Source organism: Neorhizobium sp. LMR1-1-1.1, assembly GCF_040675795.1.
Taxonomy (GTDB): Bacteria; Pseudomonadota; Alphaproteobacteria; order Rhizobiales; family Rhizobiaceae; genus Neorhizobium; species Neorhizobium cellulosilyticum.
The window spans coordinates 1,354,498-1,411,381 of record NZ_JBEGHE010000001.1 but is presented as its reverse complement, the minus strand read 5'-3'; the positions used below and the strand labels follow the sequence as shown (position 1 = coordinate 1,411,381).

The 56,884-nt window shown below is 60.0% G+C and carries 52 protein-coding genes and 1 tRNA gene (2 of these 53 running past the window's edge); 32 read left to right on the top strand and 21 right to left on the bottom strand.

Annotated elements, in window-relative coordinates; translation table 11 throughout:
• The 5 genes from purC to MRBLMR1_RS06835 form a co-directional block, all read left to right on the top strand.
• On the top strand, window positions 1–175 hold the 3' end of the coding sequence (gene purC, locus MRBLMR1_RS06855; RefSeq protein ID WP_148144299.1) for a phosphoribosylaminoimidazolesuccinocarboxamide synthase. The gene continues 590 nt to the left of window position 1, outside the view; only the last 175 of its 765 coding nucleotides appear in the window; the start codon falls outside the window, past its left edge; the stop codon is at window positions 173–175.
• Between the two features lie 16 nt (window positions 176–191).
• Window positions 192–434, top strand: coding sequence for a phosphoribosylformylglycinamidine synthase subunit PurS (gene purS / locus MRBLMR1_RS06850; RefSeq protein WP_112459135.1), 243 nt, complete (start codon window positions 192–194; stop codon window positions 432–434).
• Window positions 435–451: 17 nt separating this feature from the next.
• Window positions 452–709 carry a hypothetical protein gene (locus tag MRBLMR1_RS06845; protein WP_148144298.1) on the top strand — a complete coding sequence of 86 codons (258 nt, stop codon included), beginning with the start codon at window positions 452–454 and terminating at the stop codon, window positions 707–709.
• Entirely contained in the window at window positions 706–1,380 is a 675-nt protein-coding gene (purQ, locus tag MRBLMR1_RS06840) for a phosphoribosylformylglycinamidine synthase subunit PurQ (protein ID WP_148144297.1), read from the top strand. The genes MRBLMR1_RS06845 and purQ overlap by 4 nt, the downstream gene beginning before the upstream one ends.
• A 68-nt stretch (window positions 1,381–1,448) precedes the next feature.
• Window positions 1,449–1,835, top strand: a complete 387-nt coding sequence (locus MRBLMR1_RS06835) for a hypothetical protein (RefSeq protein WP_148144296.1) — start codon at window positions 1,449–1,451, stop codon at window positions 1,833–1,835.
• 136 nt (window positions 1,836–1,971) lie between these two features.
• Here the strand turns inward: MRBLMR1_RS06835 and MRBLMR1_RS06830 are convergent, their stop codons facing one another.
• A complete protein-coding gene (locus MRBLMR1_RS06830; protein WP_183686070.1) occupies window positions 1,972–2,253 on the bottom strand; it encodes a DUF1127 domain-containing protein in 282 nt (93 codons plus the stop codon).
• 83 nt (window positions 2,254–2,336) lie between these two features.
• On the opposite strand from MRBLMR1_RS06830, the gene MRBLMR1_RS06825 reads away from it, so the two are divergent.
• The 6 genes from MRBLMR1_RS06825 (at window position 2,337) to MRBLMR1_RS06800 (ending at window position 8,535) form a co-directional block, all read left to right on the top strand.
• A complete protein-coding gene (locus tag MRBLMR1_RS06825; protein WP_148144294.1) occupies window positions 2,337–3,755 on the top strand; it encodes an aminotransferase-like domain-containing protein in 1,419 nt (472 codons plus the stop codon).
• Between the two features lie 144 nt (window positions 3,756–3,899).
• Window positions 3,900–6,107, top strand: a complete 2,208-nt coding sequence (gene purL / locus MRBLMR1_RS06820; RefSeq protein ID WP_500064010.1) for a phosphoribosylformylglycinamidine synthase subunit PurL — start codon at window positions 3,900–3,902, stop codon at window positions 6,105–6,107.
• Window positions 6,108–6,277: 170 nt separating this feature from the next.
• Window positions 6,278–6,514 (top strand): BolA family protein, encoded by a 237-nt coding sequence (locus MRBLMR1_RS06815; RefSeq protein WP_148144292.1) that lies wholly within the window; start codon window positions 6,278–6,280, stop codon window positions 6,512–6,514.
• 4 nt (window positions 6,515–6,518) lie between these two features.
• Complete coding sequence (locus tag MRBLMR1_RS06810; RefSeq protein ID WP_148144291.1) at window positions 6,519–6,758, top strand: hypothetical protein; 240 nt, start codon at window positions 6,519–6,521, stop codon at window positions 6,756–6,758.
• Window positions 6,759–6,877: 119 nt separating this feature from the next.
• A complete protein-coding gene (gene grxD, locus MRBLMR1_RS06805; RefSeq protein WP_148144290.1) occupies window positions 6,878–7,210 on the top strand; it encodes a Grx4 family monothiol glutaredoxin in 333 nt (110 codons plus the stop codon).
• Window positions 7,211–7,353: 143 nt separating this feature from the next.
• Window positions 7,354–8,535, top strand: coding sequence for a multidrug effflux MFS transporter (locus tag MRBLMR1_RS06800; RefSeq protein WP_500064046.1), 1,182 nt, complete (start codon window positions 7,354–7,356; stop codon window positions 8,533–8,535).
• A gap of 197 nt (window positions 8,536–8,732) precedes the next feature.
• Here MRBLMR1_RS06800 and MRBLMR1_RS06795 read toward each other — a convergent pair whose 3' ends face one another.
• Window positions 8,733–9,380, bottom strand: coding sequence for an invasion associated locus B family protein (locus tag MRBLMR1_RS06795; protein ID WP_148144288.1), 648 nt, complete (start codon window positions 9,378–9,380; stop codon window positions 8,733–8,735).
• Between the two features lie 276 nt (window positions 9,381–9,656).
• Here MRBLMR1_RS06795 and MRBLMR1_RS06790 point away from each other — a divergent pair, with 276 nt between their 5' ends.
• The 3 genes from MRBLMR1_RS06790 to MRBLMR1_RS06780 are packed head-to-tail and all read left to right on the top strand — an operon-like array spanning window position 9,657 to window position 13,121.
• Complete coding sequence (locus MRBLMR1_RS06790; protein ID WP_148144287.1) at window positions 9,657–11,462, top strand: extracellular solute-binding protein; 1,806 nt, start codon at window positions 9,657–9,659, stop codon at window positions 11,460–11,462.
• Between the two features lie 25 nt (window positions 11,463–11,487).
• Window positions 11,488–12,159 (top strand): DsbA family oxidoreductase, encoded by a 672-nt coding sequence (locus MRBLMR1_RS06785; RefSeq protein WP_148144286.1) that lies wholly within the window; start codon window positions 11,488–11,490, stop codon window positions 12,157–12,159.
• 20 nt (window positions 12,160–12,179) lie between these two features.
• Window positions 12,180–13,121 (top strand): EamA family transporter, encoded by a 942-nt coding sequence (locus MRBLMR1_RS06780; protein ID WP_148144285.1) that lies wholly within the window; start codon window positions 12,180–12,182, stop codon window positions 13,119–13,121.
• A gap of 641 nt (window positions 13,122–13,762) precedes the next feature.
• On the opposite strand, the gene mfd is transcribed toward MRBLMR1_RS06780, so the two are convergent.
• Both mfd and MRBLMR1_RS06770 read right to left on the bottom strand, forming a co-directional pair.
• A complete protein-coding gene (mfd, locus tag MRBLMR1_RS06775) occupies window positions 13,763–17,281 on the bottom strand; it encodes a transcription-repair coupling factor (protein WP_148144772.1) in 3,519 nt (1,172 codons plus the stop codon).
• The gene (locus MRBLMR1_RS06770) at window positions 17,278–17,601 is read right to left on the bottom strand and encodes a succinate dehydrogenase assembly factor 2 (RefSeq protein ID WP_148144773.1); all 324 of its coding nucleotides are present in this window, start codon (window positions 17,599–17,601) and stop codon (window positions 17,278–17,280) included. The genes mfd and MRBLMR1_RS06770 overlap by 4 nt, the downstream gene beginning before the upstream one ends.
• Window positions 17,602–17,691: 90 nt before the next feature.
• Between MRBLMR1_RS06770 and recG the strand changes: the two genes are divergently transcribed.
• The gene (gene recG, locus MRBLMR1_RS06765) at window positions 17,692–19,797 is read left to right on the top strand and encodes an ATP-dependent DNA helicase RecG (RefSeq protein ID WP_148144774.1); all 2,106 of its coding nucleotides are present in this window, start codon (window positions 17,692–17,694) and stop codon (window positions 19,795–19,797) included.
• Here the strand turns inward: recG and MRBLMR1_RS06760 are convergent.
• From MRBLMR1_RS06760 to pcsA, 8 genes are all read right to left on the bottom strand, one after another.
• A complete protein-coding gene (locus MRBLMR1_RS06760; protein WP_148144775.1) occupies window positions 19,775–20,524 on the bottom strand; it encodes a DUF502 domain-containing protein in 750 nt (249 codons plus the stop codon). The two genes, recG and MRBLMR1_RS06760, sit on opposite strands and share 23 nt — an antisense overlap.
• A gap of 114 nt (window positions 20,525–20,638) precedes the next feature.
• Entirely contained in the window at window positions 20,639–22,465 is a 1,827-nt protein-coding gene (glmS, locus tag MRBLMR1_RS06755; protein WP_500064009.1) for a glutamine--fructose-6-phosphate transaminase (isomerizing), read from the bottom strand.
• A gap of 110 nt (window positions 22,466–22,575) precedes the next feature.
• On the bottom strand, window positions 22,576–23,937 hold the full coding sequence (gene glmU, locus MRBLMR1_RS06750; protein WP_148144777.1) for a bifunctional UDP-N-acetylglucosamine diphosphorylase/glucosamine-1-phosphate N-acetyltransferase GlmU: 1,362 nt from the start codon (window positions 23,935–23,937) through the stop codon (window positions 22,576–22,578).
• Between the two features lie 135 nt (window positions 23,938–24,072).
• On the bottom strand, window positions 24,073–25,146 hold the full coding sequence (locus MRBLMR1_RS06745) for a BMP family ABC transporter substrate-binding protein (RefSeq protein WP_148144778.1): 1,074 nt from the start codon (window positions 25,144–25,146) through the stop codon (window positions 24,073–24,075).
• Between the two features lie 41 nt (window positions 25,147–25,187).
• The gene (locus MRBLMR1_RS06740) at window positions 25,188–26,114 is read right to left on the bottom strand and encodes an ABC transporter permease (RefSeq protein ID WP_148144779.1); all 927 of its coding nucleotides are present in this window, start codon (window positions 26,112–26,114) and stop codon (window positions 25,188–25,190) included.
• On the bottom strand, window positions 26,114–27,202 hold the full coding sequence (locus MRBLMR1_RS06735; RefSeq protein ID WP_148144780.1) for an ABC transporter permease: 1,089 nt from the start codon (window positions 27,200–27,202) through the stop codon (window positions 26,114–26,116). The genes MRBLMR1_RS06740 and MRBLMR1_RS06735 overlap by 1 nt, the downstream gene beginning before the upstream one ends.
• A complete protein-coding gene (locus MRBLMR1_RS06730; protein ID WP_148144781.1) occupies window positions 27,192–28,796 on the bottom strand; it encodes an ABC transporter ATP-binding protein in 1,605 nt (534 codons plus the stop codon). Before MRBLMR1_RS06730 ends, MRBLMR1_RS06735 begins: the two co-directional genes overlap by 11 nt.
• Window positions 28,797–28,961: 165 nt before the next feature.
• The gene (gene pcsA / locus MRBLMR1_RS06725) at window positions 28,962–29,690 is read right to left on the bottom strand and encodes a phosphatidylcholine synthase (RefSeq protein WP_148144782.1); all 729 of its coding nucleotides are present in this window, start codon (window positions 29,688–29,690) and stop codon (window positions 28,962–28,964) included.
• A 301-nt stretch (window positions 29,691–29,991) separates the two neighbouring features.
• On the opposite strand from pcsA, the gene MRBLMR1_RS06720 reads away from it, so the two are divergent.
• The gene (locus tag MRBLMR1_RS06720; RefSeq protein ID WP_148144783.1) at window positions 29,992–31,194 is read left to right on the top strand and encodes a UbiH/UbiF family hydroxylase; all 1,203 of its coding nucleotides are present in this window, start codon (window positions 29,992–29,994) and stop codon (window positions 31,192–31,194) included.
• Here the strand turns inward: MRBLMR1_RS06720 and MRBLMR1_RS06715 are convergent.
• Both MRBLMR1_RS06715 and MRBLMR1_RS06710 read right to left on the bottom strand, forming a co-directional pair.
• The gene (locus tag MRBLMR1_RS06715) at window positions 31,171–32,133 is read right to left on the bottom strand and encodes an AEC family transporter (protein WP_148144784.1); all 963 of its coding nucleotides are present in this window, start codon (window positions 32,131–32,133) and stop codon (window positions 31,171–31,173) included. The two genes, MRBLMR1_RS06720 and MRBLMR1_RS06715, sit on opposite strands and share 24 nt — an antisense overlap.
• A gap of 93 nt (window positions 32,134–32,226) precedes the next feature.
• The gene (locus MRBLMR1_RS06710) at window positions 32,227–32,973 is read right to left on the bottom strand and encodes a cytochrome c biogenesis protein CcdA (RefSeq protein ID WP_148144785.1); all 747 of its coding nucleotides are present in this window, start codon (window positions 32,971–32,973) and stop codon (window positions 32,227–32,229) included.
• A gap of 198 nt (window positions 32,974–33,171) precedes the next feature.
• Between MRBLMR1_RS06710 and MRBLMR1_RS06705 the strand changes: the two genes are divergently transcribed.
• The 6 genes from MRBLMR1_RS06705 (at window position 33,172) to MRBLMR1_RS06680 (ending at window position 37,295) form a co-directional block, all read left to right on the top strand.
• A tRNA-Lys gene (locus MRBLMR1_RS06705) sits at window positions 33,172–33,247 on the top strand.
• Window positions 33,248–33,389: 142 nt separating this feature from the next.
• Window positions 33,390–33,515 carry a hypothetical protein gene (locus MRBLMR1_RS06700; RefSeq protein WP_280518256.1) on the top strand — a complete coding sequence of 42 codons (126 nt, stop codon included), beginning with the start codon at window positions 33,390–33,392 and terminating at the stop codon, window positions 33,513–33,515.
• Window positions 33,516–33,673: 158 nt separating this feature from the next.
• Window positions 33,674–33,853 carry a hypothetical protein gene (locus MRBLMR1_RS06695; protein WP_148144786.1) on the top strand — a complete coding sequence of 60 codons (180 nt, stop codon included), beginning with the start codon at window positions 33,674–33,676 and terminating at the stop codon, window positions 33,851–33,853.
• Window positions 33,854–34,083: 230 nt separating this feature from the next.
• On the top strand, window positions 34,084–35,373 hold the full coding sequence (locus tag MRBLMR1_RS06690) for an efflux RND transporter periplasmic adaptor subunit (protein ID WP_148144787.1): 1,290 nt from the start codon (window positions 34,084–34,086) through the stop codon (window positions 35,371–35,373).
• A 13-nt stretch (window positions 35,374–35,386) separates the two neighbouring features.
• Complete coding sequence (locus MRBLMR1_RS06685; RefSeq protein ID WP_148144788.1) at window positions 35,387–36,100, top strand: ABC transporter ATP-binding protein; 714 nt, start codon at window positions 35,387–35,389, stop codon at window positions 36,098–36,100.
• Window positions 36,090–37,295 carry an ABC transporter permease gene (locus tag MRBLMR1_RS06680; protein ID WP_500064008.1) on the top strand — a complete coding sequence of 402 codons (1,206 nt, stop codon included), beginning with the start codon at window positions 36,090–36,092 and terminating at the stop codon, window positions 37,293–37,295. Before MRBLMR1_RS06685 ends, MRBLMR1_RS06680 begins: the two co-directional genes overlap by 11 nt.
• 33 nt (window positions 37,296–37,328) lie before the next feature.
• Here MRBLMR1_RS06680 and MRBLMR1_RS06675 read toward each other — a convergent pair whose 3' ends face one another.
• The gene (locus tag MRBLMR1_RS06675) at window positions 37,329–37,583 is read right to left on the bottom strand and encodes a DUF6074 family protein (protein ID WP_183821609.1); all 255 of its coding nucleotides are present in this window, start codon (window positions 37,581–37,583) and stop codon (window positions 37,329–37,331) included.
• A 264-nt stretch (window positions 37,584–37,847) separates the two neighbouring features.
• Here MRBLMR1_RS06675 and MRBLMR1_RS06670 point away from each other — a divergent pair, with 264 nt between their 5' ends.
• Entirely contained in the window at window positions 37,848–38,012 is a 165-nt protein-coding gene (locus tag MRBLMR1_RS06670; RefSeq protein ID WP_183686066.1) for a hypothetical protein, read from the top strand.
• Between the two features lie 54 nt (window positions 38,013–38,066).
• Here the strand turns inward: MRBLMR1_RS06670 and MRBLMR1_RS06665 are convergent, their stop codons facing one another.
• Together MRBLMR1_RS06665 and MRBLMR1_RS06660 are read right to left on the bottom strand one after the other, a co-directional pair.
• Window positions 38,067–40,001 carry a CHASE2 domain-containing protein gene (locus tag MRBLMR1_RS06665; protein WP_500064007.1) on the bottom strand — a complete coding sequence of 645 codons (1,935 nt, stop codon included), beginning with the start codon at window positions 39,999–40,001 and terminating at the stop codon, window positions 38,067–38,069.
• Between the two features lie 38 nt (window positions 40,002–40,039).
• Complete coding sequence (locus tag MRBLMR1_RS06660) at window positions 40,040–43,672, bottom strand: FecR domain-containing protein (protein WP_206826117.1); 3,633 nt, start codon at window positions 43,670–43,672, stop codon at window positions 40,040–40,042.
• Between the two features lie 115 nt (window positions 43,673–43,787).
• On the opposite strand from MRBLMR1_RS06660, the gene MRBLMR1_RS06655 reads away from it, so the two are divergent.
• The 9 genes from MRBLMR1_RS06655 (at window position 43,788) to MRBLMR1_RS06615 (ending at window position 53,173) form a co-directional block, all read left to right on the top strand.
• The gene (locus tag MRBLMR1_RS06655; RefSeq protein ID WP_148144792.1) at window positions 43,788–44,330 is read left to right on the top strand and encodes a Pycsar system effector family protein; all 543 of its coding nucleotides are present in this window, start codon (window positions 43,788–43,790) and stop codon (window positions 44,328–44,330) included.
• Window positions 44,331–44,388: 58 nt separating this feature from the next.
• Window positions 44,389–44,736, top strand: a complete 348-nt coding sequence (locus MRBLMR1_RS06650; protein ID WP_148144793.1) for a DMT family protein — start codon at window positions 44,389–44,391, stop codon at window positions 44,734–44,736.
• A 487-nt stretch (window positions 44,737–45,223) separates the two neighbouring features.
• Window positions 45,224–47,113: a peptidylprolyl isomerase gene (locus MRBLMR1_RS06645; protein WP_500064006.1), complete on the top strand. Its 1,890-nt coding sequence runs from the start codon at window positions 45,224–45,226 to the stop codon at window positions 47,111–47,113.
• An 18-nt stretch (window positions 47,114–47,131) separates the two neighbouring features.
• Complete coding sequence (gene trpD / locus MRBLMR1_RS06640; protein WP_148144795.1) at window positions 47,132–48,148, top strand: anthranilate phosphoribosyltransferase; 1,017 nt, start codon at window positions 47,132–47,134, stop codon at window positions 48,146–48,148.
• A gap of 4 nt (window positions 48,149–48,152) precedes the next feature.
• Window positions 48,153–48,971 (top strand): indole-3-glycerol phosphate synthase TrpC, encoded by an 819-nt coding sequence (gene trpC, locus MRBLMR1_RS06635; protein WP_148144796.1) that lies wholly within the window; start codon window positions 48,153–48,155, stop codon window positions 48,969–48,971.
• The gene (moaC, locus tag MRBLMR1_RS06630; protein ID WP_148144797.1) at window positions 48,971–49,456 is read left to right on the top strand and encodes a cyclic pyranopterin monophosphate synthase MoaC; all 486 of its coding nucleotides are present in this window, start codon (window positions 48,971–48,973) and stop codon (window positions 49,454–49,456) included. The genes trpC and moaC overlap by 1 nt, the downstream gene beginning before the upstream one ends.
• Window positions 49,457–49,475: 19 nt before the next feature.
• Window positions 49,476–50,696: a molybdopterin molybdotransferase MoeA gene (locus MRBLMR1_RS06625; RefSeq protein WP_148144798.1), complete on the top strand. Its 1,221-nt coding sequence runs from the start codon at window positions 49,476–49,478 to the stop codon at window positions 50,694–50,696.
• 53 nt (window positions 50,697–50,749) lie between these two features.
• Window positions 50,750–52,183, top strand: coding sequence for a cryptochrome/photolyase family protein (locus tag MRBLMR1_RS06620; protein ID WP_148144799.1), 1,434 nt, complete (start codon window positions 50,750–50,752; stop codon window positions 52,181–52,183).
• 84 nt (window positions 52,184–52,267) lie between these two features.
• Window positions 52,268–53,173, top strand: a complete 906-nt coding sequence (locus MRBLMR1_RS06615) for a 2-dehydropantoate 2-reductase (RefSeq protein ID WP_148144800.1) — start codon at window positions 52,268–52,270, stop codon at window positions 53,171–53,173.
• Window positions 53,174–53,207: 34 nt separating this feature from the next.
• On the opposite strand, the gene pyrG is transcribed toward MRBLMR1_RS06615, so the two are convergent.
• From pyrG to MRBLMR1_RS06595, 4 genes are all read right to left on the bottom strand, one after another.
• Window positions 53,208–54,836 (bottom strand): CTP synthase, encoded by a 1,629-nt coding sequence (pyrG, locus tag MRBLMR1_RS06610; protein WP_148144801.1) that lies wholly within the window; start codon window positions 54,834–54,836, stop codon window positions 53,208–53,210.
• 136 nt (window positions 54,837–54,972) lie between these two features.
• The gene (gene secG, locus MRBLMR1_RS06605) at window positions 54,973–55,419 is read right to left on the bottom strand and encodes a preprotein translocase subunit SecG (protein WP_148144802.1); all 447 of its coding nucleotides are present in this window, start codon (window positions 55,417–55,419) and stop codon (window positions 54,973–54,975) included.
• A gap of 83 nt (window positions 55,420–55,502) precedes the next feature.
• The gene (gene tpiA / locus MRBLMR1_RS06600) at window positions 55,503–56,282 is read right to left on the bottom strand and encodes a triose-phosphate isomerase (RefSeq protein ID WP_148144803.1); all 780 of its coding nucleotides are present in this window, start codon (window positions 56,280–56,282) and stop codon (window positions 55,503–55,505) included.
• 238 nt (window positions 56,283–56,520) lie between these two features.
• Window positions 56,521–56,884, bottom strand: partial view of an alpha/beta hydrolase gene (locus MRBLMR1_RS06595; protein WP_183686058.1) — the final stretch only. 524 nt of this gene lie beyond the right edge of the window; 364 of the gene's 888 nt are visible here — the last part of the coding sequence; the start codon falls outside the window, past its right edge; its stop codon occupies window positions 56,521–56,523.

Below are 56,884 nucleotides of genomic sequence, written 5' to 3'. Positions count from 1 at the left end.
TTCCCCCGATAGCTGCCGCCTCTGGGACATCGAGACGAAGGAAAAGATGGACAAGGATCGTTTCCGCCGCGATCTCGGCGGCCTTCTCGAAGCCTATTCCGAAGTCGCCCGCCGTCTGGGCATCATCAATGAAAACGAACCGATCCGCGGAACGGGTCCGGTTCTGGTCAAGTAATCAGGGGTATTTTGCAGTGATCAAGGCACGTGTAACCGTCACGCTCAAGAACGGCGTTCTCGACCCCCAGGGCAAGGCCATCGAAGGTGCCCTCGGCAGCCTCGGCTTCGAAGGCGTTCACCAGGCCCGCCAGGGCAAGGTCTTCGATCTTGAGCTGGACACAGCCGACAAGGCCAAGGCGGAAGCCGACCTCAAGGCCATGTGCGAAAAGCTTCTGGCTAACACGGTGATTGAGAACTACACTATCGCAATCGACTAAAGGTTGCGGAGCGTGTGATGGCCGAAGTCACCAGTGAACTCATGTATGAACTTATGAAGCGCATTCATGCAGACCTGGGTGATCTCAAGCTCGGCCAGCGAGAGTTGAAAGCAGAGATAAATGCTATGCGAGGAACGATGGTTCCACTGCATCAGGATATTCTCAACATAAATACAACTTTGGCGCGGCATGAGTTGCGCCTCGACCGTATCGAAAACCGCCTGGAACTGCGGGAGTTCCAGAAAGCCCAAGCAAGGTTTGAACCACAGCCATGAAGTCAGCCGTCGTCCAGCTCCCAGGCCTCAACCGCGATCGCGACATGATCGCCGCCCTCACCAAGATTTCCGGCAAGGCGCCGATCACCGTCTGGCAGACGGAGACGAGCATTCCCGACGACGTCGACCTGATCGTCATCCCGGGCGGGTTCTCCTACGGCGACTACCTGCGCTGCGGCGCAATCGCTGCGCGTATGCCGGTCATGCAGGCGATCAAGGAAAAGGCTGAAAAGGGCGTCAAGGTTCTCGGCGTCTGCAACGGCTTCCAGATCCTCGTCGAGGCAGGCCTCCTGCCCGGCGCCCTGATGATGAATTCCTCGCTGAAATTCGTCTGCAAGGAAGTGAAGCTCGAGATCGTCAATGCCGAGACCGACTTCACCCGCGCCTATGAAAAGGGCCAGGTCATCCGCTGCCCTGTCGCGCACCATGAGGGCAATTATTTCGTCGATCAGGAAACTCTGAAGTCGATGAACGACAATGGCCAGGTCGTCTTCCGCTACGCCGAAGGCACAAACCCCAACGGCGCGATCGAAGATATTGCCGGTGTCGTCAATGCCCGCGGCAACGTTCTCGGCATGATGCCCCATCCGGAAAACCTGATCGAAGCCGCCCATGGCGGCAGCGACGGTCGCGGTATCTTCGCATCCGCGCTGGACGTCATCGCAGCCTGATCCTCACACGGGCGTCGGCAAAAAAGGCCGACGCTTGCTTTATCAGCCATTTTTGGGAACGCACGCAGATGGCCTGCCGCATTTCGACTGCAATTTCTGTAACCGTTCTCGCCGCAGCGCTGACTGCGTGTCAGGCCAAGCCCGTTGTGCAATCCAGCCCTTCGGCGCTGGACATCATGGAAAAGGTTGCTGTTGCCGCAAACCGCTGCTGGTTCAAGTCAGGTGACGCTGCCTTCAAGTCCTACGCCTTCGCGCCGGAACTGTCGTCCTTCTCGGGACGTCCGCGCATCCTCCTCACCCGCAAGGGCTCATCCGACATTCGCCCGCTCCTCGTCGTCCAGGCGGAGGGCAAACCTGCCCGCCTCAGCGCCTTCGGCCCTGTAATGAACGAACAGCTCGGTACACGCGTTGGTGCCGACGTCAAGCGTTGGGCGGCCGGCAACAGCAATTGCTGACGTAAAAAGGGCCCGTCCGGCGGTTGGGATGCCGGACAGGCCGCTTGCACCTGCTACAGGTGCCCGGTGCAATTCGCGCGAATGAGGGGACCAAGTTCGCGTTCGAAATTGCACTGAATATTTCAAGCCCGCATTCTCAGCCCAGGAACCAGGATTTCCCGGCTTCGCGCTTGGCTGCAATCCGCGTCACGCCGATATCCCGTAGCTGGCTCTCGTCCATATCAAGGAGAGCCGCCCGTCCTGAGCGCCGCGTCAACGCATTCTTCAGCGCATCGATCAATCCGGCAATGACACCCAATCGAACCGTCATGGTCGCTTCCGGTAGCAGATCCTTGGCGACATAGAAGGCCGCCTCGCGTTCGTAGCGATCGGGATAAATTGTATCTATTGTAACGAGATATTCGTCATACTTGCGCATTTCGCACCTGTTGGCGTTTCGTTGCATTGCCTGCATTGTGGATACATTGACTCAAAAATCACCGCAATGTAATCATTGTCACTATGACAAAATGGCTTCCAGATCTTCAGGAGGGCTCCGGCCCGCTCTACACCCGATTGGCCGACCAGATGGAAAAGGCCATCGAAACCGGTGACTTGCCGTCGGGCAGCAAGCTTCCGCCACAACGAAACCTCGCCTACGATGTTGGGGTGACAATCGGCACGGTCAGCCGCGCCTATTCGCTTCTTCATGAAAGAGGGCTGGTCAATGGCGAGGTCGGGCGCGGCACCTACGTCTTGAAACGCGACGACGAAGGCACACAGGATGATCAATATCCCGTATCCACCAGCATTGCCGGCACACGGCCGCTGCAGGCGCCGTCGGGCAAGATCCGCTTCGACAGCACAGCCGCTCCCGATCTCGGCCAGAGCGAGACAATCGCGGAGATAACATCAGAAATCATGCGCGACTGTCCGCACGACGTTGCCGGCTACACCCGCACTTCGCCCGATCATTGGCAGCAGGCCGGTGTTCGCTGGCTGAGCTATGGCGACTGGGTTCCTGCTGCCGACTCGATTGTCCCCACACTCGGCGCCCATGCCGGGATCATGTCGATCATCGCAGTCCTCACCAATCCGGGCGACAGGATCGCCTTCGAGCACCACACCTATTCGCAGGTGAGCCGCGCCGCCGGCCTCGTCGGTCGACGGATATCGCTGATCAATTCGGACACACACGGTGTCATGCCCGACGATTTCGAGCGTGCCTGCGTGCAGGAGCATCCGAAGATCGCCTTCTTCATGTCCTCGGTCCAGAACCCGACGCTGGCCACCATGCCGCTTGAGCGCAGAGAGGCGATCGCTGCCATCGCACGCAAATACAATGTCTGGCTGATCGAGGACAATCTCTACGGCGCCATGGACAAGGGAGACATTCCGTTGATCGCGACGCTCGCGCCGGAGCGGACTTTCGTGGTCGACGGCCTGTCGAAATCCGTATCGGCCGGCATTCGCGGCGGATGGGTCGCCTGCCCACCTCACCTCGCCCAACGCGTAAGGGTCGCCCACAAGATGACGACCGGTGGCATGCCCTTCCTGCTTGCCGAACTGAGTGCCCGTCTCGTGCTCAGCGGCGCAGCAGATCTGATTTGGGAACTCTGTCGCTCGGAGATCAACGCCCGTGAAGCCATGGCCCGCGAAATCCTCGCCGGTTACGACTTCAACTCCAATTCCGACATTCCCTTCCTTTGGCTGAAGCTGCCCGACCCCTGGCTTTCCGCCACATTCAAGAACGCCGCCTATGCGGACGGCCTGCTGCTTGACGACGAGGCGGAATTCAAGGCCGGCAGGTCGGAAAAGATAATCCATCGCGTCCGTATCGGCTTTTCCTCGCCAGGATCCATGCAGGAAGTCAATGATGGACTGAGGATCGTGCGAAGCCTGCTAGACAATGGCTCCGGCGGTTATGACAGCCTCGCCTAGAGGCAGCCGGCATCGATTTTGAAACATACCGGCACTAATCCCCCGGCTTCCCCCGGCCGGGCCGATTTTCCTGTCGCACTCGCGCCATAGTTAGGTTAAAGAGGCGCCAAAAGCCCCCGACCGGCAGCCATTCCAGGATAAAAGATGACGATCTCCAATTCCCGCCAGATCACCCCGGAACTCATTGCCTCTCACGGCCTCAAGCCGGATGAGTACCAGCGCATTCTTGATCTGATCGGACGCGAACCGAGCTTCACCGAGCTTGGTATCTTCTCTGCCATGTGGAACGAGCACTGCTCCTACAAGTCTTCCAAGAAATGGCTGCGCACGCTGCCCACCAAGGGCCGCCGCGTCATCCAGGGACCGGGCGAAAATGCCGGTGTCGTCGATATCGATGACGGCGACGTTGTCGTCTTCAAGATGGAGAGCCACAACCACCCGTCCTATATCGAACCCTATCAGGGTGCGGCGACCGGCGTCGGCGGCATCCTGCGCGACGTCTTCACCATGGGCGCGCGTCCGATTGCAGCGATGAACGCCCTGCGTTTCGGCGCTCCCGACCATGCCAAGACCAAGCATCTCGTCTCGGGCGTTGTTGCCGGTGTGGGCGGTTACGGCAATTCCTTCGGCGTACCGACCGTTGGCGGTGAAGTCGAGTTCGATCCGCGCTACAACGGCAACATCCTCGTCAACGCCTTTGCGGCAGGCCTTGCAAAGTCCGACGGCATCTTCCTCTCCGAAGCCAAGGGCGTCGGCCTGCCGGTCGTTTATCTCGGTGCAAAGACCGGCCGCGACGGCGTCGGCGGAGCCACCATGGCATCGGCCGAATTCGACGAGTCGATCGAAGAAAAGCGCCCGACGGTTCAGGTCGGCGACCCCTTCACCGAAAAGTGCCTGCTCGAAGCCTGCCTCGAACTGATGAAGACCGGCGCGGTCATCGCCATCCAGGATATGGGTGCCGCCGGCCTCACCTGCTCGGCCGTCGAAATGGGCGCCAAGGGCGACCTCGGCATCGAGCTCTACCTCGACAAGGTCCCGGTCCGCGAAGAGCAGATGACCGCCTATGAAATGATGCTCTCGGAAAGCCAGGAGCGCATGCTCATGGTTCTCGAGCCGTCCAAGGAAGAAGTCGCCAAGGCGATCTTCGTTAAGTGGGGTCTCGACTTCGCAATCGTCGGCAAAACCACCGACGACCTGCGTTTCCGCGTCATTCATCAGGGCGAAGAAGTTGCCGACCTGCCGATCAAGGATCTCGGCGATCAGGCACCGGAATATGACCGTCCATGGATCCAGCACACCGTCCGCGACGCCCTGCCCGCTTCGCAGGTCGCAGAACCTTCCGATTACAACGACACACTCCTCAAGCTCGTCGGCTCGCCGAACCAGTCCAGCCGTCGCTGGGTCTGGGAACAGTATGACACGCTGATCCAGGGCAACTCGCTGCAGCTTCCGGGCGGCGATGCCGGTGTCGTGCGCGTCGAAGGCCATGCGTCGAAGGCGCTCGCCTTCTCCTCCGACGTTACCCCACGTTACGTCGAAGCCGATCCGTATGAAGGCGGCAAGCAGGCGGTTGCCGAATGCTGGCGCAACATCGTCGCCACCGGCGCAGAGCCGCTGGCGGCCACCGACAACCTCAATTTCGGCAACCCTGAAAAGCCGGAAATCATGGGTCAGCTCGTCGGCGCCATCAAGGGCATCGGCGAAGCCTGCACCGCGCTCGACTTCCCGATCGTCTCCGGCAACGTCTCGCTCTACAACGAGACCAACGGCGTTGCCATTCTTCCGACCCCGACCATTGCCGGCGTCGGCCTGATGGGCGACTGGCAGAAGATGGCCCGTGTCGGTTCGGCCAAGGGTGGCGACGTGCTGATCATGATCGGCACCGACGGCAGCCACCTCGGCTCGTCGATCTACCTGCGCGACGTGCTCGATTCGACCGATGGCCCTGCCCCGACGGTCGATCTCGTCGCCGAGCGCCGCAATGGTGAATTCGTCCGTGCAGTCATCCGCAATGCCCAGGTCACCGCCTGCCACGACATTTCCTCGGGCGGCCTTGGCCTCGCTCTTGCCGAAATGGCAATGGCGTCGAACAAGGGCATGACGGTAAGCCTCGCCGACCAGCAGGGACCGGCACACGCGCTTCTCTTCGGCGAAGACCAGGCTCGTTATGTCATCGCCGTTTCGGCCGATCTTGCAAACTTCGTCCAGGCCAGCGCCGAAAGCGCCGGTGTTCCGTTCCGCACGCTCGGCAAGGTCGGCGGTGAAGCGCTGGTTGTCGAAGGCGTCGTCAACGTCGCCGTCAGCGACCTGACCGCAGCGCACGAAAAGTGGTTCCCATCCTTCATGGCCTAAACGCCTTCATGGCATAATCGCCTCGCAAGGTTCTGTGAATTGATGACAATGCCGGCGAAGAGTAATCTTCGCCGGCATTGTCGCTTTGACCGGGCCGAAAGTTTGAGGCAGTGTTCAAACGGACAAGCACCCGGCAGCGATTCCGGGAGAAACAAGAAGGACATAACTGCATGCCCATGCGACCCGGCGAAATCGAAGACATGATCAAGGCGGGCATTCCCGGCGCCAAGGTCACCATCAGGGATCTTGCAGGCGACGGTGATCATTACGCAGCCGAAGTCGTGGCGGAAGCCTTCCGCGGCAAGAGCCGTGTGCAGCAGCACCAGATGGTCTACGATGCGCTGAAGGGCAATATGGGCGGCGTGCTGCACGCGCTGGCGCTTCAAACCTCGGCTCCTGCGGATTGACGTCATGAACAGCCTCGTCAACCAGATCGTCACCGGCGTCGTCGAAAGCCTGGTCAAGGAATTGCTCGGCAAGTCGCACGGCAAGACGGCAAGCAAGCGCAAGAAACGCGCCGCAAAGCCAGCATCGACGACGACGAGTGCGACCAAGCGGAAGGCGGCAACCACGCGCAACGCCAAACCCGCTCGCAAGCAGGTTAGCAAACGCCGGACGACGGCCAGCCGTAGCAGGCAACGCAGCCGCTAGGTTTGCATCTTTTGCGCCGGGCATTTGGCATTCAGCGCTGGAATTAATAAGGCTGCCTTGCTATTTAAGGGCAACGCGCAGCGCAGCGGTCCTTGAAACCGCATGTGAAAGGATATGATATGAGCGGCATTAACGATCTCATCAACAACGAAATCAAGACCAACGACGTCGTGCTTTTCATGAAGGGCACACCGCAGTTTCCCCAGTGTGGTTTTTCCGGCCAGGTCGTCCAGATCCTCGACTACCTCGGCGTCGACTACAAGGGCATCAACGTGCTTGCAGACGCGGAAATCCGTCAGGGCATCAAGGACTATTCCAACTGGCCGACCATTCCGCAGCTCTACGTCAAGGGTGAGTTCATCGGCGGCTGCGATATCGTCCGCGAAATGTTCCAGTCCGGCGAACTCAAGAGCCATTTTGAAGGCCAGGGCGTAAACGTACGCGCAGCCTGAACGGTCAATCCGGACGACCAAGATTTTTAGGAAGGCGCCGCCCCCGCGGCGCCTTTCCCATTCTTAAGGAAATGGTTGTGACAAATCCTTCACAAAATCCGTCTGCGCGCCTTCAAGGCGTCGGTAAAACCGAATTCATTGCAATGATGGCGGCGCTGATGGCGCTGAATGCACTCGCCATCGACATCATGCTTCCCGGCCTGCAGCAGATCGGCGAATCGCTCGGCGTCGAAGACCCCAACCATCGCCAGTATGTGGTCTCTGCGTATCTGTTCGGCTTCGGCGTCGCACAACTGCTCTACGGGCCGCTTTCCGACCGGTTCGGCCGTCGCAAGCCGCTCCTGGCGGGCCTCGGGATCTATATCGTCTCCGCCATCGCCGTCGTTTTTATCCCAAGCTTTGCCGGCCTGCTGATCCTTCGCTTCATCCAGGGCCTCGGATCGGCCGCCACACGCGTGATTTCGGTTTCCATCGTTCGCGACGTCTATGGCGGCCGCGCCATGGCCGAAGTCATGTCGCTCATCATGATGGTCTTCATGATCGTCCCCATCATTGCCCCGGGAACCGGCCAGGTTGTCCTGTTTTTCGGCAACTGGCACCTGATCTTCGCCTTCATCGCGGTGGTCGGCATTATCGTCACCTGGTGGGTGGCAAGGCGGTTGCCCGAAACGCTGCATGAGGATGATGTGCGCCCGTTCACCGCTTCATCCGTACTGGCCGGCTTCATCATCGTGCTGACTAACCGGGTAGCGCTCTGCTACACGCTCGCAAGCACGTTCATCCTGGGCGCCCTGTTCGGCTTCATCAACTCCGCAGAGCAGGTCTACAATCAGATCTACGGTCTTGGCGTCTGGTTCCCCGTGGCATTTGCAGCCGTCGCGGTCTTCATGTCCCTGTCGGCCTTCCTCAACTCGCGGCTTGTCGGGCGCTTCGGTATGCGCCGCCTGTCGCATGGCGCGCTGATCGGCTTCATCACCACCACACTGATCTGGCTTCTCATCCAGATTTTTGGCCCGCAGCCCATGCCCTTCCCTCTGTTTCTGCTGCTTTTCGCGCTCACCATGTTCCAGTTCGGCTGGATAGCCTCGAACTTCAACTCGCTGGCAATGGAACCTTTGGGACATGTCGCCGGCACGGCATCGTCGGTGCTCGGCTTCATGGGAACTGTCGGCGGTGCTGCAATCGGCGCCTTGATCGGCCAGTCCTTCAACGATACGGCGCTGCCGATGGTCGCAGGCTTTTTCACCGTCTCGATTATCGGTCTCGCCTTCGTGCTGATCGGCGAAAAGGGCAAGCTGTTCCATCCGCACAATCCCAAGGTCTGAACAAGCTCAGCTCGCCTTTCCTGACGAACGGAGCGACTTTAGGACACACCGACAATTGAAAAGACCGCGGCGCTGATGGCGTCGCGGTCTTTTGCTTGTTCACGGCTCGCCACGAAAAGGGAGCAGGCATCAGCACAAACAGAAAGGGCGCCCCGAAGGAGCGCCCTTTCCTTTGAAAATCGTATGTCAGAAAGGTCTTACTGACCCTGCTTGGCAGCAGACTGAGCTTCTTCCAGCTTCTTGCGGGCTTCTTCAGCCTTCTTCTGCATGCCTTCTTCCAGCGAACGCTGGCTTTCAGCCAGCTGCGACTGGGTGATTGCCGGGCCGTCGAACGCGCCGGTAAAGCCACCGAGCGAAACCTTGATCGGGTTCGGAGCGCGACGGAAGTTCATCGAGGTGAAGACGACCTCGTTGCCCTTCTTCAGGCTGGCAATCATGGCGTCGGTCAGCGGAACTTCAGCCGTGCACTTGTCCGGCAGGCAGACGGTGTAGTCGAGCTTCTGGCCCTTGCCGCCATCGATCTGCATGACGACGCCAGGAGGAACGAGACGCGCGGTCGGTACAGACACCTGAAGGATCTTGCGGTTGACCTTGCCTTCGAGCGTGATCAGGCCGACAGCGGTGATCAGCTGGCCGTTCTGTGCAAGGATAACGTTCTGCACCACGCAAAGGTCGCTATCTTCCTGCTTGGTGCAGGTCTTGAACCAACCGAGCGGAGGAGCGCCAGGCGCCGCCGGTGCTGCGGCCTGCTGCGCCGATGCCGCGAACGGCATGGCAGCCGTGCCAACGGTAAGAGCCAGAGCGGACATAGCCGTCCGCAGAACTTTGGTAGCCTTAAGATTCATAACGAGATCCGTCTCCTGAAAACCCTAGGACGCGGCAAAGCCTTCAATCCCTCGGGGCGTCGTTCTGATGTGTCACCTGAGGTTCAAATGAGGCTTTTGAATGACCCCATCTCTTGTGCCTCTGTTACATCGCGGCCGCTCCGATATCCAGCCCCTGCCGTGATTTTTGAACACACGTAAGCGGTAAACACCGCTGTTTTATGGAATGCACGAGGTTGGTCGCAGGGCAAGACTGGTCTATTTTGCGGCGAATCGGCGATACCTATCGGGGTTCTTATGCGGCACTATCTTATATTGTTGATTGCGGTCTTTCTGCCGTTACCGCTGGCAGCAGCCCCGGTTCACGGTATTGCCATGCACGGCGCGCCGAACCTGCCCGCAGACTATCGCCATTTCGACTACGTCAACCCCGAGGTAAAGAAGGGCGGTTCGGTTCGTTATGGCGTGGTCGGCACCTATGACAGCCTCAATCCCTTCAACTTGAAGAGCATCCGCACCACGGCCCGCGGCATCTGGGATCCGGCTTTCGGCAACCTGATCTACGAAACGCTGATGACCCGCTCGGGCAACGAACCCTTCACGCTTTACGGCTTGCTGGCGGAATCGGTCGAATGGGACGATCAGCGCACATTCATCCAGTTCAACCTGAACCCCAAGGCCCGCTGGTCGGACGGCCAGCCGGTAACGCCGGATGATGTGATCTTCTCGCTCGAAGTGCTGCGCGACAAGGGTCGCGTTCCCTTCTCATCGCGGCTCGACCGGATTTCAAAAATGGAAAAGGTCGGAGAGCACGGCGTGCGCTTCACCTTCAACGAAAAGGCCGACCGCGAATTTCCGCTGATCCTTGCAAGTTCCACCCCTATCCTGCCGAAACACGCGATCGACGCCGATTCGTTCGACCAGTCGACGCTGAAGCCGCCGATCGGTTCCGGCCCTTATCTGATCAGGACCGTCGCCCCCGGCGAACGCATCGTTTACGGGCGCAATCCGGATTACTGGGGAAAGGATATTCCGTCCAAGGTTGGCTTCGATAATTACGACCGGATCTCGGTCGAATATTTCCTGCAGGAATCGACAATGTTCGAAGCCTTCAAGAAAGGCGCAGTCGACGTCTACCTCGAAGGCAGCCCCACCCACTGGGAGCGCGCCTATGATTTCCCGGCCGCCCATAACGGTGACGTCATCAAGGATACGTTCACCCCGCAGCTGCCGACCGGCATGCTCGGCTTCGTCTTTAATACGCGGAGAGCTCTTTTTTCCGACGTTAATGTCCGCGCCGGCCTCTCTCTCGTCTTCGATTTCGAATGGGCAAACCGCAACCTGTTCGAAAATGCCTATACCCGCACCGAAAGCTTCTGGCAGGGTTCACCGCTCTCCTCGCTCGGCAGACCGGCCGATGAGCGCGAACTGAACATCCTCGGTGCCGCGAAAGACCGAATCGAACCGGAAATGCTCGACGGCACCTATCACCTGCCGAAAACCGACGGCTCCGGCGCCGACCGCGTCATTCTCAAAAAGGCGGTCGATCTCCTGGCAATGGGCGGCTACACGATCAAGGACGGCAGGATGTCGGATGAGCGCGGCCGTCAGCTCTCCTTCGAAGTCATGGCGCAGACCGTGGACCAGGAAAAGCTCGCCATCACCTACCAGCGCAGTCTCAGGCTGATCGGCATCGACATGCGCATCCGCACCGTCGATGATTCGCAATATCAGGCCCGCTCGTCGAGCTTCGACTACGACGTGATCATCAAGTCCTATCCGTCCTCCCTGTCCCCCGGTATCGAGCAGATCGGCCGCTGGGGATCAACTGCGCGCGACGCTCAGGGCAGCTTCAATTTCGCTGGAACGGCAGACCCGGACATCGACCGCCTGATCGAGGCCATGCTGACGGCCCGCTCGAAGGAGGATTTCCAGGCATCGGTGCGGGCCTATGACCGGCTGCTGCTTTCCGGTCACTATATCGTGCCGCTCTATCATGTACCCAATCAATGGGTAGCGCGACGCAAGCATATAAGTTATCCCGAAATCTTGCCGCTCTATGGCTACCAGCTCAACACCTGGTGGGATAACCGGGCGCAATAAGTTTTCATATTTAGAGGATAGCGCCATGGAGCGTGTCACAATCGACCTCGTCTCGGATGTCGTCTGCCCCTGGTGTTATCTGGGCAAGGCAAGGCTCGAACTCGCCATCGCCGAAGTGCAGGGCGAAGTCGGCATTGACATCAACTGGCGCCCCTACCGGCTGAACCCGGACATCCCTCCGGAAGGCGTGGACCAGAAGGCCTATCTCGAAGAAAAACTCGGCGGCGCCGAAGCCGTCGCCCGCGGCCACGAGATGCTCTCCAAGCTCGGCCTGGAAGTGGGCATTCGTTATAATTTCGAAGCGATAAAAATCGGACCGAATACGCTCGATGCCCATCGCCTGATCCATTGGGCCTCACTGGAAAGCCGAGAAATTCAGGATCGCGTTGTCACCGCTCTGTTCAAGGCGAATTTCGAAGACGGAAGAAATGTCGGTGACCACACCGTTCTTGCCGAAATCGCCGAAAGCTGCAGCATGAACCGCAAGCTCATCGAAAACCTGCTGGCGTCCGATGCAGACAAGGACCTCATTCTCGGCGAAATCGATGCAGCACAGAAGATGGGCGTCAATGGCGTTCCTTTCTTTATCATGGACGGGCAATATGCCATCAGCGGCGCCCAGACGCCCGACGTGCTTGCAGACGCGTTCCGCGACATCGCGAGACTCAAGGCCGAAGCCCGCAAGGGCATGATCTGATTTTCGAGAAAGACACGTTCGTGCAGAAAGATCAGACCCTCAAGGGTGTCCTCCTCGCCTTTGCGGCATTCGCCGCCTATGCCTTTAGCGACGCCAGCGTCAAGCTGATCGAGGGGCAGCTCAGCCCCTATCAGTCGTCGTTCCTCGGAGCGGCGTTCTGCCTGGTAGGCCTGCCCTTCATCATGAAGAAGGGAGATCGCTGGGCCGATATCTTCAATACGACCAACCGACCGCTCTGGTTCTTGCGCTTTGTTGCACAGGCTGGCGGCACGATCGGCAGCGTCACCGCATTCACCCATCTTTCGATGGCGGAAGCCTTTGCGCTGATCTTCCTCCTTCCTTCCTTCGTCACCATCATGTCGGTAATCTTTTTGAAGGAGAAGGTCGGCGTGAAACGTTGGTCCGCCGTCGTCATCGGCTTTATCGGCGTCATGGTGGTCCTTCGTCCAGGCTTCCGCGAATTGTCGATCGGCCATCTCGGCGCCGTCTTCGGCGGATTGAGCGGCGCCATCTCGATCGTCGTTTTCCGCGCCATGGGCCCGTCGGAAAAGAACATATCGCTTTACGGCGCAGGCGTGCTCGGAACGCTGGTCGTCTGCGGCGCCCTTGCCGTCCCCGGCTTTATGGCTCCGACCGCGATACAATGGCTCTGGCTCGCCGGTTACGGCCTGCTCGCAGCGCTTGCCGCCATCCTTCTCATGTATGCGGCAAATTACGCCCCTGCCACGCTGATCGGACCGACCCAATACAGTCAGATGATCTGGGCGGTGATCTTCGGCTATCTTGTCTTCGGCGACCATATCGATCTGCCCATGGTCATCGGCATCGTCCTGATCATCGGCTCTGGTCTTTTGACCCTGATGCGCGAGAAAGTCCGCGGCACGCCGCTTCCGCCCGCCGTTGCCCCCAACGCTCAGGCTGCAGCAATGATTGCGCCGGATGGCGGAGACAAGAAGTCCTGACAAGAGGCCGGGGATGATCCCGGCCCCGCTTCACGGTATTTCAGTCACTTAGCCATTTTTCCATCCCCGCCCTCTCGCCTCATGCCTACAATCTCCCCGTTCCGTCACGGATACACCGGCAGTCGTGCCGGCGAGGCGGGATCGGCGCTGGGGGTGAAGGGACGACGTGAACCGTCATCACCGGGGTCCGCGGAAAATGGTCTCCCTCCGGCGACACGGGGGAAGCGGCAAGGTTTCGGACCGGCCTGCCGCTTCTGATGCCCGAACGGCGCGTCGGACGTGCCTGTGCGGCACACATGGTGGCCTCAAGGATGGTTTCGCCGGGCGTTCAAGTCCGCTCGTGAAAGCGGGAAACCCGGCGGCGGCGACATGGAGGGTTGGCGATAAGTCGTTTCGCCCGTTTTCCATCAAGCCAAACGAACACCATCCGGCAAGGCAACGGCAGAGGGACCGGAGTCGCGGATAAAAACTGCCGAACGGGACGCTGAGAGGTGTCACTTACAAACTAACCTACGAGGCAGCTTTCAGCGCCCCGTCCGTTCAATCACTCGTCCTCCTCGGGCGAACGAAGTGAGACCCGAGGATCGCCAAGGGAGTATAGTGTCAATACCGGGGCAGACGTCTTCAGCCCCGGCACAGGCTCACCCCTTCGCCAGCTCCGCAAACTGCGTCATGATCTGCGCCGCAGCCGTCAGGCGCTTGGTTGGCGTCGGCAGGTCGCGGTTGAGGAAGATGCTCTGGTCGGGCCTGATCTTGGCGAGCGAGCCCTGCTTGGCGATATAACCAACGAGATTGGCCGGGTTGGGGAACTGCTTGTCGCGGAAGACGATGACAACGCCCTTCGGACCGGCATCGACCTTCTCGACATTCGCCTTGCGGCAGAGCGTCTTGATATAGACGACCTTAAGCAGGTTCTGCACCTCCGGCGGCATCGGCCCGAACCGATCCACCATTTCCGCGCCAAAGCCGTCGATTTCCGAAAGCTCCTGCACCTCGCCGAGACGGCGATAGAGGCCCATGCGCAGATGAAGATCCGGCACGTAGTTTTCGGGGATCATCGTGGTGATGCCGACGGAAATCTGCGGCGACCAACCGGTATCGACGATCTCGTCCTCACCCTTCACCTCAGCGACCGCCTCCTCCAGCATCTGCTGGTAAAGCTCGAAACCGACCTCCTTGATATGGCCGGACTGTTCCTCGCCGAGCAGATTGCCCGCGCCGCGAATATCCAGATCGTGGCTCGCCAGCTGGAAGCCCGCGCCAAGCGTGTCGAGCGACTGCAGCACCTTGAGGCGGCGATCCGCCATCTGCGTCAGCGTCTTGTTGACCGGCAGGGTGAACAGCGCAAACGCCCTCACCTTCGAGCGTCCGACACGGCCACGCAGCTGGTAGAGCTGCGCCAGACCGAACATGTCGGCGCGGTGGACGATCAGCGTATTGGCCGTCGGCACGTCGAGACCGGATTCGACGATCGTCGTCGACAGAAGCACATCATATTTGCCGTCATAGAAGGCATTCATGATGTCCTCCAGCTCGCCCGCCGCCATCTGGCCATGAGCCACCGCGACCTTGAGCTCCGGTACGTCCGACTGCAGGAAAGCCTGGATATCGGCGAGATCCGCCAAACGCGGGCAGACGTAAAAACTCTGGCCACCGCGATAATGCTCGCGCATCAGCGTCTCGCGGATCACCAGCGGATCGAACGGCGAGATGAAAGTGCGCACCGCCATGCGGTCGACCGGCGGCGTCGTGATCAGCGACAGTTCGCGAACACCGGTCATCGCCAGCTGCAGCGTGCGCGGGATCGGCGTGGCCGACAGCGTCAGCACATGCACGTCGGTCTTCAGGTCCTTCAGCCGTTCCTTGTGCTTCACGCCGAAATGCTGCTCCTCGTCGATGATGAGAAGCGAGAGATTGGCGAACTGGATGCCGGCGCCGAGCAGCGCATGCGTGCCGACAACGATATCGACCTTGCCCTCGGCAATATCCTTCTTGGTCTGCGCCAGCTCCTTGGCCGAGACGAGGCGGGACGCCTGCGCGATCCTGATCGGCAGGCCACGGAACCGCTCGGAGAATGTCCTGAAATGCTGACGCGACAGAAGCGTGGTCGGCACGACGACCGCCACCTGTGCCCCGTTCATCGCGGCGAAGAAGGCCGCACGCAGCGCCACTTCCGTCTTGCCGAAGCCGACATCGCCGCAAACAAGGCGATCCATCGGACGCCCGGCGGCGAGATCTTCGCGCACCGATTCGATGGCGTTTTCCTGGTCTTCCGTCTCGTCATACGGGAAACGGGCGGCGAACTCGTCATAGAGCCCTTCCGGCGTCGCCAGAACCGGCGCCTTGCGCACCATGCGGGTCGCAGCGATGCGGATAAGATCGCCTGCCATGTCGAGCAGGCGTTTCTTCAGCTTCGCCTTGCGGGCCTGCCATGCACCACCGCCGAGCCGGTCGAGATTGGCTTCCGCCGCATCCGAACCGTAGCGCGACAGAAGATCGATATTTTCGACCGGCAGGAACAGCTTCGCCTGATCGGCATAATGTAGCTCAAGGCAGGCGCGCGGCGCACCGGCCGCCTCTATCGTGATCAGCCCGACAAACTTGCCGATACCATGTTCGGCATGAACGACCAGCGAGCCTTCGTCGAGACCCGCCACCTCGGTAAGAAAATCCGCTCCGCGCTTACGCCGCTTGCCGCGACGAACCATTCGGTCGCCCAGAATATCCTGTTCGCCGATGACGGCGATATTGCCCGTCTCGAAACCGGATTCTAGGCTCATCACCGCCGATGCCGCCTCGCCCTTGTCCAGTTTTTCGAGATCGGCAAGCTTTTCGATCGGCTTGATCCGCTTCAGCCCGCGCTCGTCGAGCACCTGCAGAAGGCGGTCGAGCGAACCCACCGACCAACCGGTGACGAGAACCTTCGTGCCTTCGGCCCGCTTGTCGGCGATATGCTTGACGACGAGATCGAAGACATTCACCCGCTCATCGCGATCCTGCGTCTCGGAGCTGGCTTCCGCCTGGCTTTTCGCCCAGCGCGGACCGGTATGCGCATCGAGTGTCACCACCGGGCGACCCGACGCATCCATCTCGTTGAACGGCGTCAGGCGAAGCGCTGCAACCTCGTCCAGAGCCGAGGCAAACGCCTTGCCGTCGAGATAAAGCTGGCCGGGCGAAACCGGCTTGTAGGGCGTCGAATGGGCGGCCGCCCCTTTGCCCTGAGATCCCTGATCACGGCGAGCCTCAAAGTAGTCGATGACCAGCTTCGAACGTTCCGCCGCCGCCTCACGCGCCGTGTGATCGGTGACGATCCGAAAACCTGCGAGATAATCAAAAGCCGTTTCCAGCTTTTCGTAAAACAGTGGCAGCCAATGCTCCATGCCGGCATAACGACGGCCTTCGGAAACGGCCTGATAAAGCGCATCGTCGCGGGTGGCCGCACCGAACAGTGACAGATAATTGGTGCGAAACCGGCTGATTGTATCAGGTGTCAGCGTCACTTCGCTCATCGGGTTGAGATCGAGCGAGCGCGCCTGCCCCGTCGTGCGCTGGCTTGCCGGATCGAACGAGCGGATGCTTTCCAGCGTATCGCCGAAGAAATCGAGCCGCACCGGCTCTTCCGTTCCCGGCACGAAGACGTCGAGAATGCCGCCGCGCACCGCAAATTCACCGACTTCACGCACGGTCGACACGCGGTCGAAACCATTACGCTCAAGACGAGCGGCAATATCGTCCATGCGGATCTGGTTGCCGGGTTTTGCCGAAAACGCCAGGCTCTCGATGATTTCCGCCGGCGCGATCTTCTGTAGCATCGCATTGACGGTGACGAGCACGATCGCCGGATGCGGCTTCTTCGCGTGCGCAATCAGACCCGACAGCGCCGCCAGTCTCCGCGCAGAGACATCGGCGCTAGGAGAAACGCGGTCGTAAGGCAGGCAGTCCCAGGCCGGCAGGGTCAGGACGGGAATTTCCGGCGCGACGAAGGAGAGCATCTGCTCCAGATCCGGCATGCGCTGACCATCGGACAGCACATAGGCCACCGACTGGCCCGAACGCGCAAGCTCCGCCAGCACCATCGGCTCCATGCCGGGCGGCACATTGCCGACCGTCAGCGGCTGGGAAGCGGCCGCGATCTTCTTCGCATCAAAACCGGAAATCATTGGCCGAGTTTCTCTTTCAGCGACTCTTTCGTGACAGGATCGAAATCCGGCTTGTAGGCTGCGACACGCGCAAACAGCGGCGTGTTGCGATCTTCGGGAAGAACCATAGCCCCGGTGATCCAGGCATGCAGGTCGTGATCGTCCTCGCCCATGATCTGTTCGAACTCGTCGAGTTCCGTGTCCGAAAGCTTGGCTATCTCCGCCTCGGCAAACGAGCCGAAAACGAGATCCATCTCGCGAATACCGCGATGCCAGCAACGATAGAGAATACGCCTGCGGCGCGGGTCGAGGTCGGCGCTCGTGCGTGCCAATCCAGTCATGTGCAAATCCCTGTTTTGCGGTTCATATAGGATCAAAATGCGCGCGCGTCACCTTGCCAAATGGCCAAAACTTGCCCCATTTAACCGCCCATGCGCCCAGCCATACTCGATCCCCTCTTTGCTTCCGCCTCGTCGCTGCCCGGTGTCGGGCCGAAGATCGCTGACCTGATCGCCAAAGTGACGGGCCGCGAGGACGCCGAAGACTGCCGTGTCGTCGACCTTCTTTTCCACGCACCCTTCTCGCTGATCGACCGGCGCAACCGCCCCGGCATCGCGCTAGCGCCTCAGGGAACGATTGTCACCATCGAGGGACGTGTCGACCGTCACCAACCGCCGGCGCGCGGCACCAACCAGCCCTACCGCGTGTTTCTTCACGACGATACCGGCGAACTGGCGCTGACCTTCTTCCGCGCCAAGGGCGACTGGCTGTCGAAATCATTGCCGGTAGATGAGCAGGTCATGGTCAGCGGCAAGGTCGACTGGTTCAACGGCCGGGCCTCGATGGTCCATCCGGATTTCATGGTAAAAGTCTCCGAAGCGCAGAACCTGGCTCTGGTCGAGCCGGTCTATCCGCTGACCGCCGGCCTGTCGCCGAAGACATTGCGCAAGGTCATCGAAGGCGCCGTCGAGCGCCTGCCGGCCTTCCCGGAATGGGCCGATGCGCCACTGACGCAAAAACAGAATTTTCCGGATGTCGCAGATGCCTTCCGCAACCTGCATCACCCGGAGGACGAAAAGGACATAGACCCCAACGCCCCGGCCCGTCGGCGTCTGGCCTATGACGAATTCCTCGCCGGACAGGTCTCGCTCGCTCTGGTGCGCCAGAAGATACGCAAGGTGCCGGGCCAACCGATCCGCGTTAAGGGCGATCTCGCCGCAAAAATCGTCCACGCCCTGCCCTTCTCGCTGACCCCGAGCCAGAAGGCGGCGGTCGACGACATCATCAGGGATATGGCCGGCGAAGACCGGATGCTGCGCCTGCTGCAGGGCGATGTCGGCGCCGGCAAGACACTGGTGGCGCTTCTTTCCATGGCGGCCGCCATCGAGGCCGGCGGTCAGGCCGTGTTGATGGCCCCGACCGAAATCCTCGCCCGCCAGCATTTTGCCACCATCTCGAAACTCGCAGGCGCCGCCGGTGTCACCGTCGAACTTCTGACCGGCCGCACCAAGGGCCGCGAGCGCGACGCGATCGTCGAACGCATAGCATCGGGTGAAGCACAGATCGTCATCGGCACCCATGCGCTGTTTCAGGATACGGTGAGCTACGCCAACCTGATGATGGCGGTTGTCGACGAACAGCATCGTTTCGGCGTCCACCAGCGCCTGCGCCTGACGGCCAAGGGCATCTCTCCACATATGCTGGTGATGACCGCAACGCCGATCCCGCGAACCCTGGTGCTTGCCGCCTTTGGCGATATGGACGTATCGAAACTCACCGAAAAGCCCGCCGGCCGCAAACCGATCCAGACCGTCACCGTCCCAACCGAGCGCATCAGCAACATCGTTAGCCGACTAAAAGGCGCCGTTGCCGAGGGCAAGAAGGCCTATTGGATCTGCCCGCTGGTCGAAGAATCCGACGTCTCCGAACTGATGTCGGCGGAAGAACGTCACGCAGTCCTTGCCCGAGAACTCGGCGCGAAAAATGTCGGCCTCGTGCATGGCCGCATGGCGGGTCCGGAAAAGGACGCGGTGATGGCCGCCTTCAAGAATGGCGACATCCGCATGCTGGTCGCCACCACAGTCGTCGAAGTCGGCGTCGACGTGCCGGATGCAACGATCATGGTGATCGAACATGCAGAACGTTTCGGCCTTGCCCAGTTGCATCAGCTGCGCGGCCGTGTGGGTCGTGGCGACGAGGCGTCAACCTGCATTCTGCTCTACAAGGGACCATTAAGCGAAACCGGCCATGCCCGCCTGTCGATCCTGCGCGACAGCGAGGACGGGTTCCTGATCGCCGAGGAGGACCTGAAACTGCGCGGCGAAGGTGAGCTTCTCGGCACCCGCCAGTCCGGCACGCCGGGTTTCCGCATTGCCAGCCTGGCGGCTCATGCCGATCTTCTGGAAATCGCCCGCAAGGACGCGACCTATCTGCTCGATCGCGACCCGGACCTGACCAGCGAACGCGGTGAGGCCGTGCGGGTGCTGCTATATCTGCACCGTCGCGACGAGGCGATCAGGTTTCTGCGGGCGGGATAACGGTGGTTTCTTCGCCACCCTTGCGGCGCGCCTTTGCTGCCTTCTTGCGCGGCGCAGGCAATGCCGGAACCACAGCTCCACCCGGATTATAATCCGGCGCGATCAGGCCGCCGGAAATCAGCAGCTTGGCGCCCTCTTCCGGCGTCATGTCGAGCATGACGATCTTGCTTTTCGGCACGAACATGAGGAAGCCTGCGGTCGGAACCGGGGTTGGCGGCATGAACACCGCGACCATCTCTTCGCCATTCTCGTTCAGTTTCGCCGCGATTTCACCTTGTGCGTCGCCCGCGATGAACACCAGCGCCCACATGCCGGGGCTTGGAAACTCGATCAGTCCGCATTTCTTGAACGAGGTGGACTGTTCGCGCAGGACGGTCTCGAAGATCTGCTTGATGCTTTTGTAGACACTGCGGATCAGCGGCATTCGCTGCAGGATCGACTCGCCGAAATTGACGATCGAGCGGCCGATCAGGTTCTTGCCGAGAAAACCGACAATGGTGATGAACAGGACTGCGATGAGCAGTCCGGTGCCGGGGATCGTCACGTCGAAATAATATTGCGGATTGTAGCGCTGCGGCAGATAGGGCGTCACCCAGCTGTCGGCCCAGTCGATGAAGGTGAAGGTCAGCCAGACGGTGATGGCAAGCGGCGCGCAGATGATCAGACCGGTGAGGAAATTATTCCTGAGCCGACCCGCCATGGAAATGCGCTCGGGGCTTTCACTCATCTGATCTTCCTATGAAATTTCGGCCCGAATCACGATTGGGCATTGCCGCATTCTTGTGATGCGACAATGCAGGATGGTTTGCTGCGATGCAAGGAAACCCTTAAACCGCCGACATCACTCAACTGTGACGGACTTGGCAAGGTTCCTCGGCTGGTCCACATCGGTGCCCATGAACACGGCGGTGTGATAGGCCAGAAGCTGGATCGGCAGCGAGAAGATCATCGGTGCGATGATTTCGTCGACATTCGGCAGCGTGATCGTCGCCATGGTTTCGAGCTTGGAGGCAGCGGCTCCCTTTTCATCGGTTATGAAGATGATCTTGCCGCCGCGGGCCGCCACTTCCTGCATGTTCGATACGGTCTTTTCGAAGAACCGGTCATGCGGGGCGATAACGATCACCGGCATGTGCTCGTCGATCAGCGCGATCGGCCCATGCTTCAACTCACCGGCCGCATAACCTTCAGCGTGGATGTAGGAGATTTCCTTGAGCTTCAGCGCGCCTTCCATGGCAAGCGGGAAGCTGGTGCCACGGCCAAGATAAAGCACGTCCTTGAAACGCGACAGATCGCGCGACAAAGTTTCAATCACCGGCTCTATCTCGTTCAGCACCTTGCTCATGATCCGCGGCATCTCCGCGAGATGTTTGACCATCGCTTTTTCTTCGGCCTCGGAAACCGTGCCCCGTGCACGACCGGCGGCAATTGATAGGCTGGCGAGCACGGCCAGCTGGCAGGTAAATGCCTTGGTCGAGGCTACGCCGATTTCGGGGCCTGCGAGGATCGGGAAGATCGCATCGGATTCCCGCGCAATCGTCGATTCGCGGACATTGACGATCGCGCCGATCTTCAGCCCCTCATCTTTGCAATAGCGCAGCGAGGCAAGCGTGTCGGCGGTTTCACCCGACTGCGAGATGAAAAGTGCTGCCTGTGTCGGCGACAGCGGCAGTTCGCGGTAGCGGAATTCGGATGCGACATCGATTTCGACCGGCAGGCGCGCATACCGCTCGAACCAGTATTTGCCGACGAGACCGGCAAGATAGGCCGTGCCGCAAGCGGAAATGGCGAGGCCCGAGAGCTTGGAGAAATCGATCGACTTGTCGGTCGCCTTCACCGTATGGCTGGCGAAATCGATGTAATGGCTGAGCGCATGGGAGATGATCTCCGGCTGCTCGTAGATTTCCTTCTCCATGAAATGCCGGTGATTGCCCTTGTCGACCATGAAGGCGGTCGCCTGGGAAATCTGGCTCTTGCGCGTAACCGGCTTGCCCTCATAATCCATCACCTCGAGACCCTTGTGGCTGATGATGGCGCAGTCGCCATCCACCAGATAGGTGATCTCGTTGGTGAACGGCGACAGCGCAATCGCGTCCGAGCCAAGGAACATCTCGCCCTTGCCGTGGCCGATGGCGAGCGGCGGCCCGAAACGGGCGGAGAGAATCGTGCCCGGATCATCCTGGAACATCACCACCAGCGCGTAGGCGCCGGAAACGCGGTTCAGCATGGCAAGCATCGCCTCGCGATGGGTCTTGCCTTCGCGCGTGTATTTGGCGAGCAGATGGGCGACGACTTCCGTATCCGTCTGGCTGGTAAAAACCGCGCCGTCAGCAATCAGCTCGTCCTTCAGTTCGGAAAAGTTCTCGATAATGCCGTTATGAACGACCGCCACACCATCGACGAAATGCGGGTGGGCATTGGTCTCGTTCGGCACGCCATGGGTCGCCCAGCGCGTGTGTGCTATACCGATTGTGCCCGGTAGTGGTTCGCCATCGAGCTTCTTTTCCAGATTGAACAGCTTGCCTTCCGCGCGACGACGGTCGAGCCTGCCCTCATGGATCGTCGCAACACCGGCGGAATCATAACCGCGATATTCAAGCCTGCGCAGCGCATCTACCAGACGCGCAGCCACCGGCTCTCGACCAACGATCCCAACAATTCCGCACATGCAAAAAACCTTTCGATAAATCAGCTGGACGCAAGTCCTAGACGATTGCTGCACTTGCGCAATCGCCGCATTCGTCACTTTCGGTATCGGCGCGTAACGCGCCGCAATCTCTATTTTGCAGGCTTCCTGGCAGCCTTTATCGCCAGCGCCCGTTCACGAATCAGCTTTGCCCGCTCAGGCTTCACTTCTTGCCTAGCTCGCCCCAATGCCAAAGCATCGGCCGGCACATTTTCCGTGATTACACTGCCCGACGCGACATAGGCGCCGTCGCCAATCGAAACCGGTGCCACAAGCGACGAATTGGAACCGACAAAACTGTTTGCGCCGATTACCGTCTGGTGCTTGTTCACGCCGTCATAATTGCAGGTGATCGTGCCCGCGCCGATATTGGCATGCGCACCGACCACTGCATCACCGATATAGGTCAGATGGTTGACCTTCGCGCCCTCGCTGATCTTGCCGTTTTTTACCTCGCAGAAATTGCCAACCTTGGAACCTTCGGCCAGGTCAGCGCCCGGACGAAGCCGCGCAAATGGGCCGACGGTTGCGCCGGCGCTCACATGGGCACCCTCGATATGCGAGAAGGCATGGATGACCGCGCCGCCATCGATCGTCACGCCCGGACCAAACACCACATTCGGCTCGATCAGCGCGTCCTGGCCGATCTCGGTATCAAACGAGAGGAACACGGTTTCCGGTGCGATCATCGAAACGCCCGACACCATCAGTTGGTGGCGACGACGCTCCTGCCAGAGCTTTTCGATGACGGCGAGTTCGGCGCGGTTGTTGCAGCCGGTCAGTTCCGTTTCCGGCGCATCGACCGCGACCACCTTGCCGCCTTCGGCGCGGGCAATCTCGACGAGGTCGGTGAGGTAATATTCGCCCTTGGCATTGCTGTTACCGATCTTGTCGAGCAGCGCGAGCGCCTTCTTCCCATTGATCGCCATCAGCCCGCTATTGCACCAGGTGACCTTGCGCTCTTCGTCGGTAGCATCCTTTTCTTCGCGGATGGCGACGAGTTCGCCGTTCTCGACCAGCAACCGGCCGTAGCCGAAAGGCTTGTCGGTATGAAAACCGATGACGACAACATCGGCGCCCTCGGCCAGTTTTTCACGCGCGGCAGCAAAGGGAGCGGCCGTGATCAGCGGCACGTCTCCATAGGCGACGAGAACATCGTCGAAACCTCCGGCAATCGCCTCACGGGCAGCAAGCACTGCATGGCCTGTCCCGAGTCGCTCTGTCTGCAGAAAGCTCTTCACCGAAATCCCGTCGAGCGATCCGGCCTTGGCGACCTTTTCGGCATCGCGGCCCACCACCAGCGCCGCGTCGGTCATTCCCGCAGAAGCCACCGCCGCCATAACATGCGCGATCATCGGGCGGTTTGCGACCGGATGCAGCACTTTCGACATCGACGACTTCATCCGCGTGCTGTCGCCCGCAGCGAGAATGACGGCAAGGCAGGAACGGCTCATTTAGGGAATCTCCTTCGGCATTTGCTCGCTGTTTAGCAGCAACAATCTTGCAGGGCGATAAACGGCTTGTGTCTCAACGACATAAAAAGAAAGGGCGCCCGAAGACGCCCTTTCGATCTGTAACGCGGAAAAAGCTCACTTCGGCAGCTTGTCGTCCACGCCTTCGATGTAGAAGTTCATGCCGAGCAGAACGCCGTCTTCGGCCTTTTCGCCGGCCTTCAGCCATTCCGAACCGTCCTGCTTGTTGATCGGGCCGGTGAACGGGTGCAACTCGCCCGACTTGATCTTGGCTTCGGTCTCTTCGGCCATCGCCTTCACGTCATCCGGCATGTTGGTATATGGTGCCATGGTCAGGATGCCGTCCTTCAGTCCGTCCCAGATCTGTTCAGACTTCCACGAGCCGTCGAGAACCGCCTTGGTGCGCTTGATGTAATAGGCGCCCCAGGTGTCGACGATTGCCGTCAGCTGCGTCTTCGGGCCGGCTGCGATCATGTCGGAAGCCTGACCGAAAGCGAGAATGCCGCGCTCGGCAGCAACCTGCATCGGAGCGGTCGTATCGGTGTGCTGGGTGAGGATATCGACGCCCTGGTCGATCAGTGCCTTGGCGGCATCAGCTTCCTTGCCCGGGTCGAACCAGGTATTGGCCCAGACGACCTTCAGCTTGAATTCCGGATTGACCGACTTTGCGCCCAGTTCAAAGGCGTTGATGCCCATGACCACTTCCGGGATCGGGAAGGAGGCGATGTAACCGGCGACGCCCTTCTTCGACATCTTGGCTGCAATCTGGCCCTGGATGTAACGGCCTTCATAGAAGCGCGAATTGTAGGTCGAAAGGTTTTCGGCAGCCTTGAAACCGGTGGCGTGCTCGAACTTCACGTTCGGGAATTTTGCGGCGACCTTGACCGTTGCATCCATGAAGCCGAACGAGGTCGTGTAGATCAGGGCGCAGCCGGAGCGAGCCATGCGCTCGATGGCGCGCTCGGCATCCGGGCCTTCCGGCACGCTTTCGAGGAACGGCGTCTCGATCTTGTCGTCGAGAGCCTTCTGCAGCGCCTGGCGTCCGATATCGTGCGCCTGGGTCCAGCCACCGTCGGTCTTGGAACCGACATAGATGAAGCAGATCTTCTTCTTTTCCTGAGCCGACGCGCTACCGGCAAAACCGCCGAGCACGGCAGCAGTAGCAGCCAGCGCAATGATGAGTTTTTTCATTTTCCAACCTCTGATGGAGTATGACATGAACGTTAACGTGGTCACCGATCGGGGACAAATGGTTTTCCGAGGGATGCCGGCGTATTGATGAGCGTCGTGCGGCGATTATGCGAAATGATGATCAGCACGACAATAGTTGCGACATAAGGCAATGCGGATAGAAGCTGCGACGGAATGGCTATCCCGCCACTTTGCGCCAGCAACTGCGCATGCAATTGTCCGATGCCGACGGCACCGAAGAGATAACCGCCGGCGAGAACCCTGAGCGGCCGCCAGGATGCGAAGACGACGAGCGCCAGCGCGATCCAGCCACGGCCGGCCGTCATGTTCTCCACCCATTGCGGCGTGTAGACGAGCGACAGCTGTGCGCCTGCAAGACCGGCACAGGCCCCGCCGAACAGGACGGCGAGATAACGTGTGCGAACCACGTTGATCCCGAGCGCGTGCGCCGACCCGTGACTGTCGCCGATCGCCCGCATCTTCAGGCCTGCGCGGCTTTTGAACAGGAACCAGCTGATGCCGAAGACCAGAGCCACCGACATGTAGAAGATCAGGTCCTGGGAAAACAGCACGCGCCCGAAGAACGGGATATCGGACAGGAGCGGAATGACGATTGGCTGCAGGCGAACGCCCGGCATACCGACAAAGGCTTCACCAAGCTGTCCCGACAGACCGAGGCCGAGGATTGTCAGCGCCAGACCGGTCGCCACCTGATTGGCAACGAGCGTCAGCGTCAGGAAACCGAAGAGCAGCGAGAAAATGCCGCCGCCGATGATGCCGCCGAGAATACCCAGATAGGCTGAACCGGTCAGCTGCGCCGTGGCAAACGCGGCAACCGCACCCATGATCATCATGCCTTCGACGCCGAGATTGAGCACGCCCGATCGCTCGGTCACCAGTTCGCCGAGAGCGGCAATGACCAGCGGCGTCGATGCGGTGATGACGGTCAGAAGGATAGCTTCGAACATCAGCTTTTTCCTTCTTGAGCGGCGGATGGATTGACGATCAGACGGATCCGATAATGGATCAGCGTATCGCAGGACAGTACGAAGAACAGGATGAGCCCCTGGAAAACACGGCTAACCTTGTCGGAAATGCCGAGAGAAAGCTGCGCCGCCTCCCCACCGAGATAGGTGAGCGCCAGCACGAAACCCGAGGCGATGATACCGAGCGGATTGAGCCTTCCGAGAAACGCGACGATGATCGCGGTAAAGCCGTAGCCCGGCGAAATCACCGGCTGCACATGGCCGATCGAACCGGAGACTTCCGAAATCCCGGCAAGCCCGGCGAGCGAGCCTGAAAGCAGCATCGAGAACCACACCATCCGGCGCGCCGAAAAACCGGCGAACCGCCCTGCCCGTTCCGACTGGCCGAGCACCGAGACCTGAAAGCCTTTCAGCATGAAGCGCATCATGAACCACAGCGCCACGGCAGCGATGAGCGCGAAGACGATGCCGAGATGCGCGCGACCCGAATCGAGGATTTCCGGCAGAACCGCTTCCGGCTGGAAGCTTTTGGTCTGAGGGAAATTATAACCCTGCGGATCGCGCCACGGACCACGCACCAGCCAGTCGAGGAACAGTTGAGCGATATAAACCAGCATCAGGCTGGTCAGAATCTCGTTGGTATTGAACCGGGTCTTCAAAAGCGCCGGAATACCTGCATAGAGCGCTCCGCCGATCATTCCCATCACCAGCATCAGCGGCAAGATCAGCGGCGAATGCCATTCCGGGTTCAGCACGGGCAGGATCGAACCGGTGATCGCACCGATGGTGAACTGCCCTTCCGCGCCGATATTCCAGTTGTTTGACCGGAAACAGACCGAAAGACCGACTGCGATCAAAATCAGCGGTGCAGCCTTGATCGCCAGTTCATGCAGCGACCAGACATCGAGCAGCGGCTCGACGAAATAGATGTAGAGCGAGTTGAGCGGGCTTTTGCCCAGAAGGCCGAACATGATTGCGCCGGCAATCAGCGTCAGCGCCAGCGCCAGAAGCGGCGACAGGAGCGAAAACAGCATGGATGTGTTGGCGCGTTTCTGAAGCTCAATGCGCATGTGCGGTCTCCATTCCGGTCTGGTCTCCCCCAGAAGACTTTTCCCCGGAATGACTGTCATGGATGCCGCCCATCAGCAGGCCGATCTGTTCAAGTGTAAGCTCTCCTGCAGGATAGGGGTCCGAAAGCCTGCCATCCGAAATCACGGCAATTGTTGTGGCAATCTCGAAAATCTCGTCGAGATCCTGGCTGATGACGATGACGGCGGATCCCGCTTTTGCCAGATCGACTAGCGCCTGACGAATGCGGCTCGCGGCGCCCGCATCGACACCCCAGGTAGGCTGGTTGACGACCAGCACGGAAGGCTGTCGATCAAGCTCGCGGCCAACGATGAATTTCTGCAGGTTTCCACCCGAAAGCGAGCCGGCAGCAGGGTCTTCGCCACTCTTGCGCACATCCATCATAGAACAGATGCGTCGTGCGGCAGACAGGATCGCATCCCGCTTGACGATGGCGAGAGGTCCGCCGGCCAGAAATGCCTTTTTATCGGACCGGCTTCGCGCCAGCAGCAGATTGTCGGAAAGCGAAAGCGCCGAGACCGCCGCGTGGCCATGCCGCTCTTCCGGCACGAACCCCGCTCCGAGCAGACGGCGCCCGTTAATCCTAAGGCGACCAACAGGTTTTCCGCGCAGGACAATGCCATCATTGTCAGCAATCGGATATTCGCCGGAAATGGCATCAAACAGTTCCGACTGGCCATTGCCGGCGATGCCCGCAATGGCAAGCACCTCGCCCGCCCGAACCTTCAGCGAGATATCCTTGAGCGCAACCGCAAACGGCGTACGCGAGGCGACCGAAACCTTGTTCACCTGCAGCAGAATATCGCCAAGCGTGTTGGCGCTATCGCGTTTCACCTCAGCCACTTCGGTCCCGACCATCATCCGTGCAAGCGAGGCAGGCGTTTCATGCTTGGGGTCGCAAGCACCGGTAACCTTGCCGTGGCGCAGAACGGTGGCGCGATCACAGATGCGCTGCACCTCTTCCAGCCGGTGACTGATATAAAGAACCGAACGCCCTTCGGCCTTCAGCCGCATCAGCGTCTCGAACAGCCGCTCGGCCTCCTGCGGCGTCAGAACCGATGTCGGCTCGTCGAGAATGATCAACTTGGGGTTCTGCAACAGCGCCCGGACGATCTCGATGCGCTGGCGTTCACCGACGGAAAGATCGGCGACATGGGCAGACGGATCGAGCGGCAGGCCATAAGCCTTGGAGATGGTTGCGGTCTCTTCCGCGATCTTCGCCAAAGGCGTCCTCGGGTCGAGCGACAGTGCGATGTTCTCCGCCACCGTCAACGCTTCGAACAGAGAGAAATGCTGGAAAACCATGCCTATGCCGAGACGGCGCGCCTCGCCGGGCGATGGGATCACCACTGGCTTTCCTTCCAGTGAAACGGTCCCTGAACTCGGCTGCAAGACGCCGAAGAGCATCTTCACCAGCGTAGATTTACCAGCGCCGTTTTCGCCCAGCAGCGCATGGATTTCCCCATGGCCGATATCGAGATCGATGGCATCGCACGCCGCGAAACTGCCGAAAAGCTTTGTCAGCCCCCGGACAGACAGAAGCGGGCTTGCCTCAACGCCCTCGGAAGAAGTCACGGAACCCCCTTTTTATCATGCAGAGCCGTCCGTTGAAGCTCTGCATTGTTTACGTCTTTAAAATGAAGTGGCCACCTTCCGCATGTCAGAAGGCAGCCGCCTGATATTGATACCGGTTTTGCAGACTTCCACAACATGAAAGAACGGCTCGCCGGTCACCTTGGCCTATTTTCCAAGGTTCGGAAAAAGCTGCAATATTCCACCGATGCAATAGAGGTAAATGCCGCTGATCACCACACCCCAGACGACCCAGTCTGGAGACTGGAAATGCAGGAGCAGCGAATAGCCGCCAAGGGCGCACCAGATGGCGCCGACGGTTAGATTGAGCGGCCGCAACCGCTTGACGCGTACCGGATGCAGAAAGTTGATCGGCAGGAAGGTCAAGACCACCGAAACGGTCACCACGATCATCGCGGTCGTTGCACTTGCATCGATGACAAAGAGCGTAAACACAACCATGTTCCAGACGACCGGGAAGCCGGAGAAGAAGTATTCATCCGTCTTCATGCCCATGTCGGCGTAGTAGATCGCGCTCGAAACCACGATCATGCCTGCCGCCACGAACGACCACGGTTCGCCGATCATGCCGCTCTGGTAAAGCGCAAAGGCTGGCAGGAGAACATAGGTCACGTAGTCGATCACATTGTCCAGCATGTCGCCGGACCAGTTCGGCAGCACTTCCTTGACGTTGAGCTTGCGGGCGATCGGCCCGTCGACACCATCGACCAGCAGCGCCAGACCCAGCCACCAGAACATGTCGATGAAACGATGCTCGGCCGCGGCAACAACACCGAGAAAGGCCAGAAAGGAACCGGACGCGGTAAAGATATGAACGCAGAAGGCGCGGATTTCCGCATAGGGCACTGCACGATAATTGAAGATTCGTCTGAACACGCGCGCCCCGTTTTCTTACTTCCCGCCTCTAGCTTGATCTTCGGGTATGCTGCCAATTCCGGCGCATTGCAACCGCCAGCCGCCTTTATCATGGGTTTTACACCACTTAGCGCCAATGAGAGAGCAATCGTCTATACCCCATGGATTGAAGCTTCCGGAAGCTCTACATAGAGCCCGGCTAAAGCGTGTCGCGATCCTCCGGATTCGCTCATGCGCTTTAGATTCTTGATTTGTCGCATGTCTTCAGCGCAAAACCGCTGCACGGTTTTATGCGACATGCTTGAGGAATTGGAAGCGGACAATGCAGCATTACGAGATCGCGATCATCGGTGGCGGCCTGGCAGGCCAGGTGGCAGCTCTTGCACTCGGACGTGCGGGCCGAAAAGTCTGCCTCGTCGCCGCAGCGCCGAAACACGACGATGGACGCACGACTGCGTTGATGGACCAGTCCGTGCGCTATCTTGAGCGTCTCGGCGTATGGGAGAAAATCGCGCCCGCCACGGCCGCACTCTCCGTGATGCAGATCCTCGACGGCACCAACCGCCTGCTGCGCGCGCCGCCGGCGCAATTCCGCGCCAGCGATATCGGCCTTCATGCCTTCGGCTACAATATCCCCAACAAGGCGCTGGCCGAGGTTCTCGACGGCGCCCTGGCTGCAGAACCGAACCTGACCCGCATAGAAACGAATGTCGAGACTGTCGCTATAACGGCTGACAAGGTGACGATCGCGATCGATGGCGGCGAGGTCATCGAGGCCGACTTTGTCATCGGCGCCGACGGCCGCAAGTCGATCACCCGCGAAGCGGCGGGCATTGATGTGCGCAAATGGTCCTACCGGCAGTCCGCCGTGGTGCTGAATTTCGCCCACACCCTGCCGCATGGCTATGTATCGACCGAATTTCACACCGAAAGCGGGCCGTTCACTCAGGTTCCGCTGCCCGGCTCGCGCTCCAGCCTCGTCTGGGTCGTTCGGCCGGAAGAAGCCGCCCATTTGACGAACCTGCCGACGGAAGAGCTGTCGACGATCGTCGAAGCGCGCATGCAGTCGATCCTCGGAAAGGTCACCGTCGAAGGCAAGGCACAGGCCTGGCCGCTGTCGAGCATGATGGCCGAGCGTTTTGGCGCCGGGCGCGTCGCGTTGATCGGTGAAGCCGCTCACGCCTTTCCGCCCATCGGCGCACAAGGGCTGAACCTGTCGCTGCGCGATAGCATGACGCTGGCGGATCTGTTGTCCGCCCAGCACGACCAGCCGATCCCGGCCGATGCCGGGGACCGCTACCATCGACGCCGGCGCCCGGACGTGATGAGCCGCACTGTCAGCGTCGACCTTCTCAACCGCTCGCTGCTGACCGATCTGATACCGGTCCAGATGGTGCGGGCAGCCGGCATGCACGTGCTCAACGCCGTCTCTCCCCTGCGCAACGCACTGATGCAGGAAGGTGTAGAGCCGGGACGCAGCCTAAAGAATTTCGTTCGCGAATTAGGGAAACAGATCCGGCGGTAAAATCCCGCTGGAGATGATATATAGCCATATCGGCAGCGTCACGATCGATCCGACGGTGATGAGCAGGATGCTTGCAGAAGCCCTCTCCTGCCACACGCCATATTGCTGGCTGATCACGAAGACATTGGCAGCTGTTGGAAGTGCCGCCAGCAGCATTGCCGCATGCATCCAAACCGGATCGAAGTCACCGACCAGCGACAGCACCACATAGACGCTGAGCGGCAGAAGCACGAGCTTCAACACGGCGAGATAACCGAGCTCGGCCGGAATGCGTTTCACCGGCCGCAAGGCGAGCGTTACGCCCATGGCAAACAGCGCGCAGGGAGCCGCAGCCTGCGCCAGGTAATCGACGAGTTTCAATGCCGGGTCGGGCAATTGATGGTCGGAAGCTGCCGCAGCAAAGCCGAGCGCCGTGGACAGGATGAACGGATGAAGCGCGACCTTCTTTGCGATCGAGCCGACGATCAGGCGTAGCTGCCGCTTGTCGTCTCCGGCCACCGCCATCATCGCCGGCGCCATGATGAAATGCGCTGCATTTTCGAGGCAGACGATCAGCGCCACCGGCACCGCCGCCTTTTCGCCGAAGGCAAGCAGCGCCAGCCCCGGCCCCATATAGCCGATATTGCCGTAAGCCGCGGTAAAGCCCTGGATCGTGCAGTCCTCGAACGAGTTTTTCCGTAGCACGAAGCCGATCAGGAACGCGACGGCGAAGACCAGATAGACCGCAGCAATCTCACCAAAAATGAAATCCAGCCGCGTCAGTTGCTCTATCGGCGTGTGCGACACCAGCTTGAAGAAAAGCGCCGGCAGCGCCGCATATATGATGAACGTATTGAGCCAGCCGAGCGCCTCGAGAGGCTGCCCCGTCGCTCTTGCCGCAACATATCCGATCAGGATCAGGCCGAAGAAGGGCAGAAGCAGCGCTACGACATCGACCATCCGCTCTTTTGATCCGCGATTAGAGCAATTCCAGCAAAAGTGGGAACCGGTTTTGCGTCCGGAATTGCGTTGAAACAAAAAGGGCCAGATCGATCAGCCGATCTGCATCAGGATTGGAAACGTCTCCTGGAACCAGATCGCCGCCGAGCTGACGAAGCCGAAGATGAAGGCAAGCCCGGTAACGATCAGGAACACGCCCATCGCTTTCTCGACCAATCCGAGATGGCGACGAAAACGGGTCATAAAACGCATGAAAACGCCTGAAAAGGCCGCCGCGATCCAGAACGGTACGGCAAGCCCGAGCGAATAGATGCCGAGCAGCGCCGCCCCCTCGCCCACCGTATCGCGCGATGCCGCCACGCCGAGGATGGCGCCGAGAACCGGACCGATGCAGGGCGTCCAGCCGAAGGCGAAGGCAAGGCCCATCAGATAGGCGCCCGAAAGCGTCGCAGGCTGACCTGATGCCTGGAACCGCGCCTCACGCGACAGAAAACCTATCCGCAGCACACCGAGAAAATTCAGCCCCATGATGATGATGATCAGCCCGCCGATCTTCGACAAAAGGTCCAGATGCTGGCGCAAAAGCACGCCGACCGTGGACGCACCGGCCCCGAGCATAACGAAAACGGTGGCAAAACCGAGCGTGAAAAAGAAAGCTGACGTGAGCACCGCCTTGCGTGCCGGCGATGCGGCCTGAGAATCCTGGTCGCGGAACTGATCAACAGAAATGCCGGCCATGTAACAGAGATAGGGCGGAACCAGCGGCAGGACGCACGGAGATAGGAATGACAGTGTCCCGGCCAGAAGCGCTGTAAAGATGGATATTTCGGCAATGGACACTGGATTGCTCCGCTTATCAGATGTGGCAGAGGCGCTACCGCCGATTGCCGCTTAATGCCAATCACCTTTTATGCATCGACAGAAATCGATGGAAAAAGCGTCGAACAGCGATTTTTTTGAACGTTTTGCGGGTTGACCGCAAGATGTGACCTGCATATGTATCGCGCACTTTCGAAAGGCGCTGAGGCGCAATGGTGAGAGAGCATAGCTCAGCCGGTAGAGCAACTGACTTTTAATCAGTAGGTCCAGGGTTCGAATCCCTGTGCTCTCACCACTCGAAAGACTTCCATTGCCCTGTCTTTGGTAACATTCCCACCGTTCGCGATACAATTCTTCAATACGATATGCCGTCTTCCAACCTTACTCGACGGAACAAGTCTTTCGTTGTGGTGTTATTGCCGCCGAAGGAGACTTCCATGCGGATTATTTTCGTCGTTCTTATTGCCTCTGTTCTGAGCATCCTCGGTTTCAAGTATATGGATCGCTCGATCGGCGAGCAGCAGATCATGGCAACGCCGGCCGAAATGTCGGCAAGCAGCTAGCAGGCAGATCGAAAGCCGCCAGGAACAGGACCGACAGCACGTAATCATCCGCAAGGCATCCCCTTCCTCCCGATCCCGGACGCAGCCGCGAATCTGCTTTGTCGTGAGGGAGCTATATTTCGATGCCTAGTTTTCCTTTTGACCAAGGAGAAATCCAGATGAGACGCAGCACCGAGTTGATCGTCCTGGCGACCCTTATTGCCGGCAGCCTGGCGATCTTCTCTGCGTTGATACCGCCCCAACCCGGAAATCCGGTAAAAACCGACCGGCTGAGCGGAGAACAGACGCAGACGGCATTCCTGCCCGAACGTTTTGGCGTAGCGAGCAGCAGGCAATAGACATGCACAAAGAAAGACTATGGCCGGCGCTCCGCAAGAGCCCGGCCATAGTGATTCTGGACCAGCCTGATCCAGGTCATTTGAGCGACACCAACCGACAACTTACGGTTATTTAATTTCTCCCGAAGCGTGTTTCATGGCATGGAGCGCGTAAGATTCTGCGCCCGTAGGTAGGTCACACGGCTCGCCCGTCGCAGATTAAACAGACCGATGAAAAACGAGGCCCACGAGTGAACGCCCCTACCGATCCCCTCACCTCCGGCAAGCCGGACGCTCCGGATCTCGCCGCGATCCTCGCAACCTCTGGCCAGAAACAAAAGCGCGGGCGCGGCAAGTGGCTGCTTGTGCTCTGTCTTGTGCTGATAGGCGGTGGCCTCGGTTTCTATCTTTACGGCTCCGGCGACGGTCAACAGTTCGACTATACGACGCAAGCTGCAAAGACCGGTGACCTGCAGGTGATCGTCACCGCCACAGGCTCGATCCAGCCGACCGACCAAGTCGACATATCGAGCGAACTGTCTGGCACGGTGCGCAAGGTCAATGTCAGCTATAACAGCCCCGTCAAGGCGGGCGAGGTGCTGCTGGAACTCGATACCAACAGGCAGGAAGCCGATGTCCAGAGCGCCAGAGCCCAGCTTGCCTCCGCAAGGGCCAACGTTCTGAAGGCCAAGGCCGAAGCCGCCTCCGCAAAGATCAGCTTCGATCGGCTGACCTCGCTGGTCAGCAACCGAATCTCCAGCCAGCAGGATCTCGACGCCGCCAAATATGCCTATGATTCCGCGGTCGCATCGACGGATATCAACGAGGCAGCCGTCCTTTCCGCGGAAGCCAGCCTGCGCCTGGCCGAAATCAATCTCTCCAAGCTCAAGATCGTCTCGCCGATCGACGGCGTCGTTCTCACCCGCGACGTTGATCCGGGCGCGACCGTGGCCTCTTCGCTCAATGCGCCGGTGCTTTTCACCATAGCGGGCGACCTGAAACACATGGAGCTTCAGGTCGCCGTTGATGAAGCCGATGTCGGTCAGGTCCGCGAGGAGCAGGAAGCGCGTTTCTCGGTCGATGCCTATCCCAATCGGCATTTCCCGGCAAAGATCGAATCCGTCCGCTTCGCCTCCGAAACCGTCAACAACGTCGTGACCTACAAGGCGATCCTGACGGTCGACAACGAGGACCTGCTCCTGCGCCCCGGCATGACGGCAACTTCGGATATCACCGTGCAATCGGTGACTGGCGCGCTGCTCGTGCCCAATGCGGCGCTGCGCTATTCGCCGCCATCAACCATGCAGCCGCGCGGCAGCTTTCTGTCGCGCCTGTTTTCCCCGCCCCGCCCACGTGGAAATCGCGGTTCCCGCGGTGACGCAACTGCTGCAAGCCGGTCGGTCTGGGTTCTACGCAACGGCACAGCTGAGCGCATCTCCGTCGAAATGGGCGCAACCGATGGCCAGTTTACCGTCGTCAAATCGCCGGACCTCAAGGATGGCGACCTGTTGATCACCGAAGCAACAGTGCGTGGCCGCTGACGGGAGATCGACTATGACAGCCCCCCTCATCGCATTCAGGCAGGTTTCGAAAGTCTATGGCCGTGGCGAAGCGACCATTCGCGCACTCGAGAAGATAGACCTGACCATCGCGCAGGGTGAGTTTGTCTCGATCATGGGGCCATCCGGCTCCGGTAAGTCGACGGCGATGAACATCATCGGCGGCCTCGATCTGCCGTCTTCCGGCGAATACATCTTCCAGGGCATCCCGACGAGCGGCTTCAGCCGCGCGCAACTGACTTTGCTACGCCGGCACATGCTTGGTTTCGTCTTTCAGGGCTTCAATCTTCTCGCCCGCACCTCGGCCGTAGAAAATGTCGAACTGCCGCTGGTCTATCGCGGCATGGACCATGCTGAGCGAAGGCGGCGGGCAATGGCGGCACTGGAACAGGTCGGCCTGCGCGGACGCGAGGGCCACACGACCCAGGAGCTTTCCGGTGGCCAGCAACAGCGCGTCGCAATCGCCAGAGCCATCGTCACCGACCCGGCCGTGCTCCTCGCCGACGAGCCGACCGGCAATCTGGACACAAGGACCAGCGGCGAGATCATGGATCTCATCACCAGGCTCAATCGCGAAAACGGCATCACCGTCATCATGGTCACCCATGAAGAGGATATCGCCGCCTATGCGAAACGCCTCCTGCGTTTCGTCGACGGTCATCTCGTCAGCGATGAAATCCAGGCCAGGGAGGCTGCCCATGTGGTTTGAGACGGCAAAGCTTGCCTGGCGCGCCATCAGCCGCAACATGTTGCGCTCCTTCCTCACTGTGCTCGGCGTCGTCATCGGCGTCGCTGCCGTCATCGCCATGGTCACCATCGGCAACGGCACCACCGCCAAGGTGCGCGACGAACTCTCGAGGCTTGGCACCAACACGCTTTTCGTCCGCCCCGGCCAATGGGGACCGGGCCGGGCAAGCACAGAGGCCAAGCGCTTCACCGATGGCGATATCACGGCAATTCGTGATCAGGTGAGCGGCCTGCGCGCCGTGGCACCCGTCAACCGCGGAACGGCGACCGTGATTGCCGGCGGCGCCAACCGCTCGACCAGCGTTATCGGCACGACCGCCGATTATCTTATCGCGCAGGATTGGGAACTGGCGCTCGGCCGGGATTTCTCGGCCACCGAAGATCGTGGTAGCCAGGCCGCCTGCATCATCGGCGAGACGACACGCAGGGAATTGTTCGGTGCAGCAGACCCCGTCGGCCAGAGCATCCGTGTCAGCAATGTCGCCTGCCCGGTCGTCGGTGTTCTTGCCGTCAAGGGCCAGTCAGGCATGGGCGACGATCAGGACGATACGGTGATCATGCCGCTCAAGCTGCACCAGCGCCGGATCGGCGGCACGACGACCATATCGAGCATCGTCCTTTCCGCGCAGGATGGCGTGTCGACGGCAAAGGTTCAGGCGGATGTTGAGAGCCTTCTGAGGGAGCGCCGCCGCATCGCCATCGGCCGCGACGACGATTTTTCCGTCAACGACATGTCGCAGATCGCCGCCGCCATGACCGGCACGACGATGCTTCTCACCGGTCTTCTCGGCGCGGTCGCCGCCGTCAGCCTGCTTGTCGGCGGCATCGGCATCATGAATATCATGCTCGTCTCGGTCACCGAGCGCACCCGCGAAATCGGCATCAGGCTTGCGATCGGCGCGCTGGAAAAGCAGGTGCTCACGCAGTTTCTCGTGGAGGCCGTGATGTTGTCGATCTTCGGTGGCGTCACCGGCATCGTCACCGGTCTGGCGCTGGCCTATGGCGTCGTCAGTTTTCTGGAAGTGCCGTTTGTCGCGAGCCCGACAATCATCCTGCTCGCATTCCTGTTTTCAGCGGCGATCGGCATGATCTTCGGATATTTTCCGGCAAGGCGAGCAGCACAACTCAACCCGATCGACGCACTTCGCCACGAATAATGGCATCAATTGCCGGCAAAAACCGGCAATTCCTCAGTATGCAGAAGCGTCGCGCTCGTCTTCGGCAAAGGCCATCTGCAATTCCATCTGCACGGCATGCATGAAGATCGCGGCCTGATGGCGGATTTCTTCTTCCTCGACCCCCTGAGCCCGAAACCCCTTGGCGAACTGTGCCATTTCAGTGCGCCAGAAACGATTTGCTTCCTCACCGTGAAGACGCTGAAGAGCGTCGGCGCATCGTCTTACGTCGGCGGTCCGCCGGTCGGCGGGGAACTGCAGCAGTGTCATGCCATCTCCATACTCGATGGGCCGAATCGCCCGTACATGAAGGCACTTTCGCCGCCAGACCTTCACAAAAAGTGAACCGATCAAAAACCTTTTGGTTCCGATTCAAGGCCTTGCCGTCCCATTTTCGGACAATATGTTAGGATCGAGTTAGGCTTAACTCACTGTTTCGAGGGACGCTCAGGCGATTGATAAACAGCCCGGCGCAAGCCGAAGCATTGAAAGATGTCCCACACACGTCATGAGGACAGATGAAAGGGACAATGAATGTCTAAGGAACTTGATCACGTGAACCAGCCGTCGGACCAGTCTATCGCGCTCTTCCTGCAGGAAAACGACATGGACGGCCTGACCGACATTCTCGTCGAGGCATTGTTCCAGGCGCTCAGCATCATGGACAACGAAAAACCCGTCATGGAAACCCTGCATTAAAAGCAGGTCCGGCAACACAGGATGCGGTTCTGCATCCGTAATTGCTTCAAGGCTCTAGTCGGATACCGGCGGCTGATCATCTTCGGGCATCATCCGCTGGTAATAAACCGCCAGTTCGGGAACCTCCTGCGCCAGCATCCCTATAAGATCGACCGGCGGCATTCTGCCCTCGTAATGAAGAGACAGAACGTCTTTGTGCCGCTCAGTCAATGAAGTGTCCCGGTTTCGGGTGGCAGCAAAGACGCGCGTTTCCTCCTGTTTGCCCTTGACGGCAATCCTGTCGAGTTCAAAGACGCCAAAAATCCCACCGATTTCATCCGCCGCCTTTTCGCCGATCAGCAGTGAAACGCCATACGCTTTCGATGCCGATTCCAGCCTGGCCGCCAGGTTGACCGCATCGCCGAGCGCCGAATAATCGAAGCGCTGTTCCGACCCCATATTGCCGACGACGCATTCGCCGGTGTTCACCCCGATGCCGATCCTCAACGGAAAGAACCGTCGCCCGTCAGCCTCCGCCTCATGCTGCAGTTCGTCATTCAGCGTCTGCATCGAGGCAAGCATGTCGAGCGCCGCAGACACGGCATGGACGGCGTGGTCCGGGTCGTCGAGCGGCGCATTCCAGAACGCCATCAGGCAATCGCCGATATATTTGTCGATCGTCCCGCCATGGGACAACACGATCTGCGAAAGCGGCGTCAGAAGCCGGTTGATCAGTGCAGTCAACTGCTCCGGGTCGTCCTTCAGCTGCTCCGATATGGTTGTGAACCCGCGCACGTCGCAGAACAGGATGGACAGGAACCGTTTCTCGCCACCGAGTTTCAGCTTGCTCGGATCCTTGGCCAGTTGCGCCACCAGCGCCGGCGCCAGATATTGGGAAAATGCCCGCGTGATCTGTCGGCGGCTCTTGCGCTCCTGTGCATAATCGAGTGTCGCCTGGGCCGCGGCGACGCCGGCAAAGGCAAAGGATGGCGCAAGCGGCGACACGAACAGCCCGGCCCAGTGAAGCGCAAGATAACTTCCGCCGGCAAGAAGCAGAACCGCGGCAGCGACGCCGATTATGGTCTTCCACCCGGTACGCCGGCGCACAAGCAGATAGGCACAAAGCGCCGACAGCAAGACTGTCGCCTGCGTCAACGATCCGCGTAGTTCGGTAACGGACCGGCCGAAACGAAGATTGTCGAGGATCGTCGCCTGTATTTCGGCACCGGCTGTCAGGCGTCCGTCATGAACCGTATGCGAGGTGGCAAAGGCATCGGCCCCTCCGCTGGCGATGGAAGGCGCATTCTGCAGGCTCAGGCCGACAATAACCGTCCTGTCCTTGAAAAAACCCGGCGGCAGAAAATTGACGGGATCGAGCGCCTGATAATAGGAAACCGTCCTGTATGTTCTCGCCCCCCCGAAGACCTGCACCAGCCTCCCCTCGTCCGGGACCTCGACAGCATTACCGCCCGCAACGGCAATGGTGGCCGCAAACCCGTCGACAATCGCCGGTACACGTCGAAATGCACCGTCGCGATCGAGCGATATCGAGGCTATTCCGGCAGCGGCTCCCCTTGATGTAAAAATCTCGAGCGGCATCACCCGGATATATTGGTCGGCCTGCTCCGCGGTAACGATCGTCTCGTCGGCCGCCAGAACCACGTCGGGTCCCATGACATCGGCCAGCGCCTGATCATTCACGGATGACGAAGGTTCGGAAAAGATGATGTCCAGCCCGATAACCTTTGCGCCCGCATCTCGAAGTTGCGTGACAAGCCGGGCATGAAGACTTCGCGGCCACGGCCATTGCATGTTGATGTCGGCAAGCGACGGTTCATCGATCGCGACGATCACGATATCGTCCGAAGGCACACCCGGTCCGCGGATCGTCGACAGATAATCGAAAGCCCGATAGTCCATCAGCGCCCAGCCCGGCAGGCGAGAAAGCAAAGCCACCGCGCCGAAGACGAATACCGACAGAAGCAGCACCTGCAGGGAGCGCGCAGCCATCAATCGGCGCGCAAATCGCCATCGTGAGCCGGATTGCATCAGAACCGGACCCTGAACGTGCCTTTGAACGAACGCCCCCAGCCGGGTATGTCGTTGTTCAGTTCGATATCCTCGTCCAGCAGGTTGTAGGCAGCCAGTTCAAACTCGAAGCGCTTGTCGAACGGTTCCCAGACAAGATTGGCATCGAGCGTCCAGTAGTCATCGAGCGACACGCCGGCCTCGTTGACACGGTCGCCGATGTAATTGGCGGCAAGCGTCGTCTTGACATGCGCCTGATTGACCCAGGTCAGTGCCACCTGCCCCGCCCATTCCGGCACGAAGGGTAGCGGCCCGCCCGATGTCGGCGTGCCCGAACCCTGATCCTCGGAATCCGTATAGGCGGCGGTCGAGGACAGGCCGAAACCCGCCCCGAGCACCGCATTGGCCGTCAGGCTCGCCCGGTCGAGCCGCCCTTCGCTCGTGGTAAACGGTGTCGAGACCAAGGGAATCGGAATGCGCGGATGATCCATCTCCTGGTGTTGATATTGCAGCGCCGTGAAGAAATCAGGCGTCCATTCGGCATCCCATCGCAGGGCATAGGTATCGACATACCCTTCCGTCCCGACCGAGATCGCATTCGGCTGGATGCCGACGATACCGATCGGCGACAAGGTCGGTGTCGTGAGGTCGATGCTGCTTCGCATGAACCCTGCCCGCAGCCACTGACCGTCCGTCGGTGACCATGCAAGCCCGATCCGCGGCTCGATGCGCGCCACATCCGACGTCTCGCCATCGATATAGCTGCCGAACAGGGCATATTCCGCCTTCAGACTGTCGCTGATTTCATGCAGAAGATCGACATAAACCCGCCCGACCGTGCTTTCATCGTAATCGGTAGTGCCAGGCGCCCCGGTAACACCGCGATATACACGCCCATCGATCCGGCCTCCCTCCACACCGTATCGCCAGGTAAAATCGTCCGCACCAACCATGTGATTGACCGCGGCTATATAGGATCGCTGCCGAAATTCTTCCCGGGCGGAAACTGTGACAAGCGGGCCTCCGGGTGGCGTGATATCGAGCGACTGGGTGTCATCGCTGCTTATGCCGCCATAAAGCAGAGCAGCATTGACCACATTTTGGTAGGCAACTGTATGGCTCCAACCCAGACCGGCATTGGTCACGCGAGCCGAGACATCCTGATAAGTCCTCAATGTGGTACCGCCGACATCCCCGGTCAAATCGCGAAAAACATCGCTTTTTGCGTCGTTGAAATAAAACACTAGCCGATCATAAGCCGTCGGGCTTGCCGTGAGGTAGGCATTGCCGCCAAGCAGCTTGTTTTCGGTTTCGAGATCCGTGAGCGCCCCGGTATCACGCGCATCCGGCACTTTCTGCCATTGCAGGTTCGCATAGAGGCTGACCGGGAACGGCAGGTTTCGATAGGCCTGTACCTCGCCTTCCGCCGTATATCCCGCCTCGCCCCCTGCCGTGGTGAAGCCGCCTCCGAGTTCGACCTCGAAGAAAGGCTGCTTCAACAGGTTCGCCTCGCGCGAACGGCCCGAGATGATATGCGGATCAAGCAACAGGCCCTGCAACAGAGAGGAAAACGCCTGGCTGTTGCCTTCGTTGGTAATGACATTGTCGCCATAGAAATAATTGTCGACGAAAGGATCGCTGCTGCCGCGCAAACTCTGGTCAACATAGGCCGCCGCCTGGAACGGGTCGAAGGCCGCATCGCCATAATATTCGCCCCAGGCATCCAGCCCCTGCAAACGAAACGCATCGTTGAGTGTAGATCCGGCCTCGTGATTGGCACCGACGGAGGTGAACTCGCCCCCCCGCGCCTTCGACCGTCGCAGATATTCCTGCGCATGCCGGATCGCCCCGACCGAATCGTAATCGTCGATCGCCAGCGCCGTCCTCACCGCCGCGATAACCGGATCGTTGTCATCCAGCCGGTCGGCATTGTCGAGTGCCTGGTTTGCAGCGACGCGATCGCCCTTCTCGTAATGCGCGGCGGCCAGCATCAGCTGTCCTTGAGAATAGGCGGGATTGGCAACCGTGCCGGCCAGCAGGTCTTCGACAGCCTTGTCCACCTCGCCCGTCTGCAGATAGTAGCGCCCGCGGGCGACAAGCGCGAGATCGAAGGCCGGATCAACGGCCATGGCCTTGTCGATCTCCGCCTTGGCCTTTTCGATTCGGCCCGTATCGAGATAGAAGATCGCAAGATTTGCATGCGGGATGGGATCCTGAGGATCAAGCTCGATCGCCTTCAGGAAGGCTGCCTCGGCTTCGCGGTTGGCATCGCGGGAGGATTGCACATTGCCGATCACATTCCACGTCGAGCTGCTGCCGGGTGTCACCCGAGCGGCGGCCTCGAGATCCTCCATGGCGCCGCTGTTGTCGCCCTGAAATCCCGCCCTGTAGAGCGCCCTCGCCTCAAGCGCCGTCGGCTCGTTCGGATCGAGCGACAGTGATCGATCGACCGCCTGCTGATATTCCGGCCTGTCGTTGAGAAGAAGCGCCAGCATTGCCCTATAGGCCGGAAGCTGCGGATCGTCCGGATATTGCCGCTCGGCATCCTTCAGCACGCCCATTGCCGCGCGCAGATCCTGCAGGAAGCCGACCGCATAGGCCCGCAGGAACGCCGCATCCGGCCCTTGGACGCTCCGCGGCATCTTTTCCACCCGGGTCGGATCGGCAAGACTGCGGGCATAATACCCGCCATAAAGCGCCACACCTCGTCGTTTTGCATCGAGCCCGCGCTGAGCCTTGTCGAACAGCTTTGCCGCCTCGGCATAATGCTTGTCTTCGGCCAGCATGATCGCCTCGATCAGCGAGAGCCGGGCCTTCTGGTTCGCGGTCAACGAGCGCCGCTCAAGCGCGCCAAGCGTCCGTTGCGCTGCGGGGCGTCCTTCGAGCGTCAGCTGTGTCTCGGCCAGCGTCACCCATTCCTCCGTCGTGCGCTCACCAGCCGGCTTGGCGACAATCCGGTCGGCCTGCCTGCGCATCTGCGCCACCGGTTGGTTCGATGCAGGCATCCGCCTGAAAGCCTCCCGTGCCGGCAAATAAAACAGCATCTGCTCGCGATCATCGCTATCGACGATCACCACCTTCTGCGGCGCCTGGCCGATCGAGGCGACGGCACCTTCGCCCTCACGCACATCGACACTGCCCTGCGGATTGCTGAGCCGCACCTCGCCTTCGAGCACACTGAGCGATGTCCTTGCCCCATCGACCGTCATCGTCCAGTCGGTTCCACGAATGGCGGCGGCCGCTGCCGGTGTCTGCACCTCGACGCCCGGCCCGCCGCGCTCGGCGCGCGCCCAGATCGTCCCGGCCTGCAGTTCCAGCACCGTATCGGCACCCGAACCTGACGTAACCTGCTTCACCACCAGCGTCGCATTGCGGCCCATACGGATCTGCGTCCGGTCGGAAAACAGGATTGCAAGCTGCCCGGTCGCATTCGTCCGCAGCACATCTCCGCCGACGAGATCCTGCCTCAAATCCACGAATTGCCAGTTCGAAACGTCGATAAAACGGACTTCCTCGCCCGTCTTGCGTGCAATCACCGCGCCGGCAACTGAGCCATCACGCGGCACGGGCTCACTGCGCGCGGGAAGACCACCCCCGGCACCAAGCAGCGTCAAAGAAACCGCAAATAAAAATCGATTGAGCACCCCGCGCATGCCGCAACCTGTGGACACAAACATATAAACTGTCAAGTTTTCGAGCCGATGTCACCTTGCTTTAAGAGGAAGGTGTATTAACACGGAGACACTTGAACGAGGGATCTCAAGAGTAATGAGCGATTTCGACAGCGCACCGACAGAAATGCTGGAAATGCCGATGGCGACAGGCGTCGTCACGGAAGAATACATCAATCATATCCGCAAGGTGAACGATGTCTTTTACGATCAGATCAAGATCTCCGATCAGAAGGCTGCCTATATCTTCACCTTCATGCTTGCCTTTCTGATCTCGTCGGCAGAAGGACGCGGCGTATTCACCTTTGCCCGCTACACAGAGGGCAGCTGGCTGGTCGTCATCGTCTCCGGCGCGCTTGCGATTACGTCCGTATCGTCAATCATCTCGGCCATCATGGTCGTATTGCCGCGTCACATCGACAAATCCACCTCGCTTTTCTGGGGAACCTGGCCCCAGCACCGGCCGATTTTCGAACAGGCCGCCCAGCACAGCGATGTCAGCTATCTGTTCAACCAGTATCTCGACAATGCCGATGTCCTGTCGCTGATCGCCCGGCAGAAATACCGCTTTGTGGCCTATGCATTCCGCGGCCTTGTTTTCACCGTTTTGGCCTATGTAATTCTGCTTCTTGCAACCTGACGCGAATCCCTCTCTTTCCCGGCCTCCCCTTCTGGCCCCGCCCATGGACCCCCCGCCAATGAATGCTGCCCTGACACCCTTCCTGACCATCGGCCTGCTCATTCTCTCCAACGTCTTCATGACATTTGCCTGGTACGGTCACCTGAAGTTCGAAAACAAGCCGCTCTATCTTGTCATTCTCGCCAGCTGGGCGATCGCCTTTTTCGAATATTGCGCCCAGGTCCCGGCAAACCGCATCGGCTACGGTTATTTCAATGCCGCCCAGTTGAAGACGATCCAGGAGATCATCACGCTCTCTGTCTTCGTCATCTTCTCGGTCTTCTATCTGGGCGAATCGTTCCACTGGAAACAGGCGATCGGTTTCGGGTTCATCGCGCTCGGCGCCTTCTTCATCTTCACCAAATAACGGGACGTTGCCGGCCTCGTTGGAAAACAATCCGCTGGCGTCGCGGCAACTTAGATTTTGTCGCAGTGCCGTTTCATCCCCGCAACCGCCGTATGCGCGACAATCGGCCTGTCATCGGATGGGAAACCGGGTACGCGAACCGGCCTCCTCAACGGATTTCGGATCGGTTTTCCGGTGATGGTCGAAAGATCGGGGCAAACGGGAACTGACACGTCTCGAAAACCCGGATGATTTGGCCGGGGCAGGCAGATCGATTATCTACCAACCCACCAAATGCCACTGCCTGCTCCATTCCCGTTTCCACCATGCCGGCTTTGCCTTGCGTGGTTCTTCTCGCTGCACGGGATTTCACAAGAGAACATAGTGGCCGTGCTGACGCTCGCGGCCTTTTCATCGGCAGTACCTTCTATTCCGCCGAAGTTTGTTCTAGAGACAGTGCTTCATCCGCCAGAACTGGGCGGCAGACTGTCTTTAGGTATGTTGATCGATGCTTGATTCTCTCAGAAACGCCGCCCGCTCCTGGGTCGCGAAGTCTCTGCTTCTGCTCTTGGTTGCCTCTTTCGCCATCTGGGGCGGCAGCCAGTCGCTGATCGCTTCGAATGCGAACACCGTGATGACGGTCGGCGACCAGGAAATTTCCACCGAGCAGTTCCGGCTTGCCTATCAGCGTCAGATCGCCAATCTGAGCCGCCAGTTCGGCACCCAGCTGACCGCCCAGCAGGCCCGCTCCTTCGGCATAGACCGTGAGGTTCTGACCCAGCTTTCGGCAGGTGCAGCCCTCGACCAGCTTTCCGATGACATGAATCTCGGTCTTTCCGAACAGCGCCTGGCAGACCTGATCGGTGAAGATCCGGCTTTCAAGGGCACCAACGGCCAGTTCGACCATGACCTGTTCTCCTCGCGCCTGCGCAACGCAGGCCTGCGCGAAAACGACTATATTGCCGAACGCAGCAAGGTCGCCGTCCGCAGCCAGGTCGTGGAAGCCGTTTCAGACGGCTTCAAGCCGCCGCAGGTCATGCTCGATGCGCTGAAACAGTATCGCGACGAGGCGCGCACAGTCGATTATCTGCTTCTGTCGAACGCCAATATCGATCCGGTCAAGGCACCGGCGGATGACGTTCTGACCACGTGGTTCGACGCCAACAAGGCCAAGTACCGCGCACCGGAATACCGCAACTTCGCCTATGTGAAGCTAGAGCCGAGCGACATCGCCGACGCCTCCTCGATTACCGATGACGAGCTGCGCGCCGAATACGACAAGCGCAAGGACGGCTACAAGACACCCGAAACCCGCACGATCGAACAGCTGACCTTCCCGAACAAGGAAATGGCGGATGCAGCAGCAACGCAGCTGCGCGACGGCACGACCACGTTCGACCAGATCATCAAGGATCAGGGCAAGACCCCGACCGACGTCCATCTCGGTGACTTTACCAAGCAGAGCATCCCGGACCCTGCCTGGGCCGAACCGGCCTTCAAGGTTTCGGCCAATGGTGGCACCACCCCTGTCATCAAGGGCACGTTCGGCTCGGTCATCCTGCGTGTATCGAACATCCGCCCGGAAAGCACCCGCGGCTTCGACGAAGTGAAGGAAGAACTGCGTCAGCAGATGGCGGTTGCAGCCGCCTCGCGTGAAATCGCCAGCGCCCACGACCGTTTCGAGGATCTGCGCGGCGGTGGCGCGACACTCGATGACGCTGCCAAGGAACTGAACCTCAAGCTCGTCACCGTGACGGCAGATGCCTCCGGCCAGGACGAAAAGGAACAGCCAATCGCAAATCTTCCGGCTGCCAGCAACCTGATCGCCGAAGTGTTCCGCACAGAACCTGGCCAGGACACGATCCCGGTCAGCCTCGGCAATGTCGGTTACATCTGGTTCGAAGTTCGCAACGTAACGCCGGAACGCGAGCGTTCGCTTGATGAAGTACGTGAAAAGGTCGTGGTTGACTGGACCGCCGAGCAGCAGCGCGAAGCCCTGACCGCCAAGGCAACCGAGCTGAAGGCTCGTCTCGACAAGGGCGAAACTCTGGCCGCGATTGCCGCGGACCTCGGCATCGCCGTCGAAACGAAGACCGGCCTGCGCCGCAACGCCGAAGATGCGATCTTCGGCGCGGAAGCGATCACGACCGCCTTCTCCGGTCCCGTCGACACGACAGGCACCGCCCTTGCAGCAGATCGCGAAAGCCGCATGCTGATGAAGGTGACCGCTGTCGAGCAGGCTCCGTCTGATGAACTGGCCAATGACCCGCAGCTTCAGCGCCTCGCGGAATCAGCAGGCGACGACATGCTTGATCAGATGGTCAACAGCCTGAAGGATCGTTATGGCGTCTCGATCAACCAGACTGTCCTCGATCAGTCCGCATCCACCGTTCAATAATTGAGGCAGATGCCGAAAATGCCTGACTTGAAGCCATTCCTCGCCAAGGTCGCCACCGGCGAATCGTTGACCCGCGAAGAGGCGCATGACGCCTTCGGAATTCTCATGTCCGGCGAAGCGACGCCGTCGCAGATCGGCGGCTTCCTGATGGCACTCCGGGTACGGGGCGAAACGGTTGCCGAAATGACCGGAGCCGTCTCGACCATGCGTGCCAAAATGCTGCGGGTCGAAGCGCCGGCGGATGCCGTCGATATCGTCGGCACTGGCGGCGATGGCGCCGGAACCTACAACATCTCCACGCTCGCCTCGATCATCGCGGCGGGGGCAGGCCTCTCGGTCGCCAAGCATGGCAACCGTGCGCTCAGCTCGAAATCCGGCACGGCCGATGCGCTCTCGGCGCTCGGCGTCAACCTGGAGATCGGCCCGAACCAGATCGCACGCTGTATCCGCGAGGCTGGCATCGGCTTCATGTTCGCCTCTATGCATCATGCAGCCATGCGCCATGTCGGCCCGAGCCGCGTTGAACTCGGTACGCGGACGATCTTCAACCTGCTCGGTCCACTCTCCAATCCGGCCGGCGCAAAACGCCAGCTGCTTGGTGTCTATTCGCCGCAATGGCTGATGCCGATTGCCGAAACACTGCGGGAAATGGGATCCGAAACCGTCTGGGTCGTGCACGGCCAGGGTCTCGACGAGATCACCACGACAGGCACAACGCAGGTTGTGGCACTCGAAGGCGGCAAGATCCGTGAATTCGAACTGAGCCCGGCCGATTTCGGCGTTGCACCCGCAACGCTAGCCGACCTGAAGGGCGGTGACGGCATTGCCAATGCCGCGGCGCTTCGTGCCGTCCTCGGCGGCGCGAAAAATGCCTATCGTGATATCTCGCTCTGCAACGCAGCGGCCGCGCTGGTCGTGGCCGGCAAGGCAGAAACACTCAAGGATGCTATGCTGCTAGCCACCGCCTCGCTTGAGAGCGGTCAGGCCTCTGCGGCACTGGACCGGCTCGTGGCGGTCTCCAACGAGAAGGAATAGGATCATGGCCGATATCCTGCAGAAGATCGAAGCCTATAAGCGCGTCGAGATCGAAGCAGCCAAGACGGCGGTGCCGCTTGCAGAGATCAAGGCCCGCGCTGCCGACCAGTCTGCTCCTCGCGGCTTCTTGAAGGCGCTGCAGGCGAAGAAGCAGGCCAGCCAGTTCGGCCTGATCGCCGAGATCAAGAAGGCAAGCCCGTCCAAAGGCCTGATCCGCTCGGATTTCGATCCGCCGGCGCTGGCAGCAGCCTATGAGGCAGGCGGCGCTGCCTGCCTTTCGGTTCTCACCGATACCCCGAGCTTCCAGGGCGCACCGGAATTCCTCGTTGCTGCCCGCAATGCCTGCGCACTGCCGGCCTTGCGCAAGGATTTCATGTTCGAGCCCTATCAGGTCTATGAAGCCCGCGCCTGGGGTGCCGACTGCATCCTGATCATCATGGCATCGCTCTCCGACGACGAGGCGCTGGCGCTCTACGAGACCGCAACCGAACTCGGCATGGACAGCCTCATCGAAGTGCATGACGAAGCCGAGATGGAGCGGGCGCTGAAGCTCCCCTCGCCGCTGCTCGGCGTCAACAACCGCAACCTGAGAACTTTCGAGGTCAGCATTTCGACCAGCGAACGCCTGTCGGCGATGGTAACCGGCGAGGACCGTCTGCTCGTCGGCGAAAGCGGCATCTTCACCCATGAGGACTGCCTGCGCCTGCAAAAGGTCGATATCAGCACCTTCCTCGTCGGCGAAAGCCTGATGCGTAAGGACGATGTCGCCGCGGCCACGCGGCTACTTCTGACCGGGCAAGCAGGCACGCTGGCGGCCGAGTGATGGCCGATCAACCGAACAAGCTCACCCATATCGATCAGGCCGGCGAGGCCCACATGGTCGATGTCGGAAACAAGGCCGAGACCGACCGTTCGGCGACCGCCGAAGGCTTTGTCCGCATGTTGCCGGAGACGCTGGCGCTGATCCGCGAAGGCAATGCCAAGAAGGGTGATGTCATCGGCACCGCCCGCCTTGCCGGCATCATGGCCGCCAAGAAGACATCCGACCTCATTCCACTCTGCCACCCGCTGATGCTGACCAAGGTTTCAGTCGAGATCTCGGAAGACGACAGCCTGCCCGGCCTGCGCGTCACAGCGACAGCGAAGCTCACCGGCAGGACCGGCGTGGAAATGGAAGCGTTAACTGCCGTCTCCGTCACCTGCCTGACCATCTACGACATGGCCAAAGCTGCCGACAAGGCGATGGAAATCGGTGGCATAAGGCTGCTCGAAAAGACTGGCGGCAAGTCCGGCCATTATAAAGCGTAAAGCCCGAGGAGATTTTGCCATGGCGCTTTTGCCCGTTCCAGACGCCAAGGCCCGTCTGCTTGCCAGCGCCCGCCCGGTCGACGGCATCGAGACGCTCCCTCTGGGCGATACAGCGGCTCGCGTGCTTGCTTTTGACATTAAGGCCAAGCTGACCCAGCCCCCATTCAATTCCTCTGCGATGGATGGCTACGCGCTGAGAGCGGTCGATGCGCCGCAGATCGGTTCAGAACTCACAGTCATCGGCACTGCCGCCGCGGGGCGTGCCTTTGAAGGCCCTCTCGGCCCCGGCGAAACCGTTCGCATATTCACCGGCGCTCCGGTGCCGGAAGGCGCCGATACGATCCTCATCCAGGAGGACGCCGAAAAGATCGGTGACGACAGCATCCGCACGACATTTCAGGTCACCGGCGGGCGACACATCCGTCCTCGTGGTCAGGATTTTGCCGAAGGCGAAACGGTGCTGAAGGCCGGTACGCTTATCGATTTCTCGCATCTGACCGTCGCAGCCGCGATGAACCACCCGACGCTTCCCGTATTCCGTAAGCCGAAAGTGGCGATCCTCGCCACGGGCGACGAACTGATTGAGCCGGGCGGCAATCCCGCTCCCGCGCAGATCATCGCATCCAACACATTCGGCATTGCCGCTCTCGTGCGCGACAATGGCGGTGAGGTTCTCGATCTCGGCATTGCGCCGGATCGGCAGGACGCCATCTCCGCTGCGATCAAGCGCGCTCGTGATGCTGGTGCCAATATCCTCGTCACCCTCGGAGGCGCTTCCGTCGGCGACCACGATCTGGTGCAGGCGACGTTGAAGGCTTCCGGCATGGAGCTTGATTTCTGGCGAATCGCCATGCGCCCCGGCAAACCGCTGATGGTCGGTTCTCTCGACGGCATGCATGTTCTGGGCCTGCCCGGAAACCCGGTCGCCAGCATGGTTACGGGCATGCTGTTTCTCGAACCGCTGCTGCGCCGCCTTGCTCATCTGCCGGAGCGCAGACGCGAAGTCGATGGCATCACTGCAAGACCGCTTCGCCCCAATGACCAGCGGCAGGATTATCTGCGTGCAAAGATCACCCGTGACGAACTGGGCAATCTGGTCGCCGAGGCAAATCCGAAGCAGGATTCGTCGATGATGAAGATCTTTGCCCATGCCGACGGTCTCATCGTTCGCGCGCCGCATGCGCCGGAATTGGCAGCAGGCGAACCTTGCCGCATCCTGCTTATCCGTGCCTTCGACTGATCCGGTTGGCGAGGAAATCCGTAGGCTTGGGCATATTTGCCCAAACGGAGTAGATCGTGCCTGACACCGCACCCGCCATCCTCTGGTTCCGCCGCGACCTGCGTCTCGACGACAATGCCGCACTCCATGCCGCGATCGATACAGGTGGCCCGGTCATTCCCGTCTATATCCGCGAACCGGTACAGCCCGATATCGGTCCGCTTGGGGCCGCACAGGCATGGTGGCTTCATCATTCCCTGGCAGCGCTCAAGGACAAGCTGAAGTCACTGGGCAGCGACCTGATGTTTGCGACGGGCAAGGCCGATGACATCATCATCGATATTGCCCGCAAGACCGGCGCAAAGACGGTCTACGTCAATCGCGCCTATGAGCGAACCACGGTCGACCGCGAGATCGCCATCGCGCTCAAGGATGCAGGCATCGCCATCCGCGCCTTTCACGGCCAGCTGCTGCATGATCCGAAATTGATCCGCACCGGCTCCGGTAATGCCTTCAAGGTCTACACGCCGTTCTGGAACGCCATGCAGAAGCTTCACGAGCCGCATGGCCCCATTGACCCGCCGAAATCCATCCCGTCGCCCGAGAGCCATCCCCGTTCCGAAGCGCTCGATAGCTGGAAACTTTTGCCGACAAAACCGAACTGGGCCGCAGGTTTTTCCGGACACTGGACGCCCGGCGAGGCCGGTGCGCAGGAAAAGCTCGAAGACCTGATCGACGCCGACCTGCATGATTACAAACGCGGTCGCGATTTCCCGGCGATCGACGCGACCTCCAGACTGTCTCCGCATCTGGCGCTCGGAGAAATATCCCCTGCCCGTATCTGGCACGCCACAAACGGGCTGGCTGACAAACATCGCGACGATCTGGTCCATTACCGCAAGGAACTGGCCTGGCGCGATTTCTGCTACAATCTGCTGGTCGAGTTTCCCGATCTGCGCACAAAAAACTGGGACGACAAGTTCGACGCCTTCGAATGGGAGTTCAACGCGGCCGATTTCAGCGCCTGGACCAAGGGCATGACCGGTTATCCGATCGTCGATGCCGGGATGCGCGAACTCTGGCAGACCGGTTACATGCACAACCGCGTCCGCATGATCACCGCATCCTTCCTGATCAAGGACTTGCTGATCGACTGGCGCCGCGGCGAGCAGTGGTTTCGCGATACGCTGCTCGATGCCGATCCGGCCAGCAACACCGCCAACTGGCAATGGGTGGCCGGCTCGGGCGCGGACGCCTCCCCCTTCTTCCGCATCTTCAACCCGATCCTGCAGGGCGAGAAATTCGATCCCGACGGCGATTACGTCCGCCACTTCGTGCCGGAACTGAAAGACCTGCCGAAGAAATACATCCACAAGCCCTTCGAAGCGCCGAACCATGTTTTGGCCGGCGCCGGCGTGGAACTCGGAAAGACTTATCCGAAACCGATCGTCAATCACGGCATGGCTCGTGACCGGGCGCTTGAAGCCTACAAGGGCCTGAAAGGCTGACGCAGTACCGCTTGCAGCAGGATTGACGTTTCAACCGGTTCCATCCGCGATTAATCTCCTTTTTCTGCAAGAGGAGAGATCAGAATGACGGGACGGAAGATCGCAGTCGTCGGACTTGGCGGGATCGGCGGCGTTGCCGCGGCCTGCCTCAGCTTGTCACCGGACAATGATGTGACGGTCTGCGCCCGCAGGCGGATCGACACGCTTACCTTCGATCATCACGAAGAGAGCAAAAGGATACCGCTAAAGACACTGACGGAGCCAAGTGGCGCCGAACCGGTCGACTGGGTGATCCTTTGCACCAAGGCACAGGATGTGGCCTCTATCGCCCCTTGGCTGGAACGCCTCTGCACGCCGCAGACGACGGTTGCCGTCCTGCAGAACGGCATTGCCCATGAGGAGCGCGTAGCCCCGCATGCGAAGGGCGCGACCGTGCTTCCGGCAATCGTCTATTACAATGGCGAACGTTTCGCCCCCGACCATGTCCGCCTGCGCCACATCCGCGGTCACGATCTGCTTGTGCCTGCAGGAGCGCAAGCGGAAGCCTTTGCGGCCCTTTTTGAAGGCACCCCCGTCGATGTCGGGATCAGTGCGGAATTCATCACCTATCAATGGCGCAAACTGCTGGTCAACGTCATCGCCAACCCGATCACGGCGCTTACCCGCCAGCGGCTTGGCGTCTTCCAGCGCGAGGATATCCAGCAGCTATCTCTTGGCATTCTTGACGAAGCAGTGGCGGTCGGTCGCGCCGAGGGCGCGCAACTTGCAGGCAATGAAGCAGAAATGATCCTTGAGACGTTTCTGGCCTATCCGCCGGAAGCAGGCACCTCCATGTATTTCGACTGCCTCGCAGGACGTCCGCTGGAAATCGAGGCGCTGAATGGTGCGGTCGTTGCCGCAGGCCTGCGCCACGGCCTTGCGACGCCCTTGAACACTGCAATGCTGACCTTGCTGAAGACCGTCAGCGACGCCAATACCAAAACCGCATAACAAAAGACCCGGCCGAAGCCGGGTCTTTCTTTTCTTATACGAGGCGGCTCTGTTCCAGCGCCGCTTCGATGAAGCTCGCAAACAGCGGGTGCGGATCGAGCGGGCGGCTCTTCAGTTCCGGGTGGTACTGGACGCCGATGAACCACGGGTGATCCGGATATTCGACCGTTTCCGGCAAAACACCGTCCGGCGACATGCCGGAGAACACCAGACCGCAGCTTTCGAGGCGGTCCTTGTAGTCGACATTGACTTCGTAGCGGTGACGATGACGTTCCGAAATCTCGGTCGAACCGTAGATCTCGGCAATCTTCGTGTCCTTCTTCAACGCTGCATTATAGGCGCCGAGACGCATCGTGCCGCCAAGGTCGCCGGCTGCCGCACGCTTCTCAAGTGCATTGCCGTTGACCCATTCGGTCATAAGACCAACGACCGGTTCCGAGGTCGAGCCGAATTCGGTGGACGAGGCCTTCTCGATGCCGGCCAGATGACGGGCGGCTTCCACCACCGCCATCTGCATGCCGAAGCAGATCCCGAAATACGGTACCTTGCGTTCGCGGGCAAACTGGGCGGCAAGGATCTTGCCTTCCGAACCGCGCTCGCCGAAACCGCCCGGCACCAGAATGCCATGGACCTTTTCGAGATAAGGGGTCGGATCCTCCTTTTCGAAGACCTCCGACTCGATCCACTCGAGCTTGACCTTGACGTGGTTGGCGATACCGCCGTGATGCAGCGCCTCGATCAGCGACTTATAGGCATCTTTCAGACCGGTATATTTGCCGACGATCGCGATCGTGACTTCGCCTTCCGGCGTCCTGATGCGGCTGCAGACGTCTTCCCACGGGTCGAGACGCGGCTTCGGAGCCGGTTCGATGCCGAAGGCGGCCAGAACCTCGTTGTCGAGGCCTTCCTTGTGATAGGCGATCGGAACGTCGTAGATATTGGCGACATCGAGCGCCTGAATGACGGCGCTTTCGCGCACGTTGCAGAACAGCGAAAGCTTGCGGCGTTCCGCTTCCGGGATTTCCCGGTCGGCACGAACGAGCAGGATGTCGGGATGGATACCGAGCGCCTGCAGTTCCTTGACCGAATGCTGCGTCGGCTTGGTCTTCAACTCGCCGGCCGCGGAAATATACGGCATCAGCGTCAGGTGAACATAGATCACGGTGCCGCGCGGCAGGTCGTTGTTGACCTGGCGGATGGCTTCCATGAACGGCATCGCCTCGATATCGCCGACCGTACCGCCGACTTCGCACAGAACGAAATCATAGTCGTCATTGCCCTCGGTGACGAAATCCTTGATCTCGTTCGTCACGTGGGGAATGACCTGAACGGTTGCGCCGAGGTAATCGCCGCGGCGTTCCTTGTCGATGATGTTCTTGTAGATCCGGCCGGTGGTGATGTTGTCGGTCTTGGTCGCCGAACGCCCGGTAAAGCGCTCGTAGTGACCGAGATCAAGATCCGTCTCAGCGCCGTCGTCGGTCACAAAGACCTCGCCGTGCTGGGTCGGGCTCATCGTGCCCGGATCAACGTTGAGATAAGGATCGAGCTTCTTCAGCCGAACCCGGTAACCCCTCGCTTGGAGCAATGCTCCGAGGGCCGCGGCCGCAATACCCTTCCCAAGGGAAGAGACCACGCCGCCAGTGATGAATACATATCGCGCCATGGGAGTCACCGGTTACCTTTTCACACACGATTCCGCCAGCAGAAATTTTGCCAATCGCTAAAACGGCTGTGGAATCTTCACAAAATAAAACCGGCAGGCTTTTGGCCTGCCGGAGCTTGAAGTCTCAACCGGAGCCTTACTGGCCGGTCGGTACGCTGTTCGACGGCGCAGCGGGCGCAGCCGGAGCGGCAGCAGGTGCCTGACCCGCGGCCGGAGCGGCAGCGCCGGTTTCGGACGGAACGCCGTTTCCTGCGGGAGCCTGTGCTGGCGGTGCAGCCGGTGCCGGGCCGAGCTGGTCGAGAATGCCGTTGCCCGTGCCCTGCTGGCTTTGCGGGATACGGTTCAGGATATCGGTCGGCTTCGAGTCGTAACGGGCAAGAATGCCGAGCGCCAGCGAAGTGACGAAGAACAGCGCCGCCAGGATCGCCGTCGTGCGGGTCAGCGCATTGGCCGTGCCGCGTGCCGACATGAAGCCGGAGCCGCCGCCAATGCCAAGTCCGCCGCCTTCCGAGCGCTGGATGAGCACTACGCCGACAAGCGCAAGCACGATCATGAGATGGATGACGATCAAAACGGTCTGCATGTATCGGGTCCCTGCCCTACGCGGGCAACAATCAAGAGTTTTGCGGCTCTTTACATGAGCCTATCGCTCTTTCCAAGCCTTGATTACAAGGTTTCGGCGATCAGCCCTTCATAGACGGAGTAGATGGCGAGGAAGTCAGCTGCTTTCAAGCTCGCTCCGCCGATCAATGCACCGTCGACATTGGCAATGCCCATCAGCACCTCGGCATTGCCCGGTTTGACCGAACCACCATAAAGGATCCGCATCTTCGCGCCTTCGTCGCCGAAGCGCTTGGCGAGTTCGGACCGCATGAAGGCATGCGCAACGGCAATGTCCTCGTTCGTCGGGGTCAGCCCTGATCCGATCGCCCAGACAGGCTCATAGGCAATAACGGTATTTTCAGCCGTGGCGCCATCCGGGATGGAGCCGTCCAGCTGCCGCTTCAGCACATCCAGCGTCTGGTAGCTGTCGCGTTCGCCGGCAGTCTCGCCGATGCAGATGATCGCGGTCAGATCGGCCTGATGGGCAGCCACAGCCTTGTCGCGAACCAGATGGTCCGTTTCAGCGTGATCCGTGCGGCGCTCGGAATGGCCAAGAATGACATGAGTTCCGAAGCAGTCTGCAATCATCTCGGCCGAGATATCGCCCGTATGCGCGCCCGAAACCTTCTGATGGCAATCCTGCGCGCCGATCATCAGCGGGCTGTCGGTGCACAGCGCCGTTGCGACATAAAGAAGCGTCGCGGGCGGGCAGATCAATGCGTCGACACGATCAGCCAATGGACCGACTACGCCCTCCGCCATCGCCTTGATTTCACCGAGCGCGTCACGCGTGCCGTTCATCTTCCAGTTTCCGGCCACAAGCGGGCGAACGTCTGGGGTCATCGGGCAGTTTCCTCCTCAATTTATCGGCAAACCTCGAAACGAGATCGCAGTCATCGTGTTCAAAATCCGGTCATCCGGACAATCAGGCATCTTTCGTACGCTGAAAAATGACCTTGATTCAAGCGCTTGCTTCAAAAGCCGCCGCCTTCCAGTCGCGCGAAGTGACAAAAGCGGGAAGCCCTTGATGAAATTCAATCGGTTGAGCGCCGCTACAGATCGATTTAACCGGGCGTCGCACCTAATTTCGGGCTGTCAGCACGAAATTGAGCACTTTGCGCCAGTCGACCATCCGGATCGGTGTTCCATGCCCTCCGGTCTGAAAAAGACTGAATCGCGCGGGATAGTTTGATGCGCGTAATCCGCGAAAAATCTTTTCCTGGTCTTCCGCCTTGTAGACGCTGTCGGCGCTGCCATGGGCGAAATAGATCGGCAGCTTGAGCTTTGCGTAAGGCGTTCCTGCTAGCCCCGCATCCGGCGGGCCGCCGAGCAGAACCATGCCGCCGAGATAACGGACGGTATCCCTGTCTCGCACGATGTTCTGGCAAATGATCCCGCCCATCGAGGCGCAGGCGAGAATGACCGGACGCCCTCCCGATTGTTCG

What these genes read in the sequence shown, in the direction of transcription:
- MRBLMR1_RS06685 (WP_148144788.1), top strand. Translation starts at nt 35,387, where the DNA reads ATGACAGCCCCCCTCATCGCATTCAGGCAGGTTTCGAAAGTCTATGGC.
- MRBLMR1_RS06665 (WP_500064007.1), bottom strand. Translation starts at nt 40,001, where the DNA reads ATGGCTGCGCGCTCCCTGCAGGTGCTGCTTCTGTCGGTATTCGTCTTC.
- MRBLMR1_RS06795 (WP_148144288.1), bottom strand. Translation starts at nt 9,380, where the DNA reads ATGAATCTTAAGGCTACCAAAGTTCTGCGGACGGCTATGTCCGCTCTG.
- MRBLMR1_RS06695 (WP_148144786.1), top strand. Translation starts at nt 33,674, where the DNA reads ATGAGACGCAGCACCGAGTTGATCGTCCTGGCGACCCTTATTGCCGGC.
- MRBLMR1_RS06655 (WP_148144792.1), top strand. Translation starts at nt 43,788, where the DNA reads ATGAGCGATTTCGACAGCGCACCGACAGAAATGCTGGAAATGCCGATG.
- MRBLMR1_RS06670 (WP_183686066.1), top strand. Translation starts at nt 37,848, where the DNA reads ATGTCTAAGGAACTTGATCACGTGAACCAGCCGTCGGACCAGTCTATC.
- MRBLMR1_RS06745 (WP_148144778.1), bottom strand. Translation starts at nt 25,146, where the DNA reads ATGAAAAAACTCATCATTGCGCTGGCTGCTACTGCTGCCGTGCTCGGC.
- MRBLMR1_RS06760 (WP_148144775.1), bottom strand. Translation starts at nt 20,524, where the DNA reads ATGAGTGAAAGCCCCGAGCGCATTTCCATGGCGGGTCGGCTCAGGAAT.
- MRBLMR1_RS06810 (WP_148144291.1), top strand. Translation starts at nt 6,519, where the DNA reads ATGAACAGCCTCGTCAACCAGATCGTCACCGGCGTCGTCGAAAGCCTG.
- MRBLMR1_RS06825 (WP_148144294.1), top strand. Translation starts at nt 2,337, where the DNA reads ATGACAAAATGGCTTCCAGATCTTCAGGAGGGCTCCGGCCCGCTCTAC.
- purQ (WP_148144297.1), top strand. Translation starts at nt 706, where the DNA reads ATGAAGTCAGCCGTCGTCCAGCTCCCAGGCCTCAACCGCGATCGCGAC.
- MRBLMR1_RS06815 (WP_148144292.1), top strand. Translation starts at nt 6,278, where the DNA reads ATGCCCATGCGACCCGGCGAAATCGAAGACATGATCAAGGCGGGCATT.
- MRBLMR1_RS06615 (WP_148144800.1), top strand. Translation starts at nt 52,268, where the DNA reads ATGACGGGACGGAAGATCGCAGTCGTCGGACTTGGCGGGATCGGCGGC.
- MRBLMR1_RS06785 (WP_148144286.1), top strand. Translation starts at nt 11,488, where the DNA reads ATGGAGCGTGTCACAATCGACCTCGTCTCGGATGTCGTCTGCCCCTGG.
- trpD (WP_148144795.1), top strand. Translation starts at nt 47,132, where the DNA reads ATGCCTGACTTGAAGCCATTCCTCGCCAAGGTCGCCACCGGCGAATCG.
- moaC (WP_148144797.1), top strand. Translation starts at nt 48,971, where the DNA reads ATGGCCGATCAACCGAACAAGCTCACCCATATCGATCAGGCCGGCGAG.
- MRBLMR1_RS06720 (WP_148144783.1), top strand. Translation starts at nt 29,992, where the DNA reads ATGCAGCATTACGAGATCGCGATCATCGGTGGCGGCCTGGCAGGCCAG.
- MRBLMR1_RS06740 (WP_148144779.1), bottom strand. Translation starts at nt 26,114, where the DNA reads ATGTTCGAAGCTATCCTTCTGACCGTCATCACCGCATCGACGCCGCTG.
- MRBLMR1_RS06770 (WP_148144773.1), bottom strand. Translation starts at nt 17,601, where the DNA reads ATGACTGGATTGGCACGCACGAGCGCCGACCTCGACCCGCGCCGCAGG.
- tpiA (WP_148144803.1), bottom strand. Translation starts at nt 56,282, where the DNA reads ATGACCCCAGACGTTCGCCCGCTTGTGGCCGGAAACTGGAAGATGAAC.
- pyrG (WP_148144801.1), bottom strand. Translation starts at nt 54,836, where the DNA reads ATGGCGCGATATGTATTCATCACTGGCGGCGTGGTCTCTTCCCTTGGG.
- MRBLMR1_RS06735 (WP_148144780.1), bottom strand. Translation starts at nt 27,202, where the DNA reads ATGCGCATTGAGCTTCAGAAACGCGCCAACACATCCATGCTGTTTTCG.
- MRBLMR1_RS06700 (WP_280518256.1), top strand. Translation starts at nt 33,390, where the DNA reads ATGCGGATTATTTTCGTCGTTCTTATTGCCTCTGTTCTGAGCATCCTC.
- MRBLMR1_RS06835 (WP_148144296.1), top strand. Translation starts at nt 1,449, where the DNA reads ATGGCCTGCCGCATTTCGACTGCAATTTCTGTAACCGTTCTCGCCGCA.
- MRBLMR1_RS06830 (WP_183686070.1), bottom strand. Translation starts at nt 2,253, where the DNA reads ATGCGCAAGTATGACGAATATCTCGTTACAATAGATACAATTTATCCC.
- trpC (WP_148144796.1), top strand. Translation starts at nt 48,153, where the DNA reads ATGGCCGATATCCTGCAGAAGATCGAAGCCTATAAGCGCGTCGAGATC.
- MRBLMR1_RS06625 (WP_148144798.1), top strand. Translation starts at nt 49,476, where the DNA reads ATGGCGCTTTTGCCCGTTCCAGACGCCAAGGCCCGTCTGCTTGCCAGC.
- MRBLMR1_RS06645 (WP_500064006.1), top strand. Translation starts at nt 45,224, where the DNA reads ATGCTTGATTCTCTCAGAAACGCCGCCCGCTCCTGGGTCGCGAAGTCT.
- mfd (WP_148144772.1), bottom strand. Translation starts at nt 17,281, where the DNA reads ATGATTTCCGGTTTTGATGCGAAGAAGATCGCGGCCGCTTCCCAGCCG.
- MRBLMR1_RS06715 (WP_148144784.1), bottom strand. Translation starts at nt 32,133, where the DNA reads ATGGTCGATGTCGTAGCGCTGCTTCTGCCCTTCTTCGGCCTGATCCTG.
- MRBLMR1_RS06650 (WP_148144793.1), top strand. Translation starts at nt 44,389, where the DNA reads ATGAATGCTGCCCTGACACCCTTCCTGACCATCGGCCTGCTCATTCTC.
- secG (WP_148144802.1), bottom strand. Translation starts at nt 55,419, where the DNA reads ATGCAGACCGTTTTGATCGTCATCCATCTCATGATCGTGCTTGCGCTT.
- MRBLMR1_RS06680 (WP_500064008.1), top strand. Translation starts at nt 36,090, where the DNA reads ATGTGGTTTGAGACGGCAAAGCTTGCCTGGCGCGCCATCAGCCGCAAC.
- MRBLMR1_RS06675 (WP_183821609.1), bottom strand. Translation starts at nt 37,583, where the DNA reads ATGACACTGCTGCAGTTCCCCGCCGACCGGCGGACCGCCGACGTAAGA.
- MRBLMR1_RS06660 (WP_206826117.1), bottom strand. Translation starts at nt 43,672, where the DNA reads ATGCGCGGGGTGCTCAATCGATTTTTATTTGCGGTTTCTTTGACGCTG.
- recG (WP_148144774.1), top strand. Translation starts at nt 17,692, where the DNA reads ATGCGCCCAGCCATACTCGATCCCCTCTTTGCTTCCGCCTCGTCGCTG.
- purL (WP_500064010.1), top strand. Translation starts at nt 3,900, where the DNA reads ATGACGATCTCCAATTCCCGCCAGATCACCCCGGAACTCATTGCCTCT.
- MRBLMR1_RS06790 (WP_148144287.1), top strand. Translation starts at nt 9,657, where the DNA reads ATGCGGCACTATCTTATATTGTTGATTGCGGTCTTTCTGCCGTTACCG.
- grxD (WP_148144290.1), top strand. Translation starts at nt 6,878, where the DNA reads ATGAGCGGCATTAACGATCTCATCAACAACGAAATCAAGACCAACGAC.
- MRBLMR1_RS06800 (WP_500064046.1), top strand. Translation starts at nt 7,354, where the DNA reads ATGATGGCGGCGCTGATGGCGCTGAATGCACTCGCCATCGACATCATG.
- glmU (WP_148144777.1), bottom strand. Translation starts at nt 23,937, where the DNA reads ATGAGCCGTTCCTGCCTTGCCGTCATTCTCGCTGCGGGCGACAGCACG.
- MRBLMR1_RS06845 (WP_148144298.1), top strand. Translation starts at nt 452, where the DNA reads ATGGCCGAAGTCACCAGTGAACTCATGTATGAACTTATGAAGCGCATT.
- glmS (WP_500064009.1), bottom strand. Translation starts at nt 22,465, where the DNA reads ATGTGCGGAATTGTTGGGATCGTTGGTCGAGAGCCGGTGGCTGCGCGT.